This window comes from Pseudomonas lijiangensis, assembly GCF_018968705.1.
GTDB classification, from domain to species: domain Bacteria; phylum Pseudomonadota; class Gammaproteobacteria; order Pseudomonadales; family Pseudomonadaceae; genus Aquipseudomonas; species Aquipseudomonas lijiangensis.
Window position 1 is genome coordinate 1,143,880 of the sequence record NZ_CP076668.1, and the last position, 57,404, is coordinate 1,201,283.

Below are 57,404 nucleotides of genomic sequence, written 5' to 3' on the forward strand. Positions count from 1 at the left end.
GGTTGTTTTCAGGGCTGTAGCGAAATCGATACAGTGATGGAGGGCTGCAAAATCCTTATGGGATCAAAGCCTTGCTGGTTGGGGGATTGGAGAGGTTTGGAATGGATTCGTTACGGTGGAATGATTTTGTTACGGTTGTTCGCGAATGAATTCGCTATGTGGTCATGCTGATCAGCCAAGGTATCAACAAACCTTGTGGGAGGCAGCTTGCTGGCGAAAAAGGCCTGAAAGCCGACAGATATTCTGCGTCTGATGAAGTCGCCAGCAAGCTGCCTCCCACAAAGTGAGCAGCCACTACTTACCAATCCCATACTTGCGCAACCGGTGCGCAATGGCGGTATGTGAGGTGTTCAGCCGTGCCGCCAGTTGCCGGGTCGAGGGGTGATCGGCATAGAGCTTCTGCAATAGCTCGCGCTCGAAATCCTCGACGGCCTGCTCAAGGCTGCCGACTTCGCCATCGTTCTGGCGAGCCACAGCGGTGCCTGCAATATCCAGATCGCCGATATCCACCACTGTGCTTTCACTGATGGCCGCGGCGCGGAATATCACGTTCTGCAACTGACGCACATTGCCCGGCCAGCGGTTGCCCAGCAGAGCCGGATAGGTGCTGGTTGCCAGGCGGCATACCGGTCGCTGGATCTGGGTGCAGGCCTGTTCCATGAAATAGCGGGCCAGCAGCAGAATGTCCTGACCGCGCTCGCGCAGTGGCGGGACTTCCAGGTTCAGCACATTCAGGCGATAGAACAGGTCTTCCCGGAAGGTGCCTTCGCTGACCATCTTTTCCAGATCACGATGGGTGGCGCTGAGGATGCGCACGTTGACCCTGACTTCCCGGTCCCCGCCCACTCGCCTGAAGCTGCCATCGTTGAGAAAGCGCAGCAGTTTGGCTTGCAGGTACGGCGACATTTCGCCGATTTCATCCAGAAACACGGTGCCCTGGTTGGCCAGCTCCATCAGCCCTGGTTTGCCGCCACGCTGGGCGCCGGTGAACGCGCCGGGCGCATAGCCGAACAGTTCGCTTTCAGCCAGGTTTTCCGGGAGCGCCGCACAGTTGAGCGCCAGAAAGGGCTCACCATGGCGAGCGCTGCTGGCGTGACAGGCACGGGCGACCAGTTCCTTGCCGGTGCCGGTTTCGCCCTGAATCAGCAGGGGCGCATCCAGTGCGGCAACTCGCTGGGCGCGGGCCTTGAGGATGCGGATCGCGGGCGATTCCCCCAGCAGCGCATCGAAGCCTTCGGCATGGTCGTGATGCAGGGCCGACAAGCGTTCGCCGATCCGGCTGGGCAGGTACAGCGTCAGCAGGGCACCGGCTTCGGTGATGGGCGTGGCATCCAGCAGCAGGGCTTCGCCATTGAGCGTGACTTCGCGCATGGGCAGGCGAAAACCGTTTTCCAGCAGCGTGGCCTGCAGGCTCGGATCGGCGAACAGTTCGCCTATGGGTTCGCCTTCGGGTTCTCGGCCGATCAGGGCAATCAGCGCCGGGTTGGCCAGCAACACGTGCCCGGCACTGTCCAGCGCCAGCACCGGGTCGGTCATGGCGGCGAGCAGGGCATCGAGTTGCAGGTGGCGGCGTTGGCCGGGGAGGATATCGACTACGGTGATCGCTTCGACGCCACGCACCCGGAACAACGCATCCTTGAGCTCTTCGAGCATCTGATGGCTCAGGGTCGGCGCATCGATGTAAACGTTGGGAGGCACCATCTCCACGGCATCGAGATTCAGATTGCGTCCACCCAGGATGGCCAGTACTTCCTGGGTGATACCGACGCGGTCGATGAAGCAGACATGGATACGCATGGGACGTTATGGTTCTGGGTTGCGAGGGTGGCAAGTATGCCTTGTGGGGTGAGGTTTTTCGCGAATGAATTCGCTCCCACAAAAAACGATTATTCCAGATGCTCGGGCTTTACAGGTTCCCCGGATCGGGCATGCAGCTTTTCGCGGATGTCGTTGAACATCCTGTCGTAATCCTTGTGCAGGTCGATGGGCATCGCGGCGCGATTGGGCAGGCCGTATTTGATACCGATGCGGCTTGCGTCGTGGGCGAAGTTGAAGGCCAGATCCCGCGGCAGCCGGAACTCTTCAGTGAAGCTCTTGCCGTTGATCTCGCCCTGCATGGTGAAGTGCATGGAAGTGCCTTCCTTCGGGTCTTCCTGTACTTCGTAACGAATGTGAATGTCGTAGCTGAACCCCGTGTTTTGCAGGGCAGCATGGATGATGTGCAGATGACCTGGTTCAAACATGGCGGTCGCTCCGTCGCAGAAGGTGAGTGTAGGGGTAGACCCCGGCCCGTTGGCCGAGGTTCAGCACCCTTGACAGGCACCCGACAGCATAGCCCTGCGGCACATTTGCGTTACTGATTCAGGTCACGGTCGGGCTCAGGTCTGGACCAGAGCCACAGGTTGCCCATTGCCATGCCCGCGATCGCCAGGTAAAGCCACCAGACATGGTTGAGCAGGCTCAGCATCACGATGGCGCACACCAGCATGCTGATGGTCGCGCTGATCTTGGCGCTGCGCGTGACCAGTCGGCCATTGCGCCAGTTGCGCAGGAGCGGACCGAACACGCGATGGTTTTCCAGCCAGGCATTCAGGCGCGGCGAACTGCGGGTCGCGGCCCAGGCGGCCAGCAGAATGAACTCGGTGGTCGGCAGGCCGGGGATGAATATGGCGGCAATGCCTATCCCCAGGCTGACGTAAGCGAGGATGCCAAACAGAAAGCGCGAAAGTCTGGAGCCGGGCGGTTTATAGGTCATGGTCACTACAGGCAGTTTCACAAAGCCCGGCCAGCTTAACAGCACCGGGCGCTTTTTCATGCCTGAACCTGTTCGACCTGTGACGCATGGGCGTAAGCGTGTTGCAACAGCACGGCGAAGCGCTCGAACGCTGCAATGGCGCCTCGATCCAGTTGTGCTTCTTCTTCGGCACTGAATGTCAGGCCGTCCAGAGTCCGGATAAAGGTTTTCCAGCCTTCGGCACGGCCACCGGCAGGTTCACCCAGATGCCGTGCGCCAAAGCTTTCGCTGAGGTTCAGGGCCGCGGCGCGCTTGATCAGGAAGGCCGCACCCAGTTTCGAGCCCTCGGAGACGAACAGCCAGCCCAGGGCTTCGGCCTTGGCCGGATTCTGCACGGCACCGGCGACGGATTGAGGGATGTCGGTGTTGAGGTCCGCAAGGTCGGCCCTGGCCTGTTCGGCACGGCAGCGGGCGGGCAGGTCGGCGACGATCTGGATCAGCGCCGGGTCGTTGTAGAGGCTTTGCAGTTCCGCCTGGAAAAGGTACTGGGCAACGACAAAACGCTTGTAGCTTTCCAGGGTTTCGAAAGGTGCATTGGCCTTGACCGCCTTGTCGAGCTGCTCGTGGGGCGCATGGGTAATCTGGTTGAGACGCTGGGAACGCAGGGCAGGACGAGTCTGCTCGGTTGTCATCAGGTTCTTCCTTGCAAAATGAAAGGGCGTTGTTGAATAGACGAATGGCCAGCCCCCAAAGCGTAAAAAAACACGCCGCCGATCGGGCTCGATGGCGTGTTTTCCGCAGGGCTGGTGATGGCTGGAATCAGATGTCCCAGACCAGATTGACGCTGAAGTTACGGCCCGGCTGGGTCAGGCGATCCAGGTTGGCCGGCGCGGTAGCACCTGCTTCACCCACGCCGTCGTAGCCGCGTACGTCATCCCAGAGCCAGTATTTCTTGTCGGTCAGGTTGTAGAGACCGGCATTGACGGTGACGTCGTTCGTGACCTTGTAATAGCCGGTCAGATCCAGAATGCCGAAGCCCGGTGTGCGGAACTGTGAGGCCGAGCCGTCCGGCTCGTGGAATTCGCTGTCATCCACGCGAGTCTTGCGCTTGACCAGTGTCCAGTTCAGCAGGCCTCCGTAGTTGTCCTGCTCGTAGCCCAGGCCGAAAACGCCGGTCAGCGGGTTGACGCTGTTGAGCGGTTCGCCCGTGTCGTTGTTGCGGCCCTGAGCGTAGGCAATCGAGCCCTGGGTGTAGAGGCCTTGCGGCGCGCCGAAGCTGTCGAGGTTCAGGCGACCCTTGACCTCGGCGCCTTTGATGGTGGCGTGCTTGATGTTGTAGGACTGGAAGGTGAGCTCATCGTAACCGGCAGCCAGACCGTCTTCGTTGATGAAGTCGCGGTACTTGTTATAGAACACGGCGACATCGAACGAACCGGACTCGAAGCGGCCATGCAGCCCGGTTTCATAGCTTTTGCTCTTTTCCGGCTCAAGGTTCGGGTTGGGCTCGACCACATAACCGGCCGTGGTGTTTTCAAAGCTGCCGTACAACGCCTTGGCCGATGGGGTCCGGAAACCTTCGGCGTACTGGCCGTACCAGGTGTATTCGTTGGTCAGGGCGTAGGTCACGCCGAGTTTGGGCGATACCCGGTCCCAGGTCCTGTCCTTGTTATTGCCACCGCTGGGATCGTCCAGCCCTTCGGAGTTGAGGAACTCCTCGGTCATCTTCGGGTTCAGGCGGGTGTAGCTGTAGCGCACGCCGGGCATGAAGGTCCATTTGTTCCAGCTGATCTGATCCTGAGCGAACAGCGCATAGCTGGTGATGGTCGGGTCCGGGAAGTCGCTGGTCGGCACCGGGTTATCGCTGGCCACAGGGCTGATGGCTCCGGCCACGGTACAGGCACCGAGCACCCGTGCACAGATTGCGCTACCGGTACGCAGGCCGGTGACTTTCTGCTGTTTGAGGGTCGTGCCGTAGGTCAGCACATGATCGGTGCTGCCAATCGCGAATGCCTTGTCGAGCTGGGCATCGAAGATCCACTGCTTTTCCTGGTAGGTCGTGTCGCGGTAGCGCAGCAGGTCGCGGCTGAACGGGAAATAGCGCTCACGGGTGCTCTGTTCTGTCTTGGCATCCTGATAGTTCAGGCTCCACTTGACCTTGTCGGCCAGCAGGCTGTCGAGGGCAAAGTCGTGTTCGATGCCAACGCGTTCGCGGGTGATGGTGTCGTTGGTGGTGCGACCGCGGTACATGCCAACTCCGACGCCATTGCCGAACGGCCCGCCGACGGCGCTGAGCTGATTGGTGTCGCGATCATCCTTGTACTTTTCGTAGGTCAGCGCCAGGCGCGAGTCGTCGGCGTAGTTCCAGCCAAGCTTGGCCAGCACATTCTTTGCGCGCTGGTCTTCCGGGTTGGCCTCGGTGCGGGTCAGGCCGGTGCCGCTGGTGCTGCCGTAGGATTCGGTTTCATGGCCTTCGCGCTGGCTCAGGTGCAGCAACGCGTCGAAATCACCCAGGCGACCGGCGACGGTGCCCGAGGTCAGCCAGCTTTCATCGGCCGAGCTGTAACCGGTTTTCAGGCGGGCGCCGACATCTTTGCCGGGCTTGATGATGTCTTCCGGGTCCAGGGTGTAGTAACTGACCACACCACCGATGGCGCTGCTGCCGTAAAGCGCCGAGGCCGGGCCGCGGAGGATTTCGACGCGCTTGACGATTTCCGGGTCCACGTAATTGCGACGGGTCTGGGCGAAGGGGCCGGTGAAGAAACTGTCCGGCACTTCGACGCCATCGATCTGGGTCAGGACCCGGTTACCGTCGATGCCTCGAATGTTGTAGCCGGTGGTGCCGCCACGCTGGCCTGCGCCGCCCACCGAGACACCGGGTTCGTTGCGTACCAGGTCGCGAATGTCATTGACGTTGCCTCGGTCCAGCTCGGTGCGCTCGTGCACGCTGACGGTCGTGGGCACCGAAGCGATGTCCTGTTCCTGGCGCGTGGCGCTGACGGTTGTCTGCTCAAGAGCAATGACTCCGGCGACGCGCTTTTCCAGCACGATGTTGTTGTCACCCAGATTGCGATAGCTCAACTGGCTGCCCGACAGCAGGCGTTCCAGTGCCTGAGCGGGCTGCAGGTTGCCATTGGCGCCAGGGGAGACGACGTTTTGCGCCAGGTCCGATGACACGCCGACCTGCCAGCCAGTAACACGGCTGAACTCATTGAGCGCAGAAACCAGCGGTTGTCGGGTAATCGAGAAGGTGTAAGTACCGGCAGCCCGTGCCTGTGGAGCGTTTTCGGTCGCGGCGACGGCGGGCATCGCCTGCATGCCGGCGCTGAAAACCGCCACGGTCAGCAGCGAAAGTGCGAATCGCTTGCGCGTGTGAGTGAACGAGGATGACATCTGTGGCGCTCCCTGACGTACTGCTGGTTATAGTGTTGTGCTGCTGATTGTTAATACGAATCAGTTGCATCGGCTATGACTAGACGAACGAGGGAAGGCGAGTGCGTAAAAAAAGTTTTGTCGATCAGTTGATGAGTACGACGGCGGGCAATTCACGCACGTTGGCCGAGGTGATGTGCGCCAGTGAACGCACCACGTTCAGGGGATTATCCAGCTTGTAGTTGCCGGTCACGGTGATGCGATCCAGTGCCGGATTGGTGTTGATGATCCAGCCGGGATAGTAGCGTCGCAGCTCTGCCAGCACTTCACCGAGCGGGCTGTTATCGAAAATCAGGCGGCCCTGAATCCAGGCCAGGTCTCTGTCCGGATCGAGTCTTTCCCGATGGCCAAAGCCCGATGGGCCTACACGCACGCTGTCGCCCGCACCGAGACTGACTCTGGAGTCGCCGCGTATGGCACTGACGTCAACTGCGCCACGCTGCACCTGAACCCGCGCCTCGCCATCGAGGTAACGCACCGAAAACTCGGTGCTGTTGGCGCTCATGCGGATCGGGCCTGCTTCGATTTCCATCGGCACGTTCGGGTCGAGGGCCACGTTGAAATAGGCTTCTCCTCGATAAAGGTGTGCCACACGCTGGCCGTCGTCCAGGTGGCTGGAAAAGGCCGAGTCGGTGTTGAGCAATACTTTCGAGCCATCGGTCAGTTCAAGGCGCTGGCGTTCGCCCACCACGGTCAGGTGATCGGCCTGGATGCGCAGCGGCAGGTTGCTGAAGTTGAACAATCCCAACAGCAGAACGGCGGCCATCGCCACAGGCTTCCAGTGTGGCCGGATACGCTGCCACGCCGAAGGCTTGCGCGGTGACTGTAAGGTCGCCGCCGCGTGTTGCACCGTTTGCGAGTTCCAGATGGCCTGTGCCTTCTCGAAGGCTTTGGCATGGGCAGGGTCGGCTTGCAGCCAGGCTTCGAAACGCTCCTGCTGCCGAGGGTCTGCGCCTTCCAGTTCGATCAGCCAGGTCAGGGCTTGATCCATTGCGCTGTCACTCAGTACATCCTGGGCAAGCGACTGCGGGCGTTCTGTTTTCAAGGTGTTCCTCGGCTGCTTCGGTTCGATCTGTTTGCATCAGTGCGGGCTCGCAGACTGCGGCAGCGTCCAGGCGCGGTCAAGCCAGGTCGAGTCTTGCCACGACTCCCACACAGATCGCCATGATCAGTTTCAGTTCTTTTTGTATGGTGCTTGCAGAGATGTCCAGTTGTTCGGCGATCTCCAGATAGCTGCATCCGTTAAGGCGGCTCAACGTGAATATTTTCTGTTGCCGCGGGCTGAGTTTACCCACAGTGGCACTGAGGCTTTCAAGCAGGCGCTTGGCGTGAGTGGCATCTTCGGGCGTGCTGAGTTGCGCGATGACACTTTCGATCTGCTCGGCGGGAGCATCTTCGACCAGGGTGCGGCCATGAATGCGGCGCGAGCGCAAATGATCCAGCGCCAGATTGCGGGCGGTCTGGTAGACGAAGGGTTCCAGGTGATCTATCGGGCGTTCGGTCAGGGCGCGGGTGACCCGCAGCCAGGTTTCCTGCAGCAGGTCTTCGGCGGTACTGTGATTGCCCACCATGCCTTGCAAGGTTCGCAACAGCACCTCGCGTTGAGCGACAAACACGTCATTGAAGTGCGATTGCGACACAGAAACACCTGACCGGGAAAATCAGTGGATGATAATGCTTATCATCCACATATTCGGTCAAGTCGGCTTTCTGTATTTTTCTTGATACTCGGCTGTTACTGCGCGTTGTGCAGCGCCAGGCAGTTGTCGAGCATACGGTTGGAGAACGCCCACTCATTGTCGTACCAGGCCAGTACCTTGAGCAGCTTGCCGCTGACCTTGGTGTGGTTGGCGTCGAAGATCGACGACAGCGGGTTATGGTTGAAGTCGTGAGAAACCAGCGGCAGGGTGTTGTAGCCCAGAATCCTGGAGTGCTGGCTGGCTTCCTTGAGCAGTGCGTTGACTTCGTCGGCGGTGGTTTCGCGTTTGATGTTGACGGTCAGGTCCACCAGGGAAACGTTGATCACCGGTACCCGCACGGCCATGCCGGTGAGCTTGCCCGCCAGTTCCGGCAGCACCAGACCAACGGCTTCGGCTGCGCCGGTCTTGCTCGGGATCATCGATTGAGTGGCCGAGCGGGCGCGATACGGATCGGTGTGATACACATCGATCAGGTTCTGGTCATTGGTGTAGGCGTGGATAGTGGTCATCAGGCCGCTTTCGATGCCCAGCTCGCGATGCAGCACCTGAGCAACCGGTGCCAGGCAGTTGGTGGTGCACGAAGCGCTGGAGATAATCTGATGCGATTGACGCAGGGTATCGTGGTTGACGCCGTATACGATGGTGGCGTCCGCGCCTTTGGCGGGAGCCGAAATAATCACTTTCTTTGCCCCGGCGGTGATGTGCGCGGCGGCTTTTTCGCGGTCGGTGAACAGACCGGTGCATTCAAAGACGACATCGATATTCTGGGCTTTCCATGGCAACTCGGCAGGGTTGCGGATGGCGCTGACAGCGATACGGTCACCATTGACTGTCAGGCTTTCGCTGTCGCATTCGACGGTGCCGGAGAACGGGCCGTGAACTGTATCGAAACGCAGCAGATGAGCGTTCATCTCGCTATTGCCCAGATCGTTGATAGCGACGACCTGCAGGTCTTGCCGGTAACCTTGGGTATAGAGTGCGCGTAGGACGTTACGGCCGATCCGGCCAAAACCGTTGATTGCAATGCGAATAGTCATACAGTCGTCCTTCAAGAATTGTTGTTGGAATTACAAGATTATTCTCATAAAAATAGAAAACAAGCATTTTTAGTGGCAATATTTTGTTTTATCTACAACTACAAGCCTGAAAGGCTGCTTCAGTTGATCGAGATCAGGTTTTTTGCGCCTTGGCGCAGCATCCCGATAGCTGGCATGGTCTTTACGGGTGACCATAGACGTTAGCCTGGAGTTCATCACATGCATCCCCGCATTCTTGAGGTAACCGAGCGTCTCATCGCTCGCAGTCGCGAAACCCGTCAGCGCTACCTTCAACTGATTCGCGGCGCAGCGAGCGACGGCCCGATGCGCGGCAAGCTGCAGTGCGCCAACTTTGCCCATGGTGTGGCCGGGTGCGGCACCGAGGACAAGCAGAACCTGCGCATGATGAACGCCGCCAACGTCGCAATTGTTTCTTCATATAACGACATGCTCTCGGCGCATCAGCCGTACGAAGTCTTTCCTGCCCAGATCAAACAGGCGTTGCGTGACATCGGTTCGGTCGGTCAGTTTGCGGGCGGCGTGCCGGCCATGTGCGATGGCGTGACCCAGGGCGAGCCGGGCATGGAACTGGCCATCGCCAGTCGTGAAGTGATCGCCATGTCCACAGCCGTGGCGCTGTCCCACAACATGTTCGATGCGGCATTGATGCTGGGCATCTGCGACAAGATCGTGCCGGGCCTGATGATGGGGGCGCTGCGTTTCGGCCATCTGCCGACCATCTTCGTACCCGGCGGGCCGATGGTTTCCGGTATTTCCAACAAGGAAAAGGCCGATGTGCGCCAGCGCTACGCCGAAGGCAAGGCGACCCGCGAGCAATTGCTGGACTCGGAGATGAAGTCCTACCACGGCCCGGGTACCTGCACCTTCTACGGCACGGCCAATACCAACCAGTTGCTGATGGAGGTCATGGGTCTGCACCTGCCGGGCGCGTCGTTCGTCAACCCGGGCACTCCGCTGCGCGATGCGCTGACCGTCGAAGCCGCCCGGCAGGTTACCCGCCTGACCAAACAGAGTGGCGAGTTCATGCCCATTGGCGAAATCGTCGATGAGCGGGTGCTGGTCAACTCCATCGTGGCCCTGCACGCCACGGGTGGTTCCACCAACCACACCCTCCACATGCCGGCCATTGCCCAGGCTGCCGGTATCCAGTTGACCTGGCAGGACATGGCCGACCTGTCGGAAGTCGTGCCGACCCTGAGTCACGTCTACCCCAACGGCAAGGCTGACATCAACCACTTCCAGGCGGCGGGCGGCATGTCGTTCCTGATCCGCGAACTGCTGGCGGCCGGCCTGCTCCATGAAGACGTCAACACCGTGGCAGGGCGTGGCCTGAGCCGTTACACCCGGGAGCCTTTCCTGGAAGATGGCAAGCTGGTCTGGCGCGAAGGTCCGCTGCAGAGTCTGGACGAAAGCATTCTGCGCCCGGTGGCGCGTCCGTTTTCTCCTGAAGGCGGTCTGCGGGTCATGGAAGGCAACCTGGGACGCGGCGTGATGAAAGTCTCCGCCGTGGCACCCGAACATCAGATCGTCGAAGCTCCGGCCAGGGTTTTCCAGGATCAGCAGGATCTGGCCGACGCCTTCAAGGCCGGCGAGCTGGAGCGGGATTTCGTGGCGGTGATGCGCTTCCAGGGGCCGCGCTCCAACGGCATGCCTGAGCTGCACAAGATGACGCCGTTCCTGGGCGTGCTTCAGGATCGCGGTTTCAAGGTTGCCCTGGTGACTGACGGTCGCATGTCCGGTGCCTCGGGCAAGATCCCGGCTGCGATCCATGTCTGCCCGGAAGCCTTTGATGGTGGCCCTTTGGCTCTTGTGCGGGATGGTGACGTGATTCGCGTCGATGGCGTAAAAGGCACGTTGCAAGTTCTGGTCGAAGCGTCAGAATTGGGAGCCAGACAACCGGCAGTCAGCCAGCTCGACAATGGTGTCGGCTGTGGCCGTGAACTGTTCGGCTTCATGCGCATGGCCTTCAGCTCGGCGGAGCAGGGTGCCAGCGCGTTTACTTCAAACCTGGAGACGCTCAAGTGAAATTGGCTCTGGTCGGTGATATTGGCGGCACCAATGCACGTTTTGCCATTTGGGAAGACGACAAGCTGCATTCGATCCGGGTATTCCCTACTGCCGATTACGCCGGGCCGGAACAAGCCATCGAGATCTATCTGCAGGACCTCGATCTGCAACGTGGTGATATCGGCTTCGTCTGTCTGGCCGTGGCCGGTCCGGTGGACGGCGATGAGTTCTATTTCACCAACAGCAACTGGCAACTGAGCCGCTCGAAGTTTTGCGCCAACCTGAAGGTCGATGAGCTGTTGCTGATCAACGACTTCACGGCCATGGCCCTGGGCATGACCCGCCTGCGTGATGATGAATACCTGACCATCTGTCACGGCATCGGCAAGCCGGATCGTCCGCGTGTGGTGGTAGGGCCGGGAACCGGGCTTGGCGTCGGGACTCTGATCAGCACCGGCGAAGGCCGCTGGATGGCCTTGCCCGGCGAGGGTGGCCATGTGGACCTGCCGATCGGTACGGCCCGTGAAGCCTTGCTGTGGACGCGGCTGATGGCCGAGCACGAGCATGTCAGTGCCGAGACGGTCCTGAGCGGCGCAGGCCTGTTGCAGCTGTATCAGGTCAGTTGTGCGCTGGACGATATCGAGCCGGTACTCAAGTCGCCTGCTGCCATTACTTCGGCTGCGCTGTCGGGTGATCCGGTGGCGGCCGGGGTTCTGGATCAGTTCTGTGTGTTTCTGGGCCGGGTGGTGGGCAATAACGTCCTCACGCTGGGCGGCCTGGGTGGGGTATATATCGTGGGTGGCGTGGTGCCACGCTTCGTCGACTTCTTCAGCAACAGCGGCTTCAAGCGCGCACTCGCTGAAAAAGGCGTGATGAGCGATTATTTCAAAGGCCTGCCGGTATGGCTGGTCACTGCCGAGTATCCCGGCCTGATGGGCGCGGGTGTCGCATTGCAACAGGCGTTTGGAAAGGATCTCTGATCCGTTTTCCCGTCGCTGTATGTCACGGATGGCAACTCAATAAAAACAACGTCACTGTCAACAAGGACGATTCAATTTGAGCTCAGTCAGTAAATCGATTCTGTTGGTCGATGATGACCAGGAAATCCGTGAATTGCTGGATACCTACCTCAGCCGCGCCGGTTTTCAGGTGCGTACGGTGGGAGACGGCGCGGATTTTCGCCAGGCGTTCAACGAGGCGCCCAGCGACCTGCTGATCCTCGACGTCATGCTGCCCGATGAAGACGGTTTCAGCCTGTGTCGCTGGGTGCGTCAGCATCCGCGCCAGCCGCATGTGCCGATCATCATGCTCACCGCCAGTTCCGACGAGGCCGACCGTGTCATCGGTCTGGAGCTGGGGGCTGACGATTACCTGGGTAAACCTTTCAGTCCTCGTGAGTTGCAGGCTCGCATCAAGGCCTTGCTGCGTCGTGCGCAGTTCGGCCATGAGCGTACCGGCAACGACGTGATGGTGTTCGACGAGTGGCGTCTGGATATGGTCAGTCATCGGCTGTTCCATAACGATGGCGAGGAAGTGATCCTCTCCGGCGCGGACTTCGCGTTACTCAAGCTGTTCCTCGACAATCCCCAGCAGATTCTGGACCGCGACACCATCGGCAACGCCACGCGCGGACGTGAGCTGATGCCGCTGGAGCGTATTGTCGACATGGCCGTCAGCCGTCTGCGCCAGCGTCTGCGCGATACCGGCAAGGCACCGCGACTGATACGCACCGTGCGCGGCAGTGGTTACCTACTGGCGACGAATGTCAGCGTGCACGCCAGCAATGGCTACTGAAAAAACCGGTTTGAGGTTGCCCAGTCCCAGACTGCCACGTTCGCTGCTGGGGCGGATGCTGTTGTTGACGCTACTGGCCGTATTGATGGCCCAGGCATTGTCCAGCGTCATCTGGCTTTCCCAGTTGCGCGCCACGCAGATGGTCGGTCTGGTGACCAGCGCCCGCAGCCTGGCGTATTCCATGGCCGCCAGTGTCAGTTACTTTCGCTCGTTGCCTCTGGCCTACCGCCCGCTGGTGCTGGATCAACTGCGCAGCATGGGCGGTACGCGGTTTGTCGTGTCGCTCAACGATCGCCCGCTGGATATGCAGATACTGCCGCCGACACCGCGCAAGCAGGCGGTCCTGCAGGTTGTCGATGAAGTCTTGCGTGAACACCTGGGTAACGATCCCGACATCGCCGTATGGTTCGTGCGCCCCGATGACCTGCGGATTTTCAACAGTGGCCTGAAGCTCGATGAACTGCCACGCTCATGGGCGCATTACGCGTTGACCCTGGAACCGCTGGACCCACCCGTGTTGGTGACCCAGATTGAACTGGCTCCCGGCGAGTGGCTGTATATCGCCTCGCTGCTGCCTGAACCCTATACCTCCCTGGAAGAACAGGAACTGCCCTTGCAGCAGGTCTGGTTCATTGCCCTGACCAGTATTTTCCTGCTGGTCTTCATCGGTCTGCTGGTGCATTGGCAAAGCCGTCCCCTCAAGCGTCTGGCGCGTGCGGCGCGGGACATGTCCCTGGGCGCTGACGTCGAGCCGGTGGTCGAAGGCGGTGGCAGTGAAGTGGTGGAAGTCAGCAGGGCCTTCAACGCCATGCGCAACCGGATCAGCCGTTACCTGACCGAGCGCGGCCAGTTGTTCAGTGCCATTTCCCATGACCTGCGCACGCCCATCACCCGCTTGCGGTTGCGGGTCGAACTGCTGGAAGACGAGAAGTTGCAGACCAAGTTCAGCCGGGATCTCGACGAGCTTGAGCTGCTGGTCAAAGGCGCATTGCAATGCGTGAAGGACACCGACATTCACGAGAATATCGAGCAGGTGGATCTCAACCACTTGCTCGAATGTCTGATCGAGCCCTACCTGCGCGACGGGCGTGTCACACAGAAGGGCGTGGCAGAGGCTGCTTACCCCGGCAAGCCGCTGGCGCTCAAGCGCTGCATCGGCAACCTGATCGACAATGCGATCAAGTATGGGCATCGGGCGCATCTGAAGGTCGAGGACAACAATCTGGCTTTTGTCCTGCACGTGGATGACGAAGGGCCGGGCGTGCCTGAAAAGCGGCTGGAACATGTGTTCGAGCCGCATTTTCGTCTGGCTGGCAGCCAGCAGCAGGGTTACGGCCTGGGCCTTGGCATCGCTCGTAATATCGCCCACAGCCATGGCGGTGAAGTGAGCCTGCAGAACCTGCGCGAAGGCGGATTGCGTGTGACGTTGTTTCTGCCTCGATCCGTGGATTGAGACAGATTTCAAGCGTCATAAACTGCGGTGCCTGGACGCCGCCTCAGAGCGAATTCATTCGCGAATGAATTCGCACCTGCTTCAACTGATGAATCGATAAAGGGTATTGGGTGAAAAGCTCGTCATGACACTGGAATAATAGCCCCCGGTTTCCGGGTCTTCGCGCAGGTAGTTCAACCCCTCGAGTTCTTCGTAATAGCGCACGCCGTCTTCTCCCAGGCTGGTGTCCGGCCGTCCGTCTTCGAGCAGGCGTGCCATGAAGCCTTTCAGTTGCGGTATCGAGTTTATGTGTCTGCCAGCCATTACAATCCGTCCGGAACGGTCGACAATAGCCGTGAAGTTTACAGGTACGACATTGTCGGGTTCTCTTGACTCGATCAATAAGGTTTCCCCTTGGTTGAAGTCGGGAATACGCTGGCCATTTTTATCTATCTTGCAAATGGCTAAAACACCTCTGCCACGAATGACGTTTGTACTCCCTCGGTTTCCTGCACAGACAATATTTCCTGCAGCATCCGGTAAAAGGCTGTTCCAGCTTGAATAAGCGTAATTGCCAAAGTCTGTAAAATATCCATCCGAAGCGAAGGTGGTATCCAGCGTTCCGTTTTCATGAAAGCGGGCAATAAAGGGAACACCCGGATGCGAGCCGCCGATGACAATCATTCCATTGTCTTGCACCACTAAACGATAAGGCTTGAACCATACATAACTTTCAGGCTCCATCATGCCATTGGTATTGAATGTCGGGTCCAGTTCGCCATCCGGGGTCAGTCTCAAGACGTAAGTACGATGAGTATTTTCAGCCAGGTCCCTTACGGTGGTCAGGACCAACAGCTTTCCATCACTCAATACCTTGAGGTCACCGTATTGTTCATCGGGGAACCGCTGCATCTGTGGTTGAGGGACGCGATCGGCAAGCGTGCGCAATGGCTGCGGCCATTGTCCCGCGTTGGCGGACAGTGGATACAGGCGCAGCCCGTTATTGCCAAACGCCGGGTCCTTTTGACCGTCAGCGGTGAAGCAGGCCAGTACCAGGCAACTGACTCGCTGGTTCTTGATGGTGATTGTCGTATCCAGTCTGGCCAGATACCTGCCGTCGGGTAGCAGATCGACATTCAGTAGATAACCGTCGTTTTCTGCCATAGGGTCATTGCGCACATCAACGAAGGCATAACCATTCTGACCGAAGGTTTTATCAAGGCTTTTATCGGGGGTTATTCTGACCAGGCAGGGCCGTTGACTATAGATCTCATCCTGGCAGCCTGCAATCAAATATCCATTGGCCACTGGAAGTAATGTATCTACAGAAAAGTTTCTTTTTGTTTCATCCGGGTTGGGGATGCCGACAGGTTGAAAGCCCGGATCAATTTCACCGGATTTAAACGAAGCAGGGTTGTTCATTGTGTTATTCCTTATCAGCGAAAATGTACGTCCATTTATGCTCTTTGTAGAAGAGCTGAAGCGGGAAGGGCCTAAAGACTGTTCTGCCTTTTTAAGATTAGGTAACTCATGGTGAAGCAATCGCTTCAAGTTATATTCATTTGTGATATGAGGTAGATAGTTATTCCACGTAATCCGAGTGAAGCTATAAAGTCAATGATGTCGTTGTGATTGATTTTCGACGCGGTATCGGTTTTGAAAACGTGGGCTACTCTGTTTTTTGCGACTGGGTACTGGGTACCGAGAGGGCTGGCGAATGTAACCATCCTGTGACTTTTACGCATCCCTTCGTTACCGTGCTCGAAAAACCCTTGGTTACACTGCCCTGAGCGCAAGCACAGACTTGCTCATGCATAACAACAAGAAAGGTCAAATCGATGAATTCAATCTCACGTCTCGCTGCTGTCATTTCTCTCGCCTCGTTGTTCCCTCTGAGCGTTACTGCTGCTGATTCCAAAGGCACTATCGAAGTCGTGCACTGGTGGACGTCCGGTGGCGAAAAGGCTGCTGTCGATGTTCTGAAAGCGCAGGTTGAGAAAGACGGTTTTACCTGGAAGGACGGCGCAATTGCCGGGGGTGGTGGCGCTACTGCAATGACCGTACTCAAGAGTCGTGCAGTCGCGGGTAACCCGCCTGGCGTCGCTCAGATCAAAGGCCCTGACATTCAGGAATGGGGTGCCACCGGCCTGCTCGATACCGATGCGTTGAAGGATGTTGCCAAGCAGGAGAACTGGGATTCTCTTCTGGACAAGAAAATCTCCGAAACCGTGAAGTTCGAGAACGAATACGTTGCCGTGCCGGTGAACATCCATCGCGTCAACTGGCTGTGGATCAACCCGGAAGTCTTCAAGAAAGCCGGTATCGACAAGGCCCCGACCACCCTCGAAGAGTTCTACGCTGCAGGTGACAAACTCAGGGCAGCCGGTTTCATCCCGCTGGCCCATGGTGGCCAGCCTTGGCAGGACAGCACCGTATTTGAAGCGGTAGTGCTCTCGGTCATGGGGGCTGAAGGTTACAAGAAGGCCCTTGTCGATCTGGACCAGAAGACCCTGACTGGCCCTGAAATGGCCAAATCCCTTGCGGAACTCAAGAAAGTCGCCACTTACATGGATGCCAACCGTGCCGGTCGTGACTGGAATATCGCGGCCGCTGACGTCATCAACGGCAAGGCCGGTATGCAGATCATGGGCGACTGGGCCAAGAGCGAGTGGACTGCCGCCAAGAAAGTCGCAGGCAAGGATTACGAGTGCGTAGCCTTCCCGGGCACTGACAAGGCGTTCACCTACAACATCGACTCGCTGGCTGTGTTCAAGCAGAAAGACAAGGGCACCACCGCCGCGCAACAGGACCTGGCCAAGGTCGCACTGGGTGAAAACTTCCAGCAGGTTTTCAGCATCAACAAAGGCTCCATCCCGGTTCGTAACGACATGCTTGCCAGTATGGAAAAGCATGGTTTCGACTCCTGCGCCCAGGCTGCTGCAAAAGATTTCCTGGCTGACTCGAAAACCGGCGGTCTGCAGCCAAGCATGGCGCATAACATGGCGACTACGCTGGCTGTACAAGGCGCATTCTTCGATGTTGTGACCAACTACATCAACGATAAAGATGCCGATCCAGCCGCAGCGGCCAAAAAACTGGGCGCGGCGATCATGTCTGCCCAGTAATTATCGTTACCTGAACCCCAGCCGCAGTTCGTGCTGATGAAGCCGTACCCCGGTTTCACACACGTCTGTGGCCTGGATTCGATATTCCGGATTGGATACTCCCGATGAGCTCTGTCGCTGTGTTCAGCAAAGCTTCGCCTCTGGATGCGCTACAACGCTGGCTGCCCAAGTTGGTGCTGGCACCCAGCATGTTCATCGTGCTGGTTGGTTTTTACGGTTACATCCTGTGGACGTTCGTCCTCTCATTCACCAATTCGACTTTCCTGCCGACCTACAAATGGGTCGGGCTGGCGCAATACATGCGCCTGATGGACAACGATCGCTGGTGGGTGGCGAGCAAGAACCTGATGGTGTTCGGTGGCATGTTCATCGCCATCAGTCTTGTGGTCGGCGTGGTGCTGGCGGTGTTGCTGGATCAGCGCATTCGTCGTGAAGGTGCGATTCGCACCATCTACCTCTACCCGATGGCGCTTTCGATGATCGTCACGGGTACGGCCTGGAAATGGCTGCTCAATCCGGGCCTTGGTCTGGACAAGATGCTGCGCGACTGGGGCTGGGAGGGCTTTCGTCTGGACTGGCTGGTCGATCCTGACCGCGTTGTGTATTGCCTGGTCATCGCGGCAGTCTGGCAGTCTTCCGGGTTTGTGATGGCGCTGTTTCTGGCGGGCCTGCGGGGTGTCGATCAATCGATCATCCGCGCAGCACAGATGGATGGCGCGAGCCTGCCGCTTATCTACTGGCGTGTGATCCTGCCCAGCCTGCGTCCGGTGTTCTTCAGTGCCGTGATGATTCTGGCGCACATCGCTATCAAGAGCTTCGACCTGGTGGCGGCGATGACAGCCGGTGGTCCCGGTTATGCGTCCGACCTTCCGGCGATGTTCATGTATTCCTTTACCTTCAGCCGCGGCCAGATGGGCATGGGCTCGGCCAGTGCGATTCTGATGCTTGGCGCGATCCTGGCGATTCTGGTGCCGTATCTGTATTCCGAGCTGAGGACAAAACGCCATGACTAGTCACGTTGGCAAACCTTCCATCAGCTTCAGCCGGATCCTGATTCATGCTGTGCTGTTGCTGGCATGCCTGATTTATCTGGTACCGCTGGTCGTCATGCTGCTGACCAGTTTCAAGTCTCCCGAAGATATCGGCAGCGGCAACCTGCTGAGCTGGCCGAGCGTGGTCACTGTCATCGGGTGGATCAAGGCCTGGGATATCGTCGATGGCTACTTCTGGAACTCGATCAAGATCACGATCCCGGCTGTGATCATTTCCACCGCCATTGGTGCCTTGAACGGCTATGTGCTGTCGATGTGGCGCTTTCGTGGTTCGCAACTGTTCTTCGGCCTGTTGCTGTTCGGCTGCTTCCTGCCCTTCCAGACGGTCCTGCTGCCGGCGTCCTTCACCCTCGGCAAGATGGGGCTGGCCAGCACCACGACAGGTCTGGTGTTCGTGCATGTGGTCTACGGACTGGCATTCACCACGCTGTTCTTCCGCAACTACTACGTCAGCATTCCGGATGCGCTGGTCCGGGCGGCACGTCTTGATGGTGCGGGCTTCTTCACGATTTTCTGGCGGATCATCCTGCCGATGTCCACACCCATCGTCATGGTCTGCCTGATCTGGCAATTCACCCAGATATGGAATGACTTCCTGTTTGGCGTGGTGTTTTCCAGTGGCGAATCCCAGCCCGTTACCGTGGCGCTGAACAACCTGGTCAACACCAGCACCGGGGCCAAGGAATACAACGTTGACATGGCGGCGGCGATGATCGCAGGGCTGCCGACACTGCTGGTCTATGTACTGGCTGGCAAGTATTTCCTGCGTGGGCTTACGGCCGGCGCGGTCAAGGGGTAATCATGGCGACTCTCGAACTACGTAACGTAAACAAGACCTACGGCGCCAACCTGCCGGATACGCTCAAGAACATCGAGCTGAAGATCAATGATGGCGAGTTCCTGATCCTGGTCGGCCCGTCCGGCTGCGGCAAGTCGACGCTGATGAACTGCATCGCGGGCCTTGAGAACATCAGTGGCGGTGCGATCCTGATCGACGACGAAGACGTCAGCGGCACCAGCCCGAAGGATCGTGACATCGCGATGGTGTTCCAGTCCTACGCGCTCTATCCGACCATGAATGTGCGGGAGAACATCGAGTTCGGCCTGAAAATCCGCAAGATGCCTCAGGCTGCCATAGACGAGGAAGTGAGTCGCGTCGCCAAGCTGCTGCAGATCGAGCACCTGCTCAATCGCAAGCCGGGCCAGTTGTCCGGTGGTCAGCAACAGCGTGTGGCCATGGGCCGTGCCTTGGCGCGACGTCCGAAGATCTACCTGTTCGACGAACCGCTGTCCAACCTCGACGCCAAGCTGCGGGTCGAGATGCGCACCGAAATGAAACTGATGCACCAGCGTCTGAAAACCACCACCGTCTACGTCACCCACGACCAGATCGAGGCCATGACCCTGGGCGACAAGGTGGCGGTCATGAAAGACGGGATCGTCCAGCAGTTCGGTACGCCCAAGCAGATCTACAACGATCCGGCCAACCTGTTCGTCGCCAGCTTCATCGGGTCGCCGCCCATGAACTTCATTCCGTTGCGCCTGCAACGCAAGGAAGGCCGCCTGCTGGCCGTGCTCGACAGCGGTCAGGCCCGTTGCGAGTTGCCGCTGGGCTTGAGCGATGCGGGTCTGGAAGATCGCGAAGTGATTCTGGGGATTCGTCCTGAGCAGATCACCCTGGCATCGGGCGAGCCCAATGGCCTGCCGACCATTCGTGCCGAGGTGCAGGTCACCGAGCCGACCGGCCCGGATACTCTGGTTTTCGTCACGCTCAATCAGAGCAAGGTCTGCTGCCGTCTGGCGCCAGACGTCGCGCCTCAGGTGAGCGAAAGCCTGACCCTGCAATTCGACCCGGCCAAGGTCCTGCTTTTCGATGCGCAGAGCGGCGAGCGCCTGGGTGTCCTGGGAAAGCAGCAAACGGCTGAGCGCGTGGGCAATGTCACGCAAATGATCCGTTAAGCGTTACCGAGCACAGCTGTCGGGTCGAGCGCTGCCATACCGCACGACCCGCCAGTGAACACGAAGCAGTAAGAAAAACGTGCACCAAAGCTAATAACAATAAAACGAGGATTGATGGGATGAAGAAGATCAAGGCTAAATCGCTTTCCCGGTTCCAATTGGTACGCAAACTGTCCGTTGTGGGTGCGATGAGTCTGGCGGGCAGCGTACATGCTGCCGATGCGTTCGATGCCAACTCACCGTGGATGACGGGCGACTGGGGTGGCACACGCACCGAGTTGCTCGACAAGGGTTATGACTTCTCTCTGGAATACGTTTCCGAGATGGCCAGTAACCTCAAGGGTGGCTTTAACGACGACACCACCGGTCGTTACAGTGACCAGTTCGCTTTCGGCTTGAAGGTCGACCTGCAGAAAGCCTTTGGCTGGCAGGATGCAGAATTCAAGCTGGCCATTACCGAGCGTAGTGGTCGCAACATCTCCAATGACCGGATCGGCGATCCTCGTGCGGGCACCCTCAGTTCCTCTCAGGAAGTCTGGGGCCGTGGCCAGACCTGGCGTCTGACGCAAATGTGGGTCAAACAGAAGTATTTCGACGGCGCACTGGACGTCAAGGTTGGCCGGTTCGGGCCAGGCGAAGACTTCAACTCCTTCCCGTGCGACTTCCAGAACCTGTCGTTCTGCGGCTCGCAGGTGGGTAACTACGTCAACACCTGGTACAACTGGCCAATCAGCCAGTGGGCCTTGCGCATCAAGTACAACATCACGCCTGAGGTCTATGCCCAGGTCGGTGTGTACGAGCAGAACCCGTCCAACCTCGAAACCGGCAACGGCTTCAAGCTCAGCGGTAGCGGCACCAAAGGCATGATCCTGCCGGTCGAACTGGTCTGGACCCCGACCGTCAACTCGCTGCCCGGCGAATACCGTGTCGGTTTCTACAAGAGCACGCCAAGTGCCGACGACGTTTATGAAGGTGCCGACGGTCAGGCTCAGCCGATCTCCGGTGGTGCGTTCAAGTCTCACAGCAGCAAGCATGGCTGGTGGATCGTGGCTCAGCAGCAGTTGACCGCTCACAACGGCGATTCGTCTCGTGGTCTGAGCATCTTTGCCAACGCCACTGTGCATGACAAGGAAACCAACTTCGTCGACAACTACCAGCAGATCGGCCTGACCTACAAAGGTCCGTTCGATTCGCGTCCAAAGGATGACATCGGTATCGGTATCGCCCGTATCCACGTCAACGACGATGTACAGGACCGTGTCCGTCTGCAGAACCAGATTAACGGCATCAACGACTACGACAATCCGGGCTACCTGCCGGTACAGGACACCGAGTACAACTCGGAAATCTACTACGGCTTCCATGTCACCAACTGGCTGACCGTGCGTCCTAACCTGCAATACATCAAGCATCCTGGCGGCGTGAGCCAGGTTGACGATGCCATTGTTGCGGGCCTGAAAATTCAGTCGAAGTTCTGATTTCACAAACGCTCAAGGTCGTGTGTGCTTTACGGGCAGCCTGGCTGCCCGTTTTTTTATGGTCATGAATACCTTTATTTTCAGAGGTGCGGTTGGCGATGTCCCTCACTCACGCGCAGATGCACGAGCACCCGTTACAACGCTTTTTCACCTCCCGACGGGTCAGGCCGACCTTCGAGTGGGATCGCTATCAGTTGCGTGATGTGCTGGTGATCGATCATCCCCGGTGCCAGGCCGTGTTCAGTCGCCAGGGCGGGCAGTTGTTGCATTTCCAGCCTCGGGGACAGAAACCCTGGCTCTGGTGTGCTGCGCAATGGCCGCAGGTCGGCGCCATTCGTGGTGGCGTGCCGGTCTGCTGGCCCTGGTATGGCCGTCATCCCAGTGAAAGCGGCTGGCCTGCCCATGGCTGGGCACGTCTGCTGAACTGGAAGCTGATCGACAGCGCCGAGAGCGAGGCAGGCGTGACTCTGCACTGGCAGTTGCAGCTCTGGGACTGGCAGGTGGATCTGCATGCCGAACTGGGGCAGGGCATGGAACTGCGCCTGAGTACCCGGCATGAAGACAGCGAGCCCTGCCATTTCAGTCATGGGCTGCATGCTTATTGGCGCATCAGCGATGTGGCGGGCGTCGCGCTGGAAGGGCTGGATGGCGCGCAGGGCTACGACAAGCTCAGTCGGCAGGTCTGCCAGCAGGAAGGCGAGCTGCGGGTTGCTGGAGGCTGCCAGCGGGTCTTCGAGCATACCGGCGCCGTGCAGCTTCAGGACAGCGCCTGGAAGCGGCGTTTGCACATCGACACCAGCGACAGCCCGAGCACGGTGGTCTGGCATCCCGGCAGCAGGCCGCTACTGGGTGTCTGCGGCAGCGAAGCCAGCGGCTTTGTCCGTGTTGAAGCAACTTCATGTGAAAGCGAACACGGAAGCCTGGAGCCGGGCGAGCAGGCGCAGATCAGATTGCAGGCCTGTCTGGCGTAGGTATCAATCAAGGCACGAACAAAACTTGTGGGAGGCAGCTTGCTGGCGACAAAGGCCTGAAAACTGGCAGATATTCTGCGTCTGTACGCAAAGTCGCCAGCAAGCTGCCTCCCACAAAGTGATTCATTTAACCCTGACCGGGTGGGTTGTATCAGTCCTGATCTTCCGCCGGATACCGGCTGTCATTCAGGCTTTCCTTGATCTTGCGCAAATGCGGCTGGAAGTCCACGCCGCGGCGCAGGGTCATGCCGGTGGCCAGTACGTCTAGGACGGTCAGCTGGATGATCCGGGAAGTCATCGGCATGTAGATGTCGGTGTCTTCGGGCAGCGGAATATTCAGGCTCACGGTGCTGGCCTTGGCCAGGGGAGAGCCTGCGGCGGTAAGGCCCAGTACCGATGCACCGTTGGCCCGTGCAATGCGTGCCACTTCCACCAGCTCACGGGTGCGTCCGGTGTAGGAAATGATCACGAACAACTCACCGGTATGCGCCACCGAAGCGATCATGCGCTGCATCAGCACGTCCGCATGGGCGGTGACTGCCAGGTTGAAACGGAAGAACTTGTGCTGGGCATCCAGCGCCACGGGTGCCGAGGCGCCCAGGCCGAAGAAGTGGATCTGACGGGCCTGGATCAGCATGTCCACCGACTTGCTGATCAGCGTCGGGTCCAGTTGCTGGCAGGCGCTGTCCAGTGACGCGATGGCGCTGCCGAAAATCTTCTGGGTGTAGGCCTCGGGGTTGTCATCGGCTTCCACTGCCCGGCTGACATAGGCCGCGCCGCTGGCCAGGCTTTGTGCCAGTTGCAGTTTCAGCTCGGGGTAACCGCTGACGTTGAACGAGCGGCAAAAGCGATTGACCGTCGGCTCGCTGACTTTCGCCGCCTGGGCGAGGGCCGCGATGCTGAGCCGCGTGGCCATCTGCGGGTTGAGCAGGATCACCTCAGCGACCTTGCGTTCAGCCTTGTTCAGCTCTTCGAGCCGGACCTGGATCTGCTCCAGGAGATTTTTTGCGCGGTCCATTTCAAGTCCTTGTCGCGGCTGATTACCAACGGTTTTGTATTAGCTCTTTAGCCTGTAGCAAAGGTGGCCTATCGTACTGGTGGCCTGTGTCGATCACCACTGGAATATGGTTTTAGACAAAATGTTGTGGTTATTACTACATATGGCCTTGAGTAACGCCTTTAAAAAAGGTATTTGTAGCCTAACTTGATAAAAGAACCAACATTATGCCCTCGATTACGGTTGAACCGTGCACTTTTGCCTTGTTTGGCGCCTTGGGCGACCTGGCGGTGCGCAAGCTGTTCCCGGCTCTTTACCAACTCGACCGCGCCGGATTGCTGCATGACGACACCCGGATTCTGGCCCTGGCGCGCGAGCCTGGCACCGAGGAGTCGCATCTGGCGTACATCGAAAAATCCATGCGTCGCTTCATTCCCGAGGCTGAACTGGAAGCGGACAACGTTGAACGTTTCAAGGCACGCCTGAGCTATCTGCATGTGGATTTCCTCAAGGCAGAGGATTATGTGGCCCTTGCCGAGCGCGTCGGCGATGCCGAAACGCTGATCGCCTACTTCGCCACACCTGCGTCGGTCTATGGCGCCATCTGCGAGAATCTGGCGTCGGCCGGTCTGGCCGATCGTACCCGCGCCGTGCTGGAAAAGCCTATCGGCCATGACCTGGCGTCCTCGCGACGGGTCAATGACGCCGTGGCGCAGTTCTTCCCGGAAAACCGCGTCTACCGGATCGACCATTATCTGGGCAAGGACACGGTGCAGAACCTCATTGCCCTGCGCTTCGCCAACAGCCTGTTCGAGACTCAGTGGAACCAGAATCACATCTCCCACGTGGAAATCACCGTGGCCGAGAAGGTGGGTATCGAAGGCCGCTGGGGCTATTTCGATCAGGCCGGCCAACTGCGCGACATGATTCAGAACCACTTGCTGCAACTGCTCTGCCTGATCGCCATGGACCCGCCCAGCGACCTGTCGGCCGATAGTATCCGGGACGAGAAGGTCAAGGTGCTCAAGGCGCTGGCACCTTTCACCCCCGAGCGTCTGGCGACCCAGGTGGTGCGTGGCCAGTACACCGCCGGTTACAGCGAAGGCAAGTCGGTGCCCGGTTACCTGGAGGAAGAAAACTCCAATACCCAGAGCGACACCGAAACCTTCGTGGCCCTGCGCGCCGACATCCGCAACTGGCGCTGGTCGGGCACGCCGTTCTATCTGCGTACCGGCAAGCGCATGCCGCAGAAGCTGTCGCAGATCGTGATCCACTTCAAAGAGCCGCCGCACTACATCTTCGCACCTGAACAGCGTCTGCAGATCAGCAACCGCCTGATCATCCGCCTGCAGCCCGATGAGGGCATCTCCTTGCAAGTGATGACCAAGGATCAGGGGCTGGATAAAGGCATGCAGTTGCGCAGCGGCCCGTTGCAATTGAATTTTTCCGACACCTACCGCAGCGCCCGGGTCCCGGATGCCTATGAGCGGTTGTTGCTGGAAGTGATGCGCGGCAATCAGAACCTGTTTGTTCGCAAAGATGAAATCGAGTACGCGTGGCAGTGGTGCGATCAGTTGATCGCCGGCTGGAAGAAGGCAGGCGATGCGCCCAAGCCTTACGCCGCCGGTTCCTGGGGCCCCATGAGCTCCATTGCGCTGATTACTCGTGATGGGAGGTCGTGGTATGGCGATATGTGATCTTGAGCTGCCAGCAGGACTGGTGGCGCGCGAATTCGATAACCCGCAGCAACTGGCCGGTGCGCTGGCTGGCAATGTGGCCGAGCGCCTGAACGCTGCTATCGCCGCCAATGGCGTGGCGACCCTGGTGGTGTCCGGTGGGCGCAGCCCGGTGGCGTTTTTCCAGAGCCTGGCTGAAAAGCCGGTGGACTGGTCCCGAGTGGTCATCAGCCTGGCTGACGAGCGCTGGGTTCCGGTCGAGCATGCCGACAGCAATGCCGGCCTGTTGCAGCGCCACTTGTTGCAAGGCCCTGTGGCCGAGGCGAAGTTCATCGGCCTGTACACCCCGGCCGAGAGTCTGGAAGAGGCGGCACTGGCGGCGGACGAGATTCTGGCGCAACTGCCTGCCATCGATGTGCTGATTCTGGGCATGGGCGATGACGGGCATACCGCGTCCCTGTTTCCCGGCAGTCCGAACCTCGAACAGGCACTGAACCTGGATGACGAGCGCCGTTGCCTGCCGATGCTGGCCCCCAGCGTGCCTCATCAGCGCCTGACCCTGACTCGCCGTCTGCTGGCTTCGGCGCGTCACCCGATTCTTTCCGTGTCCGGCCAGGCCAAGCTCGACACATTGCGCACAGCGCTGGCGGGCGACGATATCGCCCAACTGCCGGTTCGTGCCTTCCTCAACTCAACACTTGAGATTTACTGGTGCCCATAAGCAAAGGATCCGTCGCCATGACAACGAACGAAAATAATCAGCCGCGAAACAGCATGGCGAACAAGATTGCCCAGATCGACGAACTCTGCGCCAAGGCCAGAATCCTGCCGGTCATTACCATTGCCCGCGACGAGGATGTCCTGCCACTGGCAGACGCCCTGGCAGCCGGTGGCCTGACGGCTCTGGAAATCACCTTGCGTTCGGCGTTCGGCCTGAGCGCGATCCGTATCCTGCGCGAGCAGCGCCCTGAATTGTGCGTGGGCGCGGGCACCGTGCTGGATCGCAAGATGCTGGCCGATGCCGAAGCGGCCGGTTCGCAATTCATCGTGACACCTGGCAGCACCCACGATCTGCTGCAGGCGGCGGTGGATAGCCCGCTGCCCATGCTGCCCGGCATCAGCAGCGCTTCGGAAATCATGATCGGTTATGCCCTGGGGTATCGTCGCTTCAAGCTGTTCCCGGCTGAAATCAGCGGCGGCGTGGCGGCAATCAAGGCCTTGGGCGGCCCGTTCAACGAAGTGCGTTTCTGCCCGACTGGCGGGGTGAATGCCGATAACCTCAAGAGCTACATCGCACAGCCCAACGTGATGTGCGTGGGGGGCACCTGGATGATCGACAACGCCTGGGTCAAGAATGGTGACTGGGGTCGCATTCAGGAAGCCACGGCAGAGGCGCTGGCGCTGTTCGACTGAATATCCGGCTTCGGGCATCAGGCCCGGGGCCTTCAAAGAAGTTGTTGTTGGTTTGTATGGTTTTTACGGTGCTCCCTGGTCCGGAGCGCCGTTTTTTTTGCCTGTACGATTTTTTCGCGAATGAATTCGCTCCCACAGAGTAGGAGCGAATTCATTCGCGAAAGGGTTGCCGCGGCCTTGTACGCAGGGGATCCAGCAGCCCGCTCAGGCCGTTATGGTCGATTTCCTGCATCAGGGCCAGCAGGCCACCCAGCTCGCCTTGAGGGAAGCCTTCCCGGGCGAACCAGTTCAGATAGTGGCCGGGCAGGTCGGCAATCAGTCGGCCCTTGTACTTGCCGAAAGGCATTTCACGGGTGACCAGCAGTTTGAGTTTTTCCGGATTCATGTGTAAGCCATCGATAACGTAATTCAAATGAGAACATACCTGCATTCTGCATGCAGGCAAAACGACAGTTCATGCAGAAAGAGCGGGTGGGCTATTCTGGTTATATCCATAACTCGTTGAAATATATGTAAAAAATAAAATAAAAGAAGCTGGCATGGGGACTGCAATCAAGTAAGTCAGCAACAAGACTTCTTTCCACACTGCCTAGTAAGGATATTGAAATGACCGACGTCAATAAAGAATCCATTGACCTGCTCAACGATCTGATCGAAACCAGCAAAGACGGTCAAAAGGGCTTTGAAACCAGCGCCGAGGATCTGAAGAATCCTGCGCTCAAGAGCTTCTTCCATACCCGTGCCAGCGAGTGCAGTACTGCTGTACGCGAACTGCAGGCTGAGGTCCGTGCATTGGGTGGCGACCCTGAAACCGGTTCAAGTGCGGCAGGCTCTCTGCATCGCATGTGGGTTGACCTCAAGTCTGCCCTGACCGGCAAGAGTGATGAAGCCATTCTCAATGAAGTCGAGCGTGGCGAGGACCATGCTCTGGAGGCCTACAAGAAGGCGCTGCAAAAGGCTCAGGAAAAATCCCTGCCTGCCAATGTGATTGCCCTCGTGCGCAAGCAGCTCGATGGCACCCAGCGCAATCATGATCAGGTCAAGGCCTTGCGTGATCAGGTACGCGCAGCGTCCTGATAGCCTGTTGTCGCAAGTCTGAAGAAAAACGCCAGCCAGCCTGGCGTTTTTTGCGTTCAGTCCTGGCCGAACACCCGCTGCTCCACGCGATTGCGACCGTTGTTCTTGGCTTGATACAGGGCCTTGTCCGCGAGGCCGAACAGGGATGCGAGTTTATTGCCCTGCTTGACGACTTGCGAGGCGACACCAATGCTGACGGTGATCCGTTGCTGGTCGCCGTTGAACACCGGCATGACCTCCACGGACGTGCGGATCGATTCAGCCAGGGCCATGGCGCCCTGCAGGTCGGTTTCCGGCAGCACCACGACAAACTCTTCGCCACCATAGCGGGCCGCAATATCCCCAGGACGACGGATGGTTCGCGAAATGGTGTAGGCGACCTTGCGCAGTGCTTCATCGCCGCCGGGGTGACCATGGCGTTCGTTGAAGGCCTTGAAATGGTCCACGTCTACCATCAGCAGCGATAAGGGCTTGCCTGAACGTACGGCCCGCGCCCATTCGATGTCCATTGCATCATCGAGCTGACGCCGGTTGGGCAGTCCGGTCAGGCCGTCGGTGGCGGCCAGGCTGGCCAGTTTGTCTTCGGCCTGGTGACGGCGGCGCAGTTCGCGGCACAGCAGAAAGGTCAGCCACATGATCCCGATGCACAACACGCCTGTGGCGCTGCCCACCAGCCAGGCATTGCGTCTCCAGACGGCATAAACCTCCTCTTCGGCCTGACCGATCACCACAATCAACGGCAAGTCGCCGACCCGGGAAAAGGTATAGAAGCGCATGGCCCGGAGCTGGGATGACATGGCGGTGAAGCTGCCGGTGCCCTCCTGAACGATTCGTTTGAAGTTCTCCGAGGCGCTGTAATCCTTGCCGGTCAGATCCAGGCCTTCCACATCGGGGTAGCGAACCAGCATGGTGCCATGGGCTGTGATGATGCTGATGCTGCTGCCCTTGTCCAGGACCTGGCTTTTGAACAGCTCCCTGAAATAGACAAGCCGGATGATGCCAGTGGCGACGCCTTCAAACTCGCCATTGGGGCCAGACATGCGACGGCTGAGACTGATAAACCAGTCCGGATTGCCCGATCGGGTCTTGAACGGACCATCTACATGAAGGCCCGTAGAAGGGTTTTTCAGGTGGTACTGAAAGTATTCGCGATCTGAAAAGTTATCGTTGCGCGGAATGACCGACAACGCGTCTGCAATAATCTTCCCGTCTTTATCCAGCAGAACCATATCGCCCTTGAAGGGCGCTATTGTAGAGCGGTCGAACAGGACAAGTTGTCGCAGTTCCGCCGAAATGTCCTGCAGGTCCGGGCGCTTCCACGACTTGAGAATGCCTCGCAATGAAGTGTCATACAGCTCGGCATTACGCATTACATCGGCATTGATCAATTGAACGATATTGGACGCTGTACGGGCCGCCGACGATGTTGCGTCGGCCCGCTCGCGAGCCAGCAGAAACGCGACAATGACCAGAATGGCAAGCATCGACAGCGAACTGCCGCCGATCAGCACTTTCTCGGAGCGTGTCCACTTGTAGTTTGCAGATTGCAGGGGTGCAGGAGAATTCATCGCAGCCGTTGTACTTCCGGAGCAGATCGGTCGAGGCCGGATATATATCACGCTCTTTATGAAAAGATAGGAATTAATTCAAGTAAGGGACGGTTTTTCGGTGCAGTGCCTTGAATAAGAGTACTTAGTGCGCGTTATTTGGTGGCGTGGTTTTTATGGCGCGGGCTTTAGAGCGGTAGATGGAGGCCGAATGTATTGAAGCCCTGCTCGCTTCTCACAAAGACCGTACCACCGTGCATCAGCGCAATGGCTTTGACGATGGCCAGCCCCAGCCCGTGATTCGCGCCGCTGTTACTGCGTGAAGCATCCACCCGATAAAAACGCTCGAACAGCCTGGGCAGATGTTCTTGTGATATGGGCGGACCGGGGTTGGCAATGCCGATGCTGACATGCTCGCTGCCGGGTTGAATGTCTACGCGTATCACCTGACCGGGCGCGGTATGTTGAACCGCATTGTGCAGCAGATTGATCAGCGCACGGCGCAGGTGGGCTTTCTCGATGGGAACGCTGGCATCGCCTTGCACTTCGACTTTGACCTGAGCGTCTTCGAGGATGAAGTCCAGATAATCGAGAGTCGTGGCGACTTCCTGGGCGAGGGAGGCACAGGTCAGTTCGGTGGCTTTGCTGCCCTGGTCGGCGCTGGCCAGGAACAGCATGTCGTTGATGATCGAGCGCAGCCGCTCCAGCTCTTCAAGGTTCGATTGCAGCACCTCGAAGTAATGCTCCGCCGAGCGGCCACGGGTCAGTGCCACCTGGGTCTGGCCGATGAGGTTGGTCAGCGGCGAGCGCAGTTCATGGGCTACATCGGCGTTGAACGACTCAAGGCGTGAATAGGCCTGCTCGACGCGTTCCAGTGTCGAGTTGAAAGAGGTGACGAATTGCTCCAGCTCCGGCGGCAATGGCGACATGCGCAGGCGACCGGACAAGTGGGGCGGCGACAGCTTGCGGGCTTCCCAGGAAAGACTGGCCAGCGGTCGCAGCCCGATGCGCGCCACCCAGTAACCCAGCACCGAAGCCAGTACGACGCCGACCACTGCCAGGCTGATAAGGGCAATCAGCAGCGAGTGCTGGGTATGCCAGAACGTCTCTGTGTCGATGGCGGTCATGAAGCGCAATGTGGGGCGCTGGTCCTTGGCCGGGAACTCGCTGACCAGCACCTTGAAAGGATACGGATGATCGGCCAGCCTGAAGTCGTGCATGCCCAATGGACCATGTGCCAGACGGCGGATCTGGGTATCGGGATTGCCGTATTCGTAGAGCGGATCGTCGCTGACGACCCAGAAACGGATACGCTTGTCTTCCTCGCTCAGCAGGCTGAGCTTGTTCTTGATCTTGCCCCAGTGCTCGGGGTTGCCGAAGCGACTCACCGCCGATTCCAGCACGCTGTAGCGCGCATCCACCTCGGCTTTGGGCAGCAGATCCAGGCCCTTGTCGACCTGCAGGTACAAGACCCAGCCAATCAGCAGAAACACCCCGAAGGCAACCAGCGCGAACAGGCCGCTCAAGCGCAGGGCGATGGAGTCAGTCCGCACTGCGGTCCTCCAGCACGTAGCCCATGCCGCGGATGGTGTGCAGCAGTTTCTGTTCGTGAGGACCATCCAGCTTGGCGCGCAGGCGCTTGATCGCGACTTCGACGACGTTGGCGTCGCTGTCGAAATTGATGTCCCAGACCATCTCGGCAATCGATGTCTTGGAGAGGATTTCCCCCTGACGCCGGGCCAGCACGCTAAGCAGCGAAAACTCCTTGGCGGTCAGTTCCAGGCGCACTCCGGCGCGCGTTGCCTTGCGGCTGATGAGGTCGATCCACAGGTCGGCGATGCTGATCTGCACCGGTTCATGACCGCCGCTGCGCCGGGTCAGGGCTTGCAGGCGGGCGACCAGTTCCAGAAAGGAAAAGGGCTTGCCCAGATAGTCGTCGGCCCCTTCGCGCAGGCCGCGAATCCGGTCATCCACCTGCTCGCGTGCGGTCAGCATGATCACCGGCGTCTGCTTTTTCGCCCTCAGGGCGCGCAGCACACCAAAGCCGTCGAGGCCCGGCAGCATCACGTCGAGAATGATGACGGCATATTCGTTTTCCAGCGCCAGGTGCAGCCCTTCGATACCATCCCGGGCCAGATCCACGGTATAGCCTTGTTCGGTCAGGCCGCGATGCAGGTAATCCGCTGTTTTCTCTTCGTCTTCGATAATCAGCACGCGCATGGGACGACTCTCATTTGTGGATGGCCAGCGCTGGCGCGGGCTCTGGCTGGCGGCGATGGAACAGCCGCTCCAGTTGCAGATAGATGACCGGCGTGGTGAACAGCGTCAGCATCTGGCTGACCAGCAGGCCGCCGACCACCGCAATACCCAGTGGCTGGCGCAGTTCGGCACCGACTCCGAAGCCGAGCATCAGCGGCAAGGCGCCGAGCAGGGCGGCGAGGGTGGTCATGATAATCGGTCGAAAGCGCGTCAGGCAGGCTTCGTAGATCGCCTCTTGTGGCGTCAGACCTTGTTCGCGCTGGGCTTCGAGGGCGAAATCCACCAGCAGGATGCCGTTTTTCTTGACGATGCCAATCAGCAGCACCACGCCGATCAGCGCCATGATCGAGAAGTCCTGGCCCATCAACCACAGCAGCAACAGCGCGCCGATGCCCGCCGAGGGCAGGGTGGAAATGATGGTCAGCGGGTGGACGAAACTCTCGTAGAGCACGCCCAGAATGATGTACACCGCCACCAGCGCCGCGAGAATCAGCCAGGGCTGGTTGGCCAGCGAACTCTGGAAGGCCTGGGCGGCGCCCTGGAAGTTGCCGATGATCGCTGCCGGCATGGCGATTTCTTTCTTGGCCTCATCCAGCATGCGTACCGCATCGCCCAGCGCCACGCCCGAGGCCAGGTTGAATGACAGGTTGGCGGCCGGGAACATGCCGTCATGGCTGATGGACAACGGTCCCATGGTCGGCGGGCTGACCCTGGCCAGTGCCGACAGCGGCACCATCTCGTTGGTCAGCGGCGAGCGCAGATAGAAATAGTTCAGGCTTTCGGCCTTGCCGCGCTGTTGCGCATCCAGTTCCAGCACGACCTTGTACTGGTTGACCTCGGTCTGGAATTCGCTGATCTGCCGCTGGCCGAAGGCGTCGTAGAGCGCCTGATCGACGTCGGCGGTGGTCAGCCCGAAACGTGAGGCGGCGCTGCGGTCGATGTCGATATGGGTCACGCTGCCGCCCAGTTGCAGGTCGTTGGACAGGTCGCGAAAGGCCGGGTTGCTGCGCAGTTTTTCGGTCAGGCGCTGGGTCCAGGTGTTGAGCAGGTCGCCATCGTTGCTCTTGAGCACGTATTGATACTGGCTGCGGCTGGGGCCGGAACTGAGGTTGATGTCCTGGCCGGCGCGCAGGTAAAGCACGATGCCGGGCACCTTGGCCAGTTTCGGGCGCAGACGGTCGATGAACTCATTGACCGACACGTCCCGCTGGGCCCGTGGCTTGAGGGAAATCCAGAAGCGACCGTTGGCGATGGTCTGGTTGCTGCCGCTGACGCCCACCGAATGCGAGAACGCCAGCACCGCCGGGTCTGCGCCGACGATCTTCGCCAGCTCCAGGTGTTTTTTCACCATGTCCGGATAGGAAATATCGGCTGCGGCTTCCGTGGTGCCGAGGGCGAACGCGGTGTCCTGGACCGGAAAGAAGCCCTTGGGGATCAACACATAGCCGACAACCGCCAGCACCAGCGTCAGGCCGAATACCCCGAGCGTCAGGCGCTGATGCGCCAGGGCCTTGCGCAAGCCGCGTTCATAAAGCGCCAGCAGTCGCTCACCAAACCCGGGTTTCTTGTGCTGGTCGTGCTTGGGAGCACGCATGAACATGGCCGCGAGTGTCGGGGCCAGGGTCAGGGACACCACGACTGAGATCAGAATGGTCGCCGTGGCGGTCAGGGCAAACTCCTTGAACAGTCGCCCGACCACGCCGCCCATGAACAGCAGCGGAATGAAGGCCGCCACCAGAGAGAAGCTGATCGACACCACCGTGAAGCCTATTTCCCCCGAACCCTTGATCGCCGCCTCGCGCATGCCCTGGCCCGCTTCAAGGTGGCGATGGATGTTTTCCACCACCACGATGGCATCGTCCACCACGAAGCCGACGGCCACGACAATCGCCACCAGGGTCAGGTTGTTCAGGCTGAAGCCCATGACGTACATCATCGCGAAGCTGGCAATCAGCGACACGCCCAGTACGCTGCTGACGATCAGGGTGGCGGACAACTGGCGCAGGAACAGCGCCATGACGGCGATCACCAGCAGGACGGCGATCAGCAGGGTCAGTTCGACTTCATGCAGCGAGGCGCGGATGGTGCGGGTCCGGTCGTTGAGCACTGAAACGTCCACGGATGCAGGCAGCATTTCCCGCAAGCGCGGCAGTTCGCGCTGAACGCGGTCCACGGTATCGACAATGTTGGCGCCCGGCTGGCGGAAGATCGCGATATTGACGCCCTGCTGGTCGCCGGACCAGGTTTTGACGTAAGCGTTTTCGGAGCCATTGATGACCCGCGCCACATCCTTGAGATGCACGGGGGCGCCGTCCTTGTAGGAGACGATCAACTGCGCATAGTCCTGGGGTTTGAACAACTGATCGTTGGCAGACAGTGTGGAAATACTGTCCTTGCCATACAAGGCGCCCTTGGCCAGGTTCAGGCTTGTCTGCTGAACGGACTGGCGTATATCGGCCAGGGTCAGGCCCAGTGCGGCGAGCTTTTCCGGGGCTGCCTGGATGCGGATCGCCGGGCGCTGCTGCCCTGCGATTGCCACTTGACCGACGCCTTCTATCTGGCTGATCTGTCGGGCCAGAAGGGTTTCAGTGATATCGCTCAGTTCGGTGCCGGGCATCAGGCTGGAACTGACGCTCAGGATCAGCACCGGGCTGTCGGCCGGGTTGACCTTGCGCCATGTAGGCAGGTTCGGCAGGTCGGCGGGCAAGCGTCCTGCGGCCGTATTGATGGCGGCCTGCACTTCCTGGGCGGCGGTATCGATGCTTTTGTTGAGGGTGAATTGCAGGGTCAGATTCGTCGAGCCCAGCGCGCTGCTGGAGGTCATCTGGGTCATGCCCGGTATGGCGCTGAACTGCACTTCAAGGGGCGTGGCCACTGAAGACGCCATGGTTTCCGGGCTGGCGCCGGGAAGCTGGGCGCTGACCTGGATGGTCGGAAACTCGGCTTCCGGCAATGGCGCGATGGGCAGGCGCGGGAAAGCGATGGCCCCCAGCAATACCAGGGCAAACGTCAGCAGCAGCGTGGCGACCGGATGATCAATGCACCAGGCCGAGATCGAGCCCCGACCTTTCATTGCGCGCTCCCCACCTTGAGCAGGGCAGGCTGTGGCGATTCACTCACCACTTCGATCCGCGTCCCAGGCCGCAGTCGCGACTGTCCGTCGCTGACCAGCACGTCACCGGCCTGCGGGCCGCTGATCAGGGTCAGGTCGCTGTCCTGATAAAGCACCGTGACGGGCACCACTTCGACTTTCTGTTCACTCGTGACCCGATACACATAATGCTGGTCGATGCCACGCTGCACGACCTGCGGCGGGACCTTGAGCGAATTGCGTTCGATGCCGGTCTGGATCTTGACCGTGACCAGTTGTCCGGGCCAGAGCTTTTCATCGGCGTTGTCGAACTGCGCCTTGGCGCGAATGGTGCCCGTGGTCGCCGATACCTGGTTGTCGATCAGCGCCAGTTTGCCTTCGCCCAGCAGCGTGCCGTTGGCGCCATCGCCCAGGTAAGCCCTGACTGCCGCCGAAGCGGGATTGGCGGTCAGGGTCTGCAAGGTGGGCAGCATGTGTTGCGGCAGGGAGAACTCCACCGCCACCGGGTTTATCTGGGTGACGGAAAACATGCCGGTGGCATCGCTGACGCGCAGAAAGTTGCCTTCATCCACATTGCGAATCCCGACCCGGCCAGTCACCGGAGAGCGAATCTGGGTGTGGGAAAGCTGTACCTGTGCGGCATTGATGTTCGCCTGATTCCCCAGCACGGTGGCATTGAGCTGACGAACCAGAGCCTGCTGCTGGTCGAATGTCTGCCGGGAGATGCCGTTGTCGTCAGTCAGCTGGCGATAACGCTTGAGGTCTACCTGCGCCACATCCAGTTGCGCCTGGCTCTGGGCCAGTTGGGCACGGGCCTGTTCGAGCGTGGCGCGAATCGAGCGGTCATCCAGGGTTGCCAGCAGGTCACCAGCCTTGACCGATTGTCCCTCCTTGACCAGCACCCGGGTCAGGATGCCGTCCACCTGCGGGCGAATCACCACACTTTGCAGCGATAGCACCGAACCTATTCCGGTCACGAATCGCGGCACATCCTCGGCACTGACACTGATCACCTTGACCGGCACGGCGACCGGGGTGTTTGTCTTGGTAACAGCAGGGCGTGTCAGGTTCCAGGCGGCAATCGCGGCAAGCGTTGCTAAGGTGGCCACAGCAATGACGATTCTGGTCTTTTTACGCATGTGAAGGAGGCGCCGGGAGGGTCAAGTGAGAAACCATGAAGTCTGGTGCTCCTTATAGCGGGTAAACCCGGTCAGTAGAATGACTTTTAGCTGTCAGAATTGTCAGCAAGCGACCAGATGGGAGGCGCAGCATCAAGAATCGCCAATTTCAGGCGATATTTGTTTCAGGTTGCACGGGAAAACGCTGAATCACTCACAGGTTCTAGAGTACGAGGTTATTGCAGTGCTACTTGCAGAAATTTCGCGCTCTATATAAGAAAAGTCCTACAGGTAGTGTGCGATTTTTCTGGCGGTTAATCCTTTTGTCGACTTAACTCAAATCTGTCGGTTGATCAAGCGGAGTAGAACCATGAAGCGCGAGGCGTCGGTGTGGAGAAAGTTTCTCGAGGCTGTACCCAGTGCTCGGAATCTGTCTGCTTTTATCAGTATTTCTGTATTTTTTTTATCCGCGCCCATCATGGCGCAAAACGAGGGTCTCAGGTTTCACGGCAAACTTGTCAATACAGGCTGCACTGTCGAAAGAACTGTCACCAGAGTGAAAGATAGCGAAGTTCGTTACTTGCAGGTTTCCGGTATTACGGTGCAGGTCAGTGCCGGGCGTGACGCATGCGGCGAGCAGGCCATGCCATTGAGCCTGCACTATCAAGTGTTGCCGCTTACTTCATTGCAGGCGGGCATACAGAATCCTGGAAATATCCAGACAGGGTTGCTCATACTGACTTATCAATAAAGCGCTTTCTTCTCATGAGCCGTCATGCTTGGCAGTGTGACGGTTTTTCAGGCTTTGAAAAAAAAGCGAATCATGTTTACCCAAATGCAATCTTTGGTTGACTGTTTTACTCTGTCTTTCTGCTCAGTCCGCAGTCTGTATGGCGTGTAGGCTGTTTTTGATTTTTCCTACAGAAAAGCCCTTCAATTCAAGTTGGTCTATCTCATATTTCAAAGTCATTAGCCTGACAGCGGCTTAAAAGTCCGGGACCTATAGTGCTCGCCGTCCGATAGTGGGCACACACGAAATAACACAAGGAATGTCGTTGTTATGAAAAAGCTTTCTCTCACATTAGCTGTTATGAGCGTTCTGGGGTTGGGTGCTGCGGGCATGGCTAACGCCGCCAACAACGGTAAGTTGATATTCAATGGAACACTGACCAATATTTCCTGTGATGTTGCTCCAGGCACGGGTGTCAGCCCAGGCACCAATCCTGGCGAAATCAATGTCGATCTTGGAAATGTATCGTTTTCCGATATCGGTCTTTCGAGCGAAAGCAAACTCGAAACGGCCATGCCTATCCAGTTGCTGGTCAACTGCAGTGCCGGTGCCGATCAGTACAACATGGTGAAAATGCGTTTTACAGCCCGCAATGGCAGTGGTCTGGATAACAACGATCCGAAACTGTTGCGCACCACCGGTGCTGCTGACGGTGTCGGTATCGGTCTGCTCAACGCATCCAATGTACTCATGGACCTGAGCGGCAATGAAACCATCGACAACACCCTGGTGAAGGATGGTGCGGGTGGTGCGACGGCAGAAATCAACTTCGGCGCCGTCTATGTACTTAATGGCACACCGACCAATCCGGGTAATGCCGATGGTTTCATGCCTTTCGTGCTGGACTACGAGTAATGAAACGGCAGGGTGAGCATTGCTCGCCCTGCCTCATGCCGAACTCAATGCGAATGCCACCATGTTATTTACCTCTTTTCGCTCTGCCGTCGTTCTTGCGGTTGGGCTGTGGATGTCGGCCGTCGAGGCGGGCATTGTGCTCAATACTACTCGGGTCATTTATCAGGGCGGTGACAAGGAAGCCAGTTTTGCTGTGCAAAACAGTGGCGGCGGAGAAATTCTTCTGCAGTCCTGGCTGGAAGCGCCGGCCAGCGGAGATAACGTCACTGCGAACCTGCCTTTTGTCGTGGCTCCGGCACTTGCCCGCATGGCAGGCGGCAGTCGGCAATTGTTGCGCATCATCTATGCCGGATCAGGCTTGCCGGAGGATCGGGAGTCGGTGCTCTGGCTCAATGTGCAGGAAATTCCCCAGACGGCCGCGGAAAATACCCTGCAGATTGCGATACGCCAGCGCATCAAGGTGTTCTTTCGGCCTCAGGGCCTGAAGGGCGATCCGGCGATGGCCCCGGAAATGTTGCGCTGGCGGCTGCTCAAGGGTGATGTGCTGGAGGTCGAGAATCCGGGGCCTTATCACGTCTCGATGCTCAAGCTGGCCACCCGCCAGGGCGGCAAGGAACTGGCGAGTCTTGAAAGCCAGATGCTTTCGCCGGGCCAGAACCTGCGCCTGACACTGATGCACAAGTCCGGCAATGGGCCGGTGGCGTTGAGTTTTATCAGCATCAATGACTTCGGTGGGCAAGTTCCTTATCAAGCGACTCTCAATGGAGAGCAAATTACGTTGGCCACTAAAACCCGATAGCGATAACTCTCCAAATATTAGCCTGGACGCTTTTATTGATTCTCAACCCTTTGAGTACTGAAGATAACAGTGACTCGGTAGTCGTGCGCCTGCGTGAAAGGATTCCGCTGCACGTCAGATCTGCGAAGTAGAGTGAAAACAGCTAATGGAATGGCACCACCAGAACAACAAGAAGGCCATGACAGGTTTTGGTCTGTATGGCAGGGCGAACTGGATCAAAGGCAAGACCCGAAGATCGTTGCGGCGATGTCGGCTGGCGATTGTGGGGGGAAGCCTGTGTATCACCGCGTTCACCGTGGTATCGGCAGACACGCAAGGTGCCCAGCCGGTCAAGTTCAACACGGCTTTCATTCAAGGCAGTGACCAGCCTCCCGACCTGCAGGAGTTTCTGCGCGCCAACAGCGTATTACCCGGTACTTACCGGGTGGATGTGTATGTCAACCGCGCACTGAGCGGTCGCAGGGATATCACCTTCAGTCGTAACGAAAAATCCGGCCTGATCGAGCCCTGCCTGAGCCCCGAGATGCTTGAGAACTTTGGCCTGGACCCGCAGCGTTTGACGGTGACCAGCGGGCAGGAGTGTTTCGATCTGGAAAACACCATCGAATTCGCTCGCATCGATTACCGGCCCGATGCCCTGCGTCTCGATATCAGTGTTCCGCAGGCGGCCATGGCGCGCAGCAGGCGAGGGTATGTATCACCGGAACTCTGGGACCAGGGAGAAACAGCCGGTTTCATCAATTACAACTTCAATGGCTCACGACGTGATCAGCGTGGGCAGCACTCGGATCAATATTACCTGGGGCTGCGCAATGGCTTTAACCTCGGGGCATGGCGGCTGCGCAACGAGTCTTCGCTGGTGTATGGCGATAACCAGCCCTACCGCTTTCGCAGCAATCGCACTTTCGCGCAGCGTGATATCACGGCACTCAAGAGCCAGCTCACTCTGGGTGAAACCTTCACCGATTCTCAGGTCTTCGACAGCGTGCGCTTCAAGGGCGCGGCGATAGCGTCCGATGATGGAATGCTGTCCGACAGCGAGCGCACCTATGCGCCGGTTATTCGTGGCACTGCCGAAACCAACGCCACGGTCGAAGTCCGGCAGAATGGTTTCATGCTGTACAGCGGCAACGTTTCGCCCGGGCCGTTCGAGATCACCGACATTTATCCCAGCGGTTCCAATGGCGATCTGCTGGTGACCATTATCGAAGCCGATGGTCGGCGGCGCACCTTTACCCAGGCCTATGCGTCTCTGCCGATCATGGTGCCTGCCGGCTCGTTTCGCTACAGCCTCGCCGCCGGGCAAGTAGACAGCAATGACGATCACCAGGCCTCGCCGAACTTCACCAGCGCCGCTGTCATTTATGGGCTTTCCGAGCGGGTAACCGGTTTTGGCGGCCTGCAACTGGCCGAGGACTACAACGCCGCCAATATCGGAGCGGGGGTCAATACAGGCCTTGGGGCCGTCTCTTTCGACATCACCCATTCGATCAGCGAGCTGAAGCAACAGACTCGCAGCGGCCAGAGTATGCGGGTGCGTTATGCCAATACCCTGGATGTCACCAACACCACATTGGCAGTGGCCGGTTATCGTTATTCAACCGAGCAGTACCGGACCCTCAACCAGCATGTCAGTGAAACGGACGAACGGCCCGGGTTGCTTGCCAATGGCCGTGCCCGGGACCGGCTGGAGCTTAACGTCACTCAGGTGCTGCCCAGCCAGTCCGGTTCTCTGAGCCTGACGGCTTCCGAGCAGCGCTACTGGAACCTGCCCGGCAAGACCCGCCAGTTGTACCTGTCCTACAACGCTGCCTGGCGCACCTTGAATTACAGTGTGTCGGTGGAGCGCAATCAGGAATTCGGCACTCAGGGAAAGGGTGAAAACGATAACCGCCTGGCCTTGAGCATGACTCTGCCGCTGGGAGATTCGCCGGGTTCTTCGCGTCTCTCGTTCAATGCCGTGCGTGATGACAACGGCGAATACAACGTACAGACCGGGCTCAATGGTCAGGTGCTGGACAGGCGCGACCTGTTCTATTCGGTACAGGCCGGCCATGACAGCAGTTCCGGAAGTTTCGGTGCCGGCAAACTCAATGTCACGACGCCTTACGGCCGTTTCGAGACGGGCTACAGCCAAGGCCGTGACTATGACGCCTTGACCCTGGCTGCATCGGGTTCGCTGGTGGCCCATGGTGGCGGGATCAACCTCGGCCAGCCGCTGGGGGAAACCTTCGCCCTGGTTCAGGTGCCGGAGGTCGGCGGCGCCAGGCTGAAGTCCTACAGCAATGTGGAAACTTCGGACAATGGCTATGCGGTGCTGCCCTACGCCCAGCCTTATCGCACCAACTGGGTGTCACTGGACACCCGGCAACTGGGCGCCGATATCGAACTGGATAATGCGATCAGCCAGATCGTGCCGCGTCGTGGCGCCATTCCACTGGTGAGTTTCAAGGCATCCCAGGGTCGTCGTGTGCAGTTCGAACTGGTACGCGCCGATGCCAGCCCGATTCCGTTGGGTGCCAGTGTCGAGGATGAGCAGGGGCGTAATCTGGCTGTTGTCGATCCCAACAGCCAGGCATTGGTACTCAGCGAAAAGGACAGCGGCGTGTTACGCGTGCAATGGTCGGGGCAAAGCTGCCGTGCTCCGTTCACGCTTCCCCCCAAAGACCCCAAGCGTGCCTATGAGCGGCTCAAGGTGGTTTGCCAATGAGCCGGGCATTGCGTTGCGGGGTGTTTGCGCTGTTCTGCTGGGCGAGCAGCACTGTGCAGGCGGTAGTATCGCTGGCGGGTACCCGACTGATTTTTGATGGCGCCTTTCGCGAAGCCAGTATCCAGGCCAGCAATCTCAGTGAACATGAGGTGTTGATTCAGGCCTGGTTGAGCGCTCCCCGGGACACTGACGAAACGCCCAGAGAGCAGCGAACAGTCCTGCCCTTTGTCGTCACGCCGCATTTCTCCCGTTTGCCTGCCGGTGGCAAGCAGGAATTGCGGGTGCTGTATCAGGGCACGGGCCTGCCCGAGGATCGCGAGTCACTGCTGCACCTCTACGTTCTGGAGATCCCGCCGCGGCGCGAGGGCAGCAATCAGCTCAATATCGCCGTGCGTCAGCGTATCAATGTGTTCTATCGACCTCCCGGCCTGCCGGGCGACCCGGCTGAAACCGTCGTGCGTCTGGGCTGGAGCCTGACGGAGGACGCCGTTCGTGTCAGCAATCCCACGCCTTATCACGCCACGCTGCAAGCGGTGAAACTCGATGAGTTTCTGCTCAGCGATTACCTGTTGCTGGAGCCGGGCGCGGGTCTTGAGTTGCCGATGCCGCGCAGGCCGCGACCAGAAGTCTTTTCATTCAAGAGCCTGACCGACTATGGCGGTCAGCGCTCCCATTGCACGCGGTTGAACGGGCGAATGCCGTTCACTGACTCAATCCCACTCCAAGAAGAATGCTGATATGACCTGTTTTCCTGCCAAACGCTGGTTGAAACCCCTCGTTCTTGTAGCGGCACTGAGCCCGGCCACCGGCTTTGCCCTGGTGTGCAAGACCCAGGGCTCGGGTGAGTCCGCGATTCATGGAGACTTGAGCAGCACGGTTGCCATTCCGGCCTCGGTCCCCAATGGCGAAGTGATCTGGCGTTCCGAACGACTGAACATTCAGGTCGAATGTGCCAGGGAAGGGCAGCAGTCGGTGCCGCAGGAAATCTTCATCTACATCAACCCGGACAATAAGGTGATCGGCCAGGGCATTCGTGCCGGTCTGACCATCGACGGCGTGGATTACCTGCAAACCGGCGGGCGTATCAGTACCCGGCAGTCCGTGCCGGTCTGTCATGAAGGGGATTCCAATATCGGCGCGTGCCCCAAGGTCAGTTTCAATCTGACGTTTTCAGTGTTCGTGCAAAAGTACGGGCCGACGCCACCTTCGGGAGTGGCCAGCGACCTGATCGATTACCGGGTTTTCCAGCTCGACGGTGCGGCCGGTCTGGACCCGGTTCCGGGACGCAACCTCAGTTATGTCATCAACAACCTCAATGGCCTGCGCTTCATCGCCTGTGAGGCGCAATTGCAGGTGATGCCTGAAACACTGGAGTTCGGTTCCATCGGCATTCAGAGGGTCGAGGTGGGAAGGGTATTTGCCAGACGTCCGTTTTCCCTGCTGACCAGCCGCAGTTGTGAATCACCGTTCAGCCTCAATGCGCGCTTCAGGCCGGTGACGGGGCGGCTTGCCGGTGACGTGCTGGTACCGGGCAACAACAGTTCGCTGGGGATTCGGATCGTGAGCGAGAGAAGCAACTTGCCGCTGCGTTATAACGAGCTGTTTCATCTGGCCGACCTGCTGGGTGATAACCAGACGGCGCGTGCAGACTTCAATGCCGAGCTGCTATGGCAGACAACAAGGCCCAAGGCCGGGCCGTTCGAGGCCGAGGTGATGGTGGATCTGTTCTACAAATGACGACGACCCATGGCCGATGTCTGGTCGGGCAAGCGTTCAACGATTGAGGTATGCTGCGCGCCCACGGGCATGTGCCCGGCCATTTCGACTTTTGGTGTCGCCATGACAACCCCCGAACAAACACCTGCTCCAGAAGCCGTCACCGACTCAGCGCCGGAGACTGACAAGAAAACCACGGTTGCGCCGTTCAGCTTTCCGTTCAAGCCGTCCGAGTTCGCGCAGGCCAAAAAGGATCAGGCCTGGTATCAGAAGTCGAGCAAGTCTTCGCATCACAAGACTCCCGGTGCCGCGCCTGCCGGAACCCGTCGCTCCATGGGCAAGCGCTGATCGGCATCAGGCCGACTGCAATGGAATGAACATGTAGGACGTCGGGTCGCGGGTCGTTACCTCGGCACCTGCTCCATTCAGCGTGTTGATGACTTCCTGACCCGCCACATGAAATTCCCAGCCCGCATCGGACGAAACCGGCTCCGTGCGGGTGGTGACCTGCTCGATGGCGGCCGCAAAAGCCTGCATGTCCGGCAGGTAAGCCACAAACCCGTTGCCCTTGAGCGCAGTGGTGCGAATCCCCAATAGCTGACAGACCGACTGCTTGGTGGCGATCTCGTCCCGGTCGGCCTGACGCGATTGCTCGATCAGCGCCATCAGTTGAGTATCCACCAGCTTGTTGCCCACGATCAGGTCCGGACCCTGTTCCCAGGAGTGCGGCGGGCAGTCCTTGGCTTCAGGGCGCAGGGGAATGTGCGGATTGATTTCCATCGGGTAGATACGGCACACCAGCGGGCGGCGCTCGTAGATGCGGCAGAGGTTCTCGGCGTCAAGATTCCGGCAACGCCCGACGTTGTAGGCTGCGAAGGTGATTGCGACATAAGCCTGTGCAGAGCCGCTGCTCACCACCGTCGAACGGCGAGTGGCGTGGGTCAGTTGTTCCGGGGGAACACCATAACCATCACTCAGAAAGGCTTCGGTCAACACGATCACCGCACCGCCGTCAGCCGCCCACTGCGTGGCTTCGAGCAGAGTCAGGGGAACATGGTGATCGGTGCAGCAACCGCCGCAACCTACGCAGGAAAACTGAGTGTTCATTGTTTCGATAACCCGTTCAGGATAGGTGCCAGGACCGACAGCGAGTTGCTGTCAGTCACGACCTGGACAGGTAGCGAAGCAAATTATGCGCCAGCGCCGCCTCACTTGAGTGGGAGGCTATCCCATTCGGTCACGCTGGCCTGTCGGCTTTTACGGTTGTACAGACACAGCTCGGTGCCCTTGCGATTGTTCATGTGCTTCTGGGGATAGCGGCCTTGCAACAGCAGGGCACTGTAGCCAACCCGGTCATCGAACAGGGCGTTGCTGCCAACGGGTTTGCTGTCCTTGAGCTGGCTGGCCTTGAGGCAACTGTCGAGCATGGCCTTGTCCAGAGCGTTCCAGGCTTGCGGGGTGGCAGCGTTGGCCTGGCCGGCAATTGCCCAGAGGATTATCGGCAGCGCGATAAGTGATTTCATGATGGGCCTCCACACTATCGGGAGTCGATTATGCCCGATCAGGCCCCTTCGATTGCCGAACGCCGGACGTAGGACATGTCCATTTTTTCGTACAACTGCCGCGCCGTCAGATTGTTTTCCATGACCAGCAGGTCGACCCTGGGTTCGCCGCGTTGGCGCAGGTGGCTGAACAGCAGTGTCAGCAAGGCCATGGCGACACCCTGGCGTCGGGCGCGTGGGTGAACCACCAGATCCTTGATGAAGGCGCTGGTCCAGCAGGTAATTACGCCGACCGGTCCTTGATCGTCCACGGCAACGAAGCACAGCCCGGTATCGAACTCGGGGTCATGTTCGAAAGCGTTCACCCAACGGGAATAGTCCGGCACGCTTCCGCTGCCATCCTGATAACCCAGGCTGAGCAGACGATGAATTTCGGGGGCTTGATCGAGAGAGAAGGGTATGGGGCGGATGGCAGCAGGCCAGTGTGGTTCAGGTGCCGGCTGCCCGAGGTCCCGACGCATCAACCAGTAATGCCGGGTTGAGGCGTCGGTCCTTGAAGGGCCTTTGGAGCAGGGCGTTCTGCGAATCAGTTGCCCTGGGCCATGACTGTGTGTGCCGCCTCGATCAGGCATCTGGTCAACTCGGGGGACGAGAACTTGGTCAGCACGGCATTGGCGCCGGCCAGCTTGGCTTTTTCGCCGTTCATTGCGCTGTCCAGAGAGGTGTGCAGCAGGATGTACAGGTCCTGGAAGTCCGGGGTTTCACGCAAGGTCCGGGTCAGGGCGTAGCCATCCATCTCGGACATTTCGATGTCAGAGACCACGATGTTGATCTGCGCCGGGGTGCCTTGCAGTTCCAGCAGGACATCGATGGCTTCCTTGGCGCTGCGGGCCGTGTGGCATTCCAGGCCAAGGTTGCGCAAGGTGATGATCGACTGCTGCAACGCGACCTGGCTGTCGTCGACTACCAGAATCCGCGACTGGGACAGAGCCATGACGTCTTCGGCAGGCAACTCGTCGGACTGCACGACGATTTGTGCCGGCGCGATGCCGTGAATCACTTTTTCGATATCCAGCACTTGTACCAGAACGCCATCGACCTGAGTGACACCGGTGATGAACGACCGGCCGCTGGAACCGAAAGGCGGTGGACGAATGTCGGTGGTCAGGCAGTGGACGATCTTGCTCACCGCCTGCACATGCAGACCCTGCTTGGAACGGCTGACGTCAGTGACGATCAGGCAGCCGCCATCGGGATCGGCCAGCGGGCGCTCGCCAATGGCACGGCTGAGGTCGATCACCGACAGAGAGGCACCGCGCAGTGTCGCGACACCTTTGACGTGCGGGTGGGACTCGGGCAGGTGAGTCAGGGGCGGGCAGGGAATGATTTCACTGACCTTGAGCAGATTGATCGCCATCAGCTTGCCGCTACGTAACGTGAACAGCAGCAGCGAAAGTGAATCTGCTCGGACGTTCTTGGGTGACATAAAAACCTTCTGGCTATAGGTGTTCGTCGCTGAGAGGCGCAAAACAACTTTCAGTGACAGGCTATCGGCTCGCGACAGGCTGGCTTTAGGCTAACGGCCGCAGCATTGAAGGCCTGTGTGTTCGGTCACTCTTCTTGAAAAGTGATTTTCACTTCGTGCAGGATTGTTTTCGGCCGCAAGAGCGGGGGGCGCAATACTGGCAGTTTGATTTGTTTGACGTCAAACGGTTGATTGCGTCACAGAACGAAAGAGAATTACCGATTGTGTCTTTTATGCGCCCCCGTCTGTGTCCCGGGTTTGCCCTGCGGTAAACTGTCGCACTTCTCTTTCCGGGTACCTGGGTGCGACAAAAAGACGCATCCTTCTATATATAAGGAAGAGATCTGTTTTTTGCGCCTCTGTGCTCCACCACCTCCCTCGTGCCGAAGGAACCATCCGGTTGGCAAATCCATCCGTATGGCGGACAGGCGCTTGAGTTGGCAGGGACGAGAGACGAATATCGCGCACCATCCGCCAGCGGGTATTTACTCGCGATCAGTCCCGCAGGTGCCTGCGCTGGCCCGGCGCACCTGCACACCATTTCGATAAGGTAAGTGAATGAGCGACAACACGTTGTACCTGAGACGCGAAAAGCGTTTTCTGGTCTTGCTGGGAATCATCTGCCTGTCCCTGATCGGCGGCGCCCTGTACATGCAGATCGTGCTGGGCGAGGCGCCTTGCCCGCTGTGCATCCTGCAGCGCTATGCCTTGCTGTTCATCGCCATCTTCGCTTTCATCGGCGCCGCCATGCCGGGCCGTCGCAGCATCACGGTGATGGAAACCCTGGTCACCCTCAGCGCCCTGGGCGGTATCGCGGCTGCCGGCCACCATGTCTACACCCTGGCGCATCCGGCAGTGAGCTGCGGCATCGACACCCTGCAGCCCATCGTCGACGGTCTGCCCCTGGCGTCGCTTTTCCCGCTGGTATTTCAGGTCAGCGGTTTCTGCTCCACACCCTATCCGCCCGTCTTGGGGTTGTCATTGGCCCAGTGGGCTCTGATAGCATTCGTTCTGACCGCTGTTCTGGTCCCGATTGGCGTCATTCGCAATCGTCGTAGACCTTACTGAACGCAAGGGCTTTGATGGAAAAATGCCTCGTTTTCACGAGGCATTTTTTCTGGTTATAAAGATCAATGATTTGCGATTGTTGCAAGCTTTGAGATTAACTGTTACAAAATTAGGCATAGTCAATAAAAATTTACATATCTACAATCGCCAGCACTCATCGTCCAGCCAGGCTTGGCGATCAGAAATTTTGAGGCTCGGAGCGCCCTGTGCAGGCTAAACAGGCAGCGCAATGCTGGCCTCTGAGCGCGCAGGATCAGCGCGCGCAAGGCGATTGATCTGCGAAAGCAGGACAGTTTCCGGCGACTCAAAATAAGAATTCATAGCAAAACCCCCGGATTTGTCGTTTCGCAACAGAGCGTTTCGGCAGGTCCTTGTTCAATTTAAAAAAAGATGCCGGCACTGGCAGGGTAAAGTGTTGGCGGTCGAAACCCACTGCACCGCGCAAGCTGCTTTTAGAGGTCGTGAGATGAGTAAAACAAGGTACCCCAGGTTTTTTGGCTACTTGGCCCTGTTCAGCATGCTGTTGCTCAGCGGCTGTGACGGCGTTCCTCTGCTCGATCCGAAAGGGCAGGTGGGTATCGAACAACGGAACCTGATCATCATCGCCACGCTGCTGATGCTGATCGTGGTCATCCCGGTCATCGTCCTGACCTTCGTCTTCGCCTGGAAGTATCGCGCGTCCAACAAGGCCGCCAAGTACACGCCCGACTGGTCGCACTCGACCAAGATCGAAGTCGCGGTCTGGGGTATCCCCATGATCCTGCTGGTCTTCCTGGGCTACTTCACCTACATCTCCACTCACTCGCTGGACCCGTACCGTCCGCTTGAGTCCGACGTCAAGCCTGTGACCATCCAGGTTGTCGCGCTGGACTGGAAATGGGTGTTCATTTATCCGGAACAAGGCATCGCCACGGTCAACAAGATCGTCTTCCCTGCCAATACCCCGATCAATTTCCAGGTTACATCCGACTCGGTAATGAACTCGTTCTTCATTCCAGGCCTGGGTGGCCAGATCTACGCAATGGCTGGCATGCACACCAAGCTGCATCTGATCGCCAACGAAAACCACGAGTTCAACGGTATCTCGGCCAACTACAGTGGCGCGGGCTTCACCGGCATGAAGTTCAAGGCTATCGCCACCAGCCAGGCTGATTTCGATGCCTGGATCAACGAAGTCAAGAGTTCACCTAAACAGCTTGGTGCTGCTGAATACGCTGAACTGGCCAAACCTAGCGAACGCAATCCCGTCGAACTTTATTCCACGGTTACTCCGAACCTGTTCCAGATCATCATCGACAAGTATGAAGGTATGAACCCAGGCAAGAAGCTTATCCCTGGTGAGAAAGAAGTCGCTGGTGCCGAAGGTGCGGAAAAGGGCAAAAATTCAGCTGCTGGGGCAGAGGAGTAAACGATGTTAGGTAAATTAAGTTGGGAATCGGTACCGTTCCACGAGCCGATAGTCATGGTGACCCTTGCCATGATCGCGCTCGGTGGTCTGGGTGTGGTCGGGGCGATCACTTACTTCAAGAAGTGGTCCTACCTGTGGACTGAGTGGCTGACTTCCGTCGACCACAAGAAAATCGGCGTGATGTACATCATCGTTGCCATGGTCATGCTGCTGCGCGGCTTTGCCGACGCGATCATGATGCGTGCACAACTGGCCATGGCCCAGAACGGTGCCGAAGGCTTCCTGCCGCCTGAACACTATGACCAGATCTTCACCGCTCACGGTGTGATCATGATCATCTTCATGGCGATGCCGTTCTTCACCGGCCTGATGAACATCGTTCTGCCGCTGCAGATCGGTGCTCGTGACGTTGCCTTCCCGTTCCTGAACTCCCTCAGCTTCTGGCTGCTGGTAGCGGGCATGCTGCTGATCAACATCTCCCTGGGTGTCGGCGAGTTCGCCAAGACCGGCTGGGTTGCGTATCCGCCGTTGTCGGGTCTGCAATACAGTCCTGGAGTCGGTGTCGATTACTACATCTGGGCGCTACAGCTATCAGGGCTAGGTACGACACTTACGGGCGTCAACTTCCTGGTTACCGTGCTGAAGATGCGTACCCCTGGCATGAAACTGATGGACATGCCGATCTTCACCTGGACCTGCACCTGGGCAAACATCCTGATCGTGGCTTCGTTCCCGATCCTGACCGCTACCCTGGCGTTGCTGACCCTCGACCGTTACCTGGACTTCCACATCTTCACGAACGAAATGGGCGGTAACCCCATGATGTACGTGAACCTGTTCTGGGCATGGGGTCACCCTGAGGTTTACATCCTGATTCTGCCTGCGTTCGGTGTCTTCTCCGAAGTCATCTCGACGTTCTCGGGCAAGCGTCTGTTCGGCCACAAGTCGATGATCTTCGCTTCCGGCGCGATCTGTGTACTGGGCTTCATGGTATGGCTGCACCACTTCTTCACCATGGGTGCGGGCGCCAACGTCAACGCCTTCTTCGGTCTGGCGACGATGCTCATCGCGATACCGACGGGTGTGAAGCTATTCAACTGGCTGTTCACCATCTACCAGGGTCGTCTGCGCTTCACCGCGCCAGTACTCTGGACCCTGGGCTTCATGGTTACCTTCTCGATCGGCGGCATGACCGGCGTTCTGCTGGCAATCCCGGGTGCTGACTTCGTACTGCACAACAGCCTGTTCGTAATCGCTCACTTCCACAACGTCATCATCGGCGGTGCGGTATTCGGTTACATCGCCGGCTTCGCGTTCTGGTTCCCTAAAGCGTTCGGTTTCACCCTGAACGAGAAGTGGGGCAAGGCAGCGTTCTGGTTCTGGATCAGCGGCTTCTTCGTTGCATTCATGCCTCTGTACGCGCTGGGCTTCCTGGGTATGACCCGTCGCCTGAACGCTACCGACATGCCTGAGTGGAACATCTACCTGAACGTTGCTCTGTTCGGTGCATTCCTGATCGCAGCCGGTATCGCTTCGCAGCTGATCCAGTTGTTCGTCAGTATCCGTGACCGCAACAAGAACCGCGATCTGACCGGTGACCCATGGAATGGCCACACTCTGGAGTGGTCCACTTCTTCGCCACCACCGTTCTACAACTTTGCCGAGCTGCCTGAGGCAAAAGACATCGACGCATTCACGGACGCCAAGCGTGCCGGTACCGCCTACAAGGTTCCTGCTCACTACTCGGCTATCCACATGCCTAACAACACGGCGACCGGCCTGTACATGGGTCTGCTGTTGACCGTCTTCGGCTTCGCGTTCATCTGGCACATCTGGTGGCTGGTGGGTGCAAGTCTGGTAGCGACCATTGCTGTCTTCGTTGTTCACGCTGCACGTGACGACCAGGGCTACATGGTTCCTGCTGAAGATGTAGCGCGTATTGAAGGTGAGCATCACAAGGTCCTGGCGGCCAACGGTGCATACACTCCTGTCAAGTCCTCGCTGGAACAGGTTTAAACATGTCAAATATTGCTATCAACTCCGGAGCCCACGGTCATGACGCTCATGACCATGGGCATGACGATCACCACGACAGCGGTGGAATGACGGTCTACGGCTTCTGGCTGTACCTGATGACCGACTGCGTGTTGTTCGCATCGTTCTTCGCGGTCTACGCCGTGATGGTCAACAGTGTCGCGGGCGGCCCGTCGGGCCAGGACATCTTCCTGCTGCCTTTCGTGGCTGTGGAAACCGCGTTCCTGTTGGTCAGTAGTATCACTTACGGCTTCGCCATGCTGGCGCTGTACAAAGGCAAGAAAAGTCAGGTGCTGGGCTGGTTGGCTCTGACTTTCCTGTGCGGTGCTGCGTTTATCGCCATGGAAGTCTATGAGTTCCATCACCTGATCCACGAAGGCTACGGTCCTAGCCGCAGCGGCTTCCTGTCGGCGTTCTTCGCCCTGGTCGGCCTGCACGGTCTGCACGTAACCAGCGGTCTGATCTGGATGGGTATCATGATGTATCAGGTCCAGAAAAAGGGCCTGACCAACACCAACAAGACCCGCCTGAGCTGCCTGAGCCTGTTCTGGCACTTCCTGGACGTGGTCTGGATCGGTGTGTTCACTATCGTCTACCTGATGGGAGCCCTGTAAATGGCGAATTCACATCATCCAGCTGAAGACAATAGCCACGGTTCCGTGAAGTCGTACATCATCGGTTTCGTGCTGTCGATCATCCTGACTGCCATCCCGTTCGCCCTGGTCATGTCCCCGGTTCTGCCGAAAGACCTGACCATCGCGATCATCCTGGCCTTTGCGATCGTCCAGATCCTGGTGCACCTGCATTACTTCCTGCACCTGGACTTCACGAGTGCGCAACGTAACAACGTGCTGGCGTTTGCCTTCACCGCGTTGGTTATCGTGCTGCTGGTCGGCCTGTCGCTGTGGATCATTTTCAGTATCCATCGCGAAATGATGGCGCATTGAGGAATACCAGATGTCCCTGAAGCACTTTATCCAAATCACCAAGCCGGGGATCATTTTCGGTAACGTGCTTTCGGTGGCAGGTGGCTTTTTTCTGGCTTCCAAGGGTGATATCGATTTCATCGTGTTTCTTGCGGCGGTAATCGGTACCTCCCTGGTCGTAGCGTCAGGTTGCGTATTCAACAACTGCATCGATCGTGATATCGACCAGCGCATGGAGCGGACTCGCAACCGTGTGCTGGTGCAGGGCCTGGTGTCCATCAAGCTTGCACTGCTGTATGCCACGATTCTGGGCATCGCCGGTGTCAGCCTGCTGTACACCTACGCCAACCCTCTGGCTGCCTTGCTGGGCGTGATCGGTTTCGTGATTTACGTGGGCTTCTACAGCCTGTACTTCAAGCGTAAATCCGTACACGGCACCCTGATCGGCAGCCTGTCGGGGGCCATGCCTCCGGTGATTGGCTACTGCGCTGTAAGCAACAGCTTCGATTTCGCGGCATGGACGCTACTGGTGATGTTCAGCCTGTGGCAGATGCCGCACTCGTATGCGATCGCGATCTTTCGTTTCAACGACTATCGTGCAGCGAAGATTCCGGTTCTGCCGGTCAAGCGCGGCATTCTGGTCACCAAGCGTCACATCCTGCTCTACATCCTGGCGTTCCTCGTAGCGACCCTGATGTTGACTTTCGGCGGTTACGCGGGTCTGAACTACCTCGCTGTTGCAGCGGGCATGGGCATGTACTGGTTGTACATGGCCTGGAAGGGCTACAAGGCTGCGGACGATACTGTCTGGGCCCGCAAGCTGTTCGTGTTCTCCATCTTCACCATCACCGCCCTGAGCGTGATGATGTCGGTGGACTTTCAGGTAACGAAAGAGTTGTTGGTGACCTACGCCTTCTGACTTGCACCTGAACCCGAAAAACAAAACCCTGTCCCGAAAGGCACAGGGTTTTTTATTGGATGCTCACTTCAGTTCAAATGATCTGGCAGAATACGGCACAGGCCTGACTCATCCAGGCAGCGGCTAAACGAAAGAGGGCGTTATGAGTCAAGAAAGCATCAACTGGGAAACCCTGGGTTTCGATTACATCAAAACCGACAAGCGCTACCTCTCCCACTGGCGTGATGGCGCCTGGGATCAGGGTTCCCTGACCGAAGACAACGTTCTGCATATCAGCGAAGGTTCTACCGCGCTGCATTACGGTCAACAGTGCTTTGAGGGCCTGAAGGCTTATCGTTGCAAGGATGGCTCGATCAACCTGTTCCGCCCTGACCAGAACGCCCTGCGCATGCAGCGCAGCTGTTCCCGTCTGCTGATGCCTCAAGTGCCTACCGATGTGTTCATCGAAGCGTGCAAGCAGGTCGTCAAGGCCAACGAACGCTTTATCCCGCCTTATGGTTCGGGCGGCGCTCTCTATCTGCGTCCGTTCGTGATCGGCGTTGGTGACAACATCGGCGTGCGCAGTGCGCCCGAATTCATCTTCTCGATCTTCTGCATTCCGGTTGGCGCCTATTTCAAGGGTGGCCTGAAGCCGAACAACTTCGTGATCTCCGGCTACGACCGCGCTGCTCCGAACGGCACCGGCGCGGCCAAGGTTGGCGGCAACTATGCAGCCAGCCTGATGCCCGGTTCCGAAGCCAGAAAATACAGCTTCGCCGACTGCATCTACCTGGACCCGCAGACTCACTCCAAGATCGAAGAAGTCGGCTCGGCCAACTTCTTTGCAATCACGGCCAACAATGAATTCGTCACGCCCAAGTCGCCTTCCGTGCTGCCGGGTATCACCCGTCTGTCGCTGATGGAACTGGCGCAAAGCCGCCTGGGCCTGACCGTTGTTGAAGGCGATGTGCTGATCGACAAGATCGGTGATTTCAAAGAAGCGGGTGCCTGCGGTACTGCGGCCGTCATCACCCCGATCGGCGGGATTTCCTACAAAGACAAACTGCATGTCTTCTACAGCGAAACCGAGGTCGGTCCGGTAACCCGCAAGCTTTACGCTGAACTCACCGGCGTACAGTCCGGCGATGTTGAAGCTCCAGCCGGCTGGATCGTGAAGGTCTGATTCCGCGCCATGCCGTAGGAGCCAATTCATTCGCGAAGCAATTCGCGGATAAATCCGCTCCTACGGATTCATTCCTTCGCAGGCCCCAGCACAATCGCCAGATGCCGCAAGTCCTCGACTTCGACGCTGAAGCTTTTCCCCGATGGGCTTTTGACGACATTTCCCAAGGCATAGACCGTGAAGAACTTCACTTCATCGGCATGGCTCAACAGCTCGGTGATATACCGACTGGAGCGATAGGCCTGCATCTGCGCGGGTGACACGTACAGCGTCACCAGTTTGGCTTCGAGACGGTCGAAGAACTTGAACTTGAACCCCAGACCATAACGTTCCACCAGCCCGCCGCCATACAGCACCCGGCCGTTGTCGCCTGTCTGCGCATATTTGATGTGGCGAAAGTACGAGCGCAGGGACAATTCGCCCTGTCCGGGAATCCTCAGGGTCAGCAGCTTGAAGTCATCGGGCGATAATTGCGCCTTGGCCTGACGGAAGCTGTCCACCAGCCGTTCAAGATTATTGGTGCGCGTTTCACTGTAACGCGGTGCTGCAGGCGTCGAAGCTTCTGCTGCCGGAGAGTCGTTTGCAGGCTTCGGTGCGCGAGGTCCAGCCTTGTCGGGGCCGGCCTTTTCCTTGACCGGGTCTTTGATCACGGGATCGAAGACATCAATGTAGTCATCCAGCTTGCGCTTGACCTTGCGAATGCGGGCCTGGGGATCGGTCTCTTCGACTTCGGGTTCTTCTTTGGCTTCCCCGGCTTCTTCCTCGACCCACTCGCAGCTGGCGTGATGGTCGTAATGCGGGTTGGCGCGAAAGTGAGCAGCCACGAAGGTTGGATTGTCCTGAGGCTTCACGTCATAGCGAACCCCCGTCACCTTGGCGCCCAGCGCCCGGCAGGCCTCACTTGAGCACAGAAACTCGAAGCGCGAGCGCGGTGGCTCCTGAGAGAAGTATTCACGCCGGGCCGCCGTGATCGACAGCTCCTGCTGCAACTCGACACAGAATGCGCGAGTGATGGTTTTGCTGGGCTTCATGCTCGTGTGGCGCCTTCCAGTCGTTGGTCTTGCAACAACCTATTTCAGCCGACCCCGGCTTGCAACCCTTGCCGAGCGGGAACCTGCCTGTGATTCCCGCTCTGGCTCAAGAACAGCTTACTGGCCCGGCACTGCCAGCCACTCACCCAGCGCCTGCTGGTAGGCGCCTGTGGCTTTGCTCAGGTGCAGCCACTGATCGACATAGCTTTTCCAGGCCACATCGTCGCGTGGCAGCAGGTAGGCTTTTTCACCGTATTGCATGTAACGGGTCGGGTTGACCGCGCACAGCCCCGGCATGCGTTTCTGCTGGTACAGCGCTTCGGAAGCATCGGTGATCATCACGTCGGCCTTCTTGTCCAGCAACTCCTGGAAAATGGTGTTGTTGTCGTGGAAAGCAATCTGAGCCTTGGGCAGATAAGCGCGGGCGAAGGCTTCGTTGGTGCCACCGGCCGGCTCGATCAGGCGCACGGATGGCTGGTTGATCTGCTCAATGGTCTGGTACAGGGCCTGATCTTCGCAGCGGACCAGCGGAATCTTGCCGTCGATATCCAGCGTGTTGCTGAAGAACGCCTTCTTCTGCCGCTCCAGCGTGACGGAAATACCGCCCATGCCGATGTCGCACTTACCGGCGACCATGTCAGGCATCAGGGTTTTCCAGGTGGTCGGGACCCACTCGACCTTGACGCCCAGGCTCTTGGCCAGCGAGCGTGCCATGGTGATATCGATACCTTCGTACTCGCCGTCTTTGCGCAGGAAGGTGTAAGGCTTGTAGTCACCCGTGGTGCACACTGACAACTGGCCAGCCTGAATCACCTTGTCCAGATGCGAAGCCGATTCCTGGGCCTGCGCCATGCCTGTCAGGCCCAGCAGAAGGGCGGCCGGTACGCTGTATTTCAGATTCATCATGAGGCTGTGTGCTCGCAACGGTTTGATTGGATTTATCGGACGCGGCAGAGTGCTCCATGGGCTGGAGCGACGTGAAGCCGCAGTCGCGTCATGCCCGTTCGTTGAACTTACGGGTACGCATTTCGTCATTTCACAGGACGTTGAATGGAAAGGAGATCGATCATGAGCAACACAACCATTTATGTACAGGCCGGTGGCGGTTACGAGCGCGTTATTGTCGGTGACAGTGAAGTGCTGGCACCCAAGGCCGGGGAAATCACCGTGCGCCTGCACGCCAATTCCCTCAACTACCACGACTTCGCGGTGGTCAGCGGCATGTGGGGCCCCAGCGAGTCACGCATTCCCATGGCCGACGGTGCCGGTGTGGTCACGGCGGTAGGCGAGGGCGTCAGCGAGTTCAAGGTCGGGGATTCGGTGGTCAGCACCTTCTTCCCGGACTGGATCAGCGGCGAGCCGCTGGTGGAAGGCTTCGTGACTGTTCCAGGCGATGGTATCGATGGCTATGCCCGTCAGCAAGTCACCGCCCGCGCAACCTCCTTCACCCTCGCACCGGTCGGCTACAGCCACGCAGAAGCCTCGACCCTGACCACAGCGGGCCTGACCGCCTGGCGTGCGTTGATGAGCGATGGCGGCCTTAAAGCAGGTGACACCGTACTGGTCCAAGGCACCGGTGGCGTTTCGATATTCGCCCTGCAATTCGCCAAAATGGCGGGTGCCACTGTCATCGCCACATCCTCCAGCGACGAAAAACTGGAGCGCCTGAGCGCGCTGGGTGCCGATCACCTGATCAACTACCGCAAGGACAGCACCTGGGGCGAGACTGCCCGCACCCTGACCGGTGGCCGGGGTGTCGATCACATCATCGAAGTCGGTGGCCCATCGACGCTTGAGCAGTCCATGCAGGCGGCGCGTGTCGGTGGGCATATCTCGGTGATCGGCATTCTGACCGGCGTCGCCGGGCAACTGGCAGTCGTGCCGGCGCTGATCAAGCAACTGCGCCTGCAAGGCGTACTGGTGGGCAGCCGAACCCTGCAGCAGGACATGATTCGTGCAATCGATGCCAACGGCATGCGCCCGGTACTGGACCGCTCGTTCCCGCTGACCGATATCGTCGAAGCATTCCGCTATCAGGAAACCAACCAGCACTTCGGCAAGATCACCCTGCATATCTGACCGGCTCGCACAGGAAGAGGCCTCAGCCGTAGGCCTCCTCCAGTGCGTTGAGCTGTTCTTCGATGGTCGCCATGATGGTTTCCCAGTCGGCCTGGGTTCTTTGCCAGGTTTCTCCCTGATGCACATAGAGAAAGTCCACGACGGAATACGTGACCTTGCCCTTGCCTATGGCGCCGAATGCTTCGGCACTCAGCGCCCGGGCCAGCATCTCGAGTTCGGCTGCATGGTTCAGCCAGCGCCAGTGATGCTTGATCACCACCTTGTCCAGCAGGATGCACTGCTTCTTGAACGCCTTCAGCGCCAGACCCAGCGGGCTGGCACTGAGCAATGAGTCGATCTGACGCGGATCGTTGCCCGCCTTCAGCTCGGCATTCGGGCCGAAGAACCACTCGTTGAACCCGATCTCTATCTCCCGAAACGCCACACTGGCATCCCAGATGACCCCCAGCGCCTTGTGCTGACGCACATCCCGCTTCCAGGCCCCATACGCCTTGAACGCAACCCCCGCGATCCCGATGATCGCCAGCGTCTCCACCAGAGAAGACGCCGAATAAACCACAACCCAGGCATCCACGGCCCGCACAGGACTGCTGCCGGAAGCCGCACTGTAATAAGTCGCCGCTACCACCACCATCAACGCAAAACAGGCGCTGTAGAACCCGAAGGCATAAGGGTCTTTCATTATTATTCTTGTCCCCATCAGTCAAGGTGGCCAGAGCATCAACCGCTTAAATGATGGGTTTCAGGGTAGTAGAGAGTGGGGGTGTTTGCTGCCGAGAGAGCCGACTGATTGGGTAGGATTTATCCGCGAGACGTCATTGCAGACGATGCATTTTTGAGAGCTGAGTGATTCATCCCGGGCTCACACAACCTTGTGGGAGGGGCCTTGGCCGCGACATCCTTCAGACAAAATATGTCAGGAAATGGAGCTTTTCCAAGCCGTCATGTCGCAATTTCCGGTTT

Annotated in this window: 52 protein-coding genes; 29 read left to right on the plus strand and 23 right to left on the minus strand. The window is 58.5% G+C overall.

Annotated features, from left to right (window positions below; translation table 11 throughout):
• Positions 1–294: 294 nt before the first annotated feature.
• From KQP88_RS05025 to gap, 8 genes are all read right to left on the minus strand, one after another.
• The gene (locus KQP88_RS05025; protein WP_216704998.1) at positions 295–1,797 is read right to left on the minus strand and encodes a sigma-54-dependent transcriptional regulator; all 1,503 of its coding nucleotides are present in this window, start codon (positions 1,795–1,797) and stop codon (positions 295–297) included.
• An 89-nt stretch (positions 1,798–1,886) separates the two neighbouring features.
• Positions 1,887–2,243: a DUF5064 family protein gene (locus KQP88_RS05030; protein ID WP_216704999.1), complete on the minus strand. Its 357-nt coding sequence runs from the start codon at positions 2,241–2,243 to the stop codon at positions 1,887–1,889.
• Positions 2,244–2,353: 110 nt separating this feature from the next.
• Complete coding sequence (locus KQP88_RS05035; protein ID WP_200995154.1) at positions 2,354–2,815, minus strand: YbaN family protein; 462 nt, start codon at positions 2,813–2,815, stop codon at positions 2,354–2,356.
• Entirely contained in the window at positions 2,812–3,426 is a 615-nt protein-coding gene (locus tag KQP88_RS05040) for a biliverdin-producing heme oxygenase (RefSeq protein ID WP_216705000.1), read from the minus strand. Before KQP88_RS05040 ends, KQP88_RS05035 begins: the two co-directional genes overlap by 4 nt.
• A gap of 127 nt (positions 3,427–3,553) precedes the next feature.
• Positions 3,554–6,124, minus strand: a complete 2,571-nt coding sequence (locus KQP88_RS05045; RefSeq protein ID WP_216705001.1) for a TonB-dependent receptor — start codon at positions 6,122–6,124, stop codon at positions 3,554–3,556.
• A gap of 124 nt (positions 6,125–6,248) precedes the next feature.
• Positions 6,249–7,154, minus strand: coding sequence for a FecR family protein (locus KQP88_RS05050; RefSeq protein ID WP_216705894.1), 906 nt, complete (start codon positions 7,152–7,154; stop codon positions 6,249–6,251).
• 130 nt (positions 7,155–7,284) lie between these two features.
• On the minus strand, positions 7,285–7,803 hold the full coding sequence (locus KQP88_RS05055; RefSeq protein WP_216705002.1) for an RNA polymerase sigma factor: 519 nt from the start codon (positions 7,801–7,803) through the stop codon (positions 7,285–7,287).
• Between the two features lie 95 nt (positions 7,804–7,898).
• A complete protein-coding gene (gene gap / locus KQP88_RS05060) occupies positions 7,899–8,900 on the minus strand; it encodes a type I glyceraldehyde-3-phosphate dehydrogenase (RefSeq protein WP_200995150.1) in 1,002 nt (333 codons plus the stop codon).
• 219 nt (positions 8,901–9,119) lie between these two features.
• On the opposite strand from gap, the gene edd reads away from it, so the two are divergent.
• From edd to KQP88_RS05080, 4 genes are all read left to right on the plus strand, one after another.
• Positions 9,120–10,946: a phosphogluconate dehydratase gene (edd, locus tag KQP88_RS05065; protein ID WP_216705003.1), complete on the plus strand. Its 1,827-nt coding sequence runs from the start codon at positions 9,120–9,122 to the stop codon at positions 10,944–10,946.
• On the plus strand, positions 10,943–11,908 hold the full coding sequence (locus tag KQP88_RS05070; RefSeq protein WP_198728553.1) for a glucokinase: 966 nt from the start codon (positions 10,943–10,945) through the stop codon (positions 11,906–11,908). Before edd ends, KQP88_RS05070 begins: the two co-directional genes overlap by 4 nt.
• Positions 11,909–11,984: 76 nt before the next feature.
• Complete coding sequence (locus tag KQP88_RS05075; RefSeq protein ID WP_117164390.1) at positions 11,985–12,722, plus strand: response regulator; 738 nt, start codon at positions 11,985–11,987, stop codon at positions 12,720–12,722.
• Positions 12,712–14,175, plus strand: a complete 1,464-nt coding sequence (locus tag KQP88_RS05080; protein ID WP_318287288.1) for an ATP-binding protein — start codon at positions 12,712–12,714, stop codon at positions 14,173–14,175. Before KQP88_RS05075 ends, KQP88_RS05080 begins: the two co-directional genes overlap by 11 nt.
• Before the next feature lie 81 nt (positions 14,176–14,256).
• Here the strand turns inward: KQP88_RS05080 and KQP88_RS05085 are convergent, their stop codons facing one another.
• A complete protein-coding gene (locus tag KQP88_RS05085; protein ID WP_216705004.1) occupies positions 14,257–15,576 on the minus strand; it encodes a delta-60 repeat domain-containing protein in 1,320 nt (439 codons plus the stop codon).
• Positions 15,577–15,992: 416 nt separating this feature from the next.
• Here KQP88_RS05085 and KQP88_RS05090 point away from each other — a divergent pair, with 416 nt between their 5' ends.
• The 6 genes from KQP88_RS05090 to KQP88_RS05115 all read left to right on the plus strand — a co-directional run bounded on the left by KQP88_RS05090 (position 15,993) and on the right by KQP88_RS05115 (position 22,739).
• Positions 15,993–17,279 (plus strand): ABC transporter substrate-binding protein, encoded by a 1,287-nt coding sequence (locus KQP88_RS05090; protein ID WP_216705005.1) that lies wholly within the window; start codon positions 15,993–15,995, stop codon positions 17,277–17,279.
• 104 nt (positions 17,280–17,383) lie between these two features.
• Complete coding sequence (locus tag KQP88_RS05095) at positions 17,384–18,292, plus strand: carbohydrate ABC transporter permease (protein ID WP_216705006.1); 909 nt, start codon at positions 17,384–17,386, stop codon at positions 18,290–18,292.
• The gene (locus KQP88_RS05100; RefSeq protein ID WP_216705007.1) at positions 18,285–19,130 is read left to right on the plus strand and encodes a carbohydrate ABC transporter permease; all 846 of its coding nucleotides are present in this window, start codon (positions 18,285–18,287) and stop codon (positions 19,128–19,130) included. The genes KQP88_RS05095 and KQP88_RS05100 overlap by 8 nt, the downstream gene beginning before the upstream one ends.
• A gap of 2 nt (positions 19,131–19,132) precedes the next feature.
• On the plus strand, positions 19,133–20,290 hold the full coding sequence (locus tag KQP88_RS05105) for an ABC transporter ATP-binding protein (RefSeq protein WP_216705008.1): 1,158 nt from the start codon (positions 19,133–19,135) through the stop codon (positions 20,288–20,290).
• A gap of 119 nt (positions 20,291–20,409) precedes the next feature.
• The gene (locus tag KQP88_RS05110) at positions 20,410–21,768 is read left to right on the plus strand and encodes a carbohydrate porin (RefSeq protein ID WP_216705009.1); all 1,359 of its coding nucleotides are present in this window, start codon (positions 20,410–20,412) and stop codon (positions 21,766–21,768) included.
• Positions 21,769–21,887: 119 nt separating this feature from the next.
• A complete protein-coding gene (locus tag KQP88_RS05115) occupies positions 21,888–22,739 on the plus strand; it encodes a D-hexose-6-phosphate mutarotase (RefSeq protein WP_407681826.1) in 852 nt (283 codons plus the stop codon).
• Positions 22,740–22,890: 151 nt separating this feature from the next.
• On the opposite strand, the gene KQP88_RS05120 is transcribed toward KQP88_RS05115, so the two are convergent.
• Positions 22,891–23,757: a MurR/RpiR family transcriptional regulator gene (locus tag KQP88_RS05120; protein ID WP_216705011.1), complete on the minus strand. Its 867-nt coding sequence runs from the start codon at positions 23,755–23,757 to the stop codon at positions 22,891–22,893.
• A gap of 206 nt (positions 23,758–23,963) precedes the next feature.
• Here KQP88_RS05120 and zwf point away from each other — a divergent pair, with 206 nt between their 5' ends.
• From zwf to KQP88_RS05135, 3 genes are read left to right on the plus strand one after another with little or no spacing between them, the layout of a single operon-like run.
• Entirely contained in the window at positions 23,964–25,433 is a 1,470-nt protein-coding gene (gene zwf / locus KQP88_RS05125; protein ID WP_198728561.1) for a glucose-6-phosphate dehydrogenase, read from the plus strand.
• The gene (gene pgl, locus KQP88_RS05130) at positions 25,420–26,133 is read left to right on the plus strand and encodes a 6-phosphogluconolactonase (protein ID WP_200995144.1); all 714 of its coding nucleotides are present in this window, start codon (positions 25,420–25,422) and stop codon (positions 26,131–26,133) included. Before zwf ends, pgl begins: the two co-directional genes overlap by 14 nt.
• Before the next feature lie 17 nt (positions 26,134–26,150).
• Complete coding sequence (locus KQP88_RS05135; protein ID WP_025258776.1) at positions 26,151–26,825, plus strand: bifunctional 4-hydroxy-2-oxoglutarate aldolase/2-dehydro-3-deoxy-phosphogluconate aldolase; 675 nt, start codon at positions 26,151–26,153, stop codon at positions 26,823–26,825.
• Positions 26,826–26,976: 151 nt separating this feature from the next.
• On the opposite strand, the gene KQP88_RS05140 is transcribed toward KQP88_RS05135, so the two are convergent.
• On the minus strand, positions 26,977–27,210 hold the full coding sequence (locus KQP88_RS05140) for a DUF3820 family protein (RefSeq protein ID WP_198728563.1): 234 nt from the start codon (positions 27,208–27,210) through the stop codon (positions 26,977–26,979).
• A 221-nt stretch (positions 27,211–27,431) separates the two neighbouring features.
• On the opposite strand from KQP88_RS05140, the gene KQP88_RS05145 reads away from it, so the two are divergent.
• The gene (locus KQP88_RS05145) at positions 27,432–27,902 is read left to right on the plus strand and encodes a ferritin-like domain-containing protein (protein ID WP_216705012.1); all 471 of its coding nucleotides are present in this window, start codon (positions 27,432–27,434) and stop codon (positions 27,900–27,902) included.
• Positions 27,903–27,958: 56 nt separating this feature from the next.
• On the opposite strand, the gene KQP88_RS05150 is transcribed toward KQP88_RS05145, so the two are convergent.
• The 5 genes from KQP88_RS05150 to KQP88_RS05170 form a co-directional block, all read right to left on the minus strand.
• Entirely contained in the window at positions 27,959–29,470 is a 1,512-nt protein-coding gene (locus KQP88_RS05150; protein ID WP_216705013.1) for a sensor domain-containing diguanylate cyclase, read from the minus strand.
• A gap of 167 nt (positions 29,471–29,637) precedes the next feature.
• A complete protein-coding gene (locus tag KQP88_RS05155; RefSeq protein ID WP_216705014.1) occupies positions 29,638–31,002 on the minus strand; it encodes a heavy metal sensor histidine kinase in 1,365 nt (454 codons plus the stop codon).
• Complete coding sequence (locus KQP88_RS05160) at positions 30,992–31,669, minus strand: heavy metal response regulator transcription factor (RefSeq protein WP_198728567.1); 678 nt, start codon at positions 31,667–31,669, stop codon at positions 30,992–30,994. The genes KQP88_RS05155 and KQP88_RS05160 overlap by 11 nt, the downstream gene beginning before the upstream one ends.
• 10 nt (positions 31,670–31,679) lie before the next feature.
• On the minus strand, positions 31,680–34,781 hold the full coding sequence (locus tag KQP88_RS05165) for a multidrug efflux RND transporter permease subunit (RefSeq protein WP_216705015.1): 3,102 nt from the start codon (positions 34,779–34,781) through the stop codon (positions 31,680–31,682).
• Complete coding sequence (locus KQP88_RS05170; protein ID WP_216705016.1) at positions 34,778–35,938, minus strand: efflux RND transporter periplasmic adaptor subunit; 1,161 nt, start codon at positions 35,936–35,938, stop codon at positions 34,778–34,780. The genes KQP88_RS05165 and KQP88_RS05170 overlap by 4 nt, the downstream gene beginning before the upstream one ends.
• A gap of 349 nt (positions 35,939–36,287) precedes the next feature.
• Here KQP88_RS05170 and KQP88_RS05175 point away from each other — a divergent pair, with 349 nt between their 5' ends.
• From KQP88_RS05175 to KQP88_RS05205, 7 genes are all read left to right on the plus strand, one after another.
• The gene (locus KQP88_RS05175) at positions 36,288–36,668 is read left to right on the plus strand and encodes a hypothetical protein (RefSeq protein ID WP_216705017.1); all 381 of its coding nucleotides are present in this window, start codon (positions 36,288–36,290) and stop codon (positions 36,666–36,668) included.
• Positions 36,669–36,977: 309 nt separating this feature from the next.
• Positions 36,978–37,562 carry a fimbrial protein gene (locus KQP88_RS05180; protein WP_200995140.1) on the plus strand — a complete coding sequence of 195 codons (585 nt, stop codon included), beginning with the start codon at positions 36,978–36,980 and terminating at the stop codon, positions 37,560–37,562.
• Between the two features lie 61 nt (positions 37,563–37,623).
• Positions 37,624–38,361, plus strand: coding sequence for a fimbrial biogenesis chaperone (locus KQP88_RS05185; RefSeq protein WP_216705018.1), 738 nt, complete (start codon positions 37,624–37,626; stop codon positions 38,359–38,361).
• A 145-nt stretch (positions 38,362–38,506) separates the two neighbouring features.
• On the plus strand, positions 38,507–41,071 hold the full coding sequence (locus KQP88_RS05190; protein ID WP_216705019.1) for a fimbria/pilus outer membrane usher protein: 2,565 nt from the start codon (positions 38,507–38,509) through the stop codon (positions 41,069–41,071).
• Entirely contained in the window at positions 41,062–41,808 is a 747-nt protein-coding gene (locus KQP88_RS05195; RefSeq protein WP_407681815.1) for a fimbrial biogenesis chaperone, read from the plus strand. Before KQP88_RS05190 ends, KQP88_RS05195 begins: the two co-directional genes overlap by 10 nt.
• Before the next feature lies 1 nt (position 41,809).
• Positions 41,810–42,808, plus strand: coding sequence for a fimbrial protein (locus tag KQP88_RS05200; RefSeq protein ID WP_216705021.1), 999 nt, complete (start codon positions 41,810–41,812; stop codon positions 42,806–42,808).
• Positions 42,809–42,910: 102 nt separating this feature from the next.
• Positions 42,911–43,135: a hypothetical protein gene (locus KQP88_RS05205; protein WP_025258790.1), complete on the plus strand. Its 225-nt coding sequence runs from the start codon at positions 42,911–42,913 to the stop codon at positions 43,133–43,135.
• A 6-nt stretch (positions 43,136–43,141) separates the two neighbouring features.
• On the opposite strand, the gene KQP88_RS05210 is transcribed toward KQP88_RS05205, so the two are convergent.
• The 4 genes from KQP88_RS05210 to KQP88_RS05225 all read right to left on the minus strand — a co-directional run bounded on the left by KQP88_RS05210 (position 43,142) and on the right by KQP88_RS05225 (position 45,775).
• The gene (locus KQP88_RS05210) at positions 43,142–43,894 is read right to left on the minus strand and encodes a YkgJ family cysteine cluster protein (RefSeq protein ID WP_200995136.1); all 753 of its coding nucleotides are present in this window, start codon (positions 43,892–43,894) and stop codon (positions 43,142–43,144) included.
• Positions 43,895–43,995: 101 nt separating this feature from the next.
• Positions 43,996–44,310, minus strand: coding sequence for a hypothetical protein (locus KQP88_RS05215; protein ID WP_200995135.1), 315 nt, complete (start codon positions 44,308–44,310; stop codon positions 43,996–43,998).
• Between the two features lie 38 nt (positions 44,311–44,348).
• Positions 44,349–44,810 carry a GNAT family N-acetyltransferase gene (locus tag KQP88_RS05220; protein ID WP_216705022.1) on the minus strand — a complete coding sequence of 154 codons (462 nt, stop codon included), beginning with the start codon at positions 44,808–44,810 and terminating at the stop codon, positions 44,349–44,351.
• A gap of 65 nt (positions 44,811–44,875) precedes the next feature.
• Positions 44,876–45,775: a chemotaxis protein gene (locus KQP88_RS05225; protein WP_216705023.1), complete on the minus strand. Its 900-nt coding sequence runs from the start codon at positions 45,773–45,775 to the stop codon at positions 44,876–44,878.
• Between the two features lie 597 nt (positions 45,776–46,372).
• Between KQP88_RS05225 and KQP88_RS05230 the strand changes: the two genes are divergently transcribed.
• From KQP88_RS05230 to KQP88_RS05260, 7 genes are all read left to right on the plus strand, one after another.
• Complete coding sequence (locus KQP88_RS05230) at positions 46,373–46,882, plus strand: disulfide bond formation protein B (protein WP_216705024.1); 510 nt, start codon at positions 46,373–46,375, stop codon at positions 46,880–46,882.
• A gap of 466 nt (positions 46,883–47,348) precedes the next feature.
• Complete coding sequence (gene cyoA, locus KQP88_RS05235; protein WP_025258796.1) at positions 47,349–48,290, plus strand: ubiquinol oxidase subunit II; 942 nt, start codon at positions 47,349–47,351, stop codon at positions 48,288–48,290.
• Between the two features lie 3 nt (positions 48,291–48,293).
• The gene (gene cyoB / locus KQP88_RS05240) at positions 48,294–50,306 is read left to right on the plus strand and encodes a cytochrome o ubiquinol oxidase subunit I (protein WP_216705025.1); all 2,013 of its coding nucleotides are present in this window, start codon (positions 48,294–48,296) and stop codon (positions 50,304–50,306) included.
• Positions 50,307–50,308: 2 nt separating this feature from the next.
• Positions 50,309–50,938 carry a cytochrome o ubiquinol oxidase subunit III gene (cyoC, locus tag KQP88_RS05245; protein ID WP_117184471.1) on the plus strand — a complete coding sequence of 210 codons (630 nt, stop codon included), beginning with the start codon at positions 50,309–50,311 and terminating at the stop codon, positions 50,936–50,938.
• The gene (gene cyoD / locus KQP88_RS05250) at positions 50,939–51,271 is read left to right on the plus strand and encodes a cytochrome o ubiquinol oxidase subunit IV (RefSeq protein WP_025258799.1); all 333 of its coding nucleotides are present in this window, start codon (positions 50,939–50,941) and stop codon (positions 51,269–51,271) included.
• A 10-nt stretch (positions 51,272–51,281) separates the two neighbouring features.
• Entirely contained in the window at positions 51,282–52,169 is an 888-nt protein-coding gene (cyoE, locus tag KQP88_RS05255; RefSeq protein WP_025258800.1) for a heme o synthase, read from the plus strand.
• A gap of 142 nt (positions 52,170–52,311) precedes the next feature.
• Complete coding sequence (locus KQP88_RS05260) at positions 52,312–53,331, plus strand: branched-chain amino acid aminotransferase (protein ID WP_200995130.1); 1,020 nt, start codon at positions 52,312–52,314, stop codon at positions 53,329–53,331.
• Between the two features lie 68 nt (positions 53,332–53,399).
• On the opposite strand, the gene KQP88_RS05265 is transcribed toward KQP88_RS05260, so the two are convergent.
• Positions 53,400–54,362, minus strand: a complete 963-nt coding sequence (locus KQP88_RS05265; protein WP_216705026.1) for an ATPase — start codon at positions 54,360–54,362, stop codon at positions 53,400–53,402.
• A gap of 117 nt (positions 54,363–54,479) precedes the next feature.
• A complete protein-coding gene (locus KQP88_RS05270; protein WP_216705027.1) occupies positions 54,480–55,268 on the minus strand; it encodes a transporter substrate-binding domain-containing protein in 789 nt (262 codons plus the stop codon).
• Between the two features lie 162 nt (positions 55,269–55,430).
• Between KQP88_RS05270 and KQP88_RS05275 the strand changes: the two genes are divergently transcribed.
• The gene (locus KQP88_RS05275; protein WP_216705028.1) at positions 55,431–56,441 is read left to right on the plus strand and encodes a zinc-dependent alcohol dehydrogenase family protein; all 1,011 of its coding nucleotides are present in this window, start codon (positions 55,431–55,433) and stop codon (positions 56,439–56,441) included.
• A 22-nt stretch (positions 56,442–56,463) separates the two neighbouring features.
• Here KQP88_RS05275 and KQP88_RS05280 read toward each other — a convergent pair whose 3' ends face one another.
• The gene (locus KQP88_RS05280) at positions 56,464–57,123 is read right to left on the minus strand and encodes a hypothetical protein (RefSeq protein WP_216705029.1); all 660 of its coding nucleotides are present in this window, start codon (positions 57,121–57,123) and stop codon (positions 56,464–56,466) included.
• Between the last annotated feature and the right edge of the window lie 281 nt (positions 57,124–57,404).

Coding starts and splice junctions, on each gene's coding strand:
- KQP88_RS05230 (WP_216705024.1), top strand. CDS start 46,373: ATGAGCGACAACACGTTGTACCTGAGACGCGAAAAGCGTTTTCTGGTC.
- KQP88_RS05035 (WP_200995154.1), bottom strand. CDS start 2,815: ATGAAAAAGCGCCCGGTGCTGTTAAGCTGGCCGGGCTTTGTGAAACTG.
- edd (WP_216705003.1), top strand. CDS start 9,120: ATGCATCCCCGCATTCTTGAGGTAACCGAGCGTCTCATCGCTCGCAGT.
- KQP88_RS05105 (WP_216705008.1), top strand. CDS start 19,133: ATGGCGACTCTCGAACTACGTAACGTAAACAAGACCTACGGCGCCAAC.
- cyoD (WP_025258799.1), top strand. CDS start 50,939: ATGGCGAATTCACATCATCCAGCTGAAGACAATAGCCACGGTTCCGTG.
- KQP88_RS05085 (WP_216705004.1), bottom strand. CDS start 15,576: ATGAACAACCCTGCTTCGTTTAAATCCGGTGAAATTGATCCGGGCTTT.
- KQP88_RS05190 (WP_216705019.1), top strand. CDS start 38,507: ATGGAATGGCACCACCAGAACAACAAGAAGGCCATGACAGGTTTTGGT.
- KQP88_RS05150 (WP_216705013.1), bottom strand. CDS start 29,470: ATGAATTCTCCTGCACCCCTGCAATCTGCAAACTACAAGTGGACACGC.
- pgl (WP_200995144.1), top strand. CDS start 25,420: ATGGCGATATGTGATCTTGAGCTGCCAGCAGGACTGGTGGCGCGCGAA.
- zwf (WP_198728561.1), top strand. CDS start 23,964: ATGCCCTCGATTACGGTTGAACCGTGCACTTTTGCCTTGTTTGGCGCC.
- KQP88_RS05260 (WP_200995130.1), top strand. CDS start 52,312: ATGAGTCAAGAAAGCATCAACTGGGAAACCCTGGGTTTCGATTACATC.
- KQP88_RS05210 (WP_200995136.1), bottom strand. CDS start 43,894: ATGAACACTCAGTTTTCCTGCGTAGGTTGCGGCGGTTGCTGCACCGAT.
- KQP88_RS05110 (WP_216705009.1), top strand. CDS start 20,410: ATGAAGAAGATCAAGGCTAAATCGCTTTCCCGGTTCCAATTGGTACGC.
- KQP88_RS05280 (WP_216705029.1), bottom strand. CDS start 57,123: ATGAAAGACCCTTATGCCTTCGGGTTCTACAGCGCCTGTTTTGCGTTG.
- KQP88_RS05220 (WP_216705022.1), bottom strand. CDS start 44,810: ATGCGTCGGGACCTCGGGCAGCCGGCACCTGAACCACACTGGCCTGCT.
- cyoB (WP_216705025.1), top strand. CDS start 48,294: ATGTTAGGTAAATTAAGTTGGGAATCGGTACCGTTCCACGAGCCGATA.
- KQP88_RS05170 (WP_216705016.1), bottom strand. CDS start 35,938: ATGCGTAAAAAGACCAGAATCGTCATTGCTGTGGCCACCTTAGCAACG.
- KQP88_RS05200 (WP_216705021.1), top strand. CDS start 41,810: ATGACCTGTTTTCCTGCCAAACGCTGGTTGAAACCCCTCGTTCTTGTA.
- KQP88_RS05100 (WP_216705007.1), top strand. CDS start 18,285: ATGACTAGTCACGTTGGCAAACCTTCCATCAGCTTCAGCCGGATCCTG.
- KQP88_RS05215 (WP_200995135.1), bottom strand. CDS start 44,310: ATGAAATCACTTATCGCGCTGCCGATAATCCTCTGGGCAATTGCCGGC.
- KQP88_RS05095 (WP_216705006.1), top strand. CDS start 17,384: ATGAGCTCTGTCGCTGTGTTCAGCAAAGCTTCGCCTCTGGATGCGCTA.
- KQP88_RS05025 (WP_216704998.1), bottom strand. CDS start 1,797: ATGCGTATCCATGTCTGCTTCATCGACCGCGTCGGTATCACCCAGGAA.
- KQP88_RS05145 (WP_216705012.1), top strand. CDS start 27,432: ATGACCGACGTCAATAAAGAATCCATTGACCTGCTCAACGATCTGATC.
- KQP88_RS05090 (WP_216705005.1), top strand. CDS start 15,993: ATGAATTCAATCTCACGTCTCGCTGCTGTCATTTCTCTCGCCTCGTTG.
- KQP88_RS05185 (WP_216705018.1), top strand. CDS start 37,624: ATGTTATTTACCTCTTTTCGCTCTGCCGTCGTTCTTGCGGTTGGGCTG.
- KQP88_RS05265 (WP_216705026.1), bottom strand. CDS start 54,362: ATGAAGCCCAGCAAAACCATCACTCGCGCATTCTGTGTCGAGTTGCAG.
- KQP88_RS05050 (WP_216705894.1), bottom strand. CDS start 7,154: ATGGATCAAGCCCTGACCTGGCTGATCGAACTGGAAGGCGCAGACCCT.
- KQP88_RS05045 (WP_216705001.1), bottom strand. CDS start 6,124: ATGTCATCCTCGTTCACTCACACGCGCAAGCGATTCGCACTTTCGCTG.
- cyoC (WP_117184471.1), top strand. CDS start 50,309: ATGTCAAATATTGCTATCAACTCCGGAGCCCACGGTCATGACGCTCAT.
- KQP88_RS05115 (WP_407681826.1), top strand. CDS start 21,888: ATGCACGAGCACCCGTTACAACGCTTTTTCACCTCCCGACGGGTCAGG.
- KQP88_RS05040 (WP_216705000.1), bottom strand. CDS start 3,426: ATGACAACCGAGCAGACTCGTCCTGCCCTGCGTTCCCAGCGTCTCAAC.
- KQP88_RS05135 (WP_025258776.1), top strand. CDS start 26,151: ATGACAACGAACGAAAATAATCAGCCGCGAAACAGCATGGCGAACAAG.
- KQP88_RS05270 (WP_216705027.1), bottom strand. CDS start 55,268: ATGATGAATCTGAAATACAGCGTACCGGCCGCCCTTCTGCTGGGCCTG.
- KQP88_RS05160 (WP_198728567.1), bottom strand. CDS start 31,669: ATGCGCGTGCTGATTATCGAAGACGAAGAGAAAACAGCGGATTACCTG.
- KQP88_RS05165 (WP_216705015.1), bottom strand. CDS start 34,781: ATGAAAGGTCGGGGCTCGATCTCGGCCTGGTGCATTGATCATCCGGTC.
- KQP88_RS05225 (WP_216705023.1), bottom strand. CDS start 45,775: ATGTCACCCAAGAACGTCCGAGCAGATTCACTTTCGCTGCTGCTGTTC.
- cyoE (WP_025258800.1), top strand. CDS start 51,282: ATGTCCCTGAAGCACTTTATCCAAATCACCAAGCCGGGGATCATTTTC.
- KQP88_RS05180 (WP_200995140.1), top strand. CDS start 36,978: ATGAAAAAGCTTTCTCTCACATTAGCTGTTATGAGCGTTCTGGGGTTG.
- KQP88_RS05030 (WP_216704999.1), bottom strand. CDS start 2,243: ATGTTTGAACCAGGTCATCTGCACATCATCCATGCTGCCCTGCAAAAC.
- gap (WP_200995150.1), bottom strand. CDS start 8,900: ATGACTATTCGCATTGCAATCAACGGTTTTGGCCGGATCGGCCGTAAC.
- KQP88_RS05080 (WP_318287288.1), top strand. CDS start 12,712: ATGGCTACTGAAAAAACCGGTTTGAGGTTGCCCAGTCCCAGACTGCCA.
- KQP88_RS05140 (WP_198728563.1), bottom strand. CDS start 27,210: ATGAATCCGGAAAAACTCAAACTGCTGGTCACCCGTGAAATGCCTTTC.
- cyoA (WP_025258796.1), top strand. CDS start 47,349: ATGAGTAAAACAAGGTACCCCAGGTTTTTTGGCTACTTGGCCCTGTTC.
- KQP88_RS05120 (WP_216705011.1), bottom strand. CDS start 23,757: ATGGACCGCGCAAAAAATCTCCTGGAGCAGATCCAGGTCCGGCTCGAA.
- KQP88_RS05205 (WP_025258790.1), top strand. CDS start 42,911: ATGACAACCCCCGAACAAACACCTGCTCCAGAAGCCGTCACCGACTCA.
- KQP88_RS05275 (WP_216705028.1), top strand. CDS start 55,431: ATGAGCAACACAACCATTTATGTACAGGCCGGTGGCGGTTACGAGCGC.
- KQP88_RS05175 (WP_216705017.1), top strand. CDS start 36,288: ATGAAGCGCGAGGCGTCGGTGTGGAGAAAGTTTCTCGAGGCTGTACCC.